50 protein-coding genes, 1 pseudogene and 1 riboswitch (1 of these 52 cut by a window edge) are annotated in these 49137 nt (G+C 67.5%); of the genes and pseudogenes, 24 read left to right on the top strand and 27 right to left on the bottom strand.

Annotation, left to right across the window (positions count from 1 at the left end):
- The coding region (locus IBX18_RS28155) for a hypothetical protein (protein ID WP_194836478.1) at positions 1-410 on the bottom strand (410 nt) is incomplete at its 3' end.
- Positions 411-594: 184 nt separating this feature from the next.
- The gene (locus IBX18_RS28150) at positions 595-1062 is read right to left on the bottom strand and encodes a hypothetical protein (RefSeq protein ID WP_194836477.1); all 468 of its coding nucleotides are present in this window, start codon (positions 1060-1062) and stop codon (positions 595-597) included.
- Between the two features lie 524 nt (positions 1063-1586).
- Between IBX18_RS28150 and IBX18_RS28145 the strand changes: the two genes are divergently transcribed.
- The gene (locus IBX18_RS28145) at positions 1587-2327 is read left to right on the top strand and encodes a glutamine amidotransferase (RefSeq protein ID WP_194836476.1); all 741 of its coding nucleotides are present in this window, start codon (positions 1587-1589) and stop codon (positions 2325-2327) included.
- Positions 2328-2332: 5 nt separating this feature from the next.
- Here the strand turns inward: IBX18_RS28145 and IBX18_RS28140 are convergent, their stop codons facing one another.
- Both IBX18_RS28140 and IBX18_RS28135 read right to left on the bottom strand, forming a co-directional pair.
- Positions 2333-2674, bottom strand: a complete 342-nt coding sequence (locus tag IBX18_RS28140; protein ID WP_194836475.1) for a hypothetical protein — start codon at positions 2672-2674, stop codon at positions 2333-2335.
- Positions 2675-2737: 63 nt separating this feature from the next.
- Entirely contained in the window at positions 2738-3097 is a 360-nt protein-coding gene (locus tag IBX18_RS28135; RefSeq protein ID WP_194836474.1) for a MerR family transcriptional regulator, read from the bottom strand.
- A 136-nt stretch (positions 3098-3233) separates the two neighbouring features.
- Here IBX18_RS28135 and IBX18_RS28130 point away from each other — a divergent pair, with 136 nt between their 5' ends.
- From IBX18_RS28130 to IBX18_RS28115, 4 genes are all read left to right on the top strand, one after another.
- Positions 3234-3653, top strand: coding sequence for an Hsp20/alpha crystallin family protein (locus tag IBX18_RS28130; protein ID WP_194836473.1), 420 nt, complete (start codon positions 3234-3236; stop codon positions 3651-3653).
- Positions 3654-3917: 264 nt separating this feature from the next.
- Positions 3918-4130 carry a hypothetical protein gene (locus tag IBX18_RS28125; RefSeq protein ID WP_194836472.1) on the top strand — a complete coding sequence of 71 codons (213 nt, stop codon included), beginning with the start codon at positions 3918-3920 and terminating at the stop codon, positions 4128-4130.
- Positions 4131-4176: 46 nt separating this feature from the next.
- The gene (locus IBX18_RS28120) at positions 4177-4332 is read left to right on the top strand and encodes a hypothetical protein (protein ID WP_194836471.1); all 156 of its coding nucleotides are present in this window, start codon (positions 4177-4179) and stop codon (positions 4330-4332) included.
- Between the two features lie 108 nt (positions 4333-4440).
- Positions 4441-4608: a hypothetical protein gene (locus IBX18_RS28115; protein ID WP_194836470.1), complete on the top strand. Its 168-nt coding sequence runs from the start codon at positions 4441-4443 to the stop codon at positions 4606-4608.
- Positions 4609-4763: 155 nt separating this feature from the next.
- Here IBX18_RS28115 and IBX18_RS28110 read toward each other — a convergent pair.
- The 3 genes and pseudogenes from IBX18_RS28110 to IBX18_RS28100 form a co-directional block, all read right to left on the bottom strand.
- A pseudogene (locus IBX18_RS28110) lies at positions 4764-5138 on the bottom strand (mismatch-specific DNA-glycosylase); the annotation flags it as partial.
- Between the two features lie 75 nt (positions 5139-5213).
- Entirely contained in the window at positions 5214-5954 is a 741-nt protein-coding gene (locus tag IBX18_RS28105; protein ID WP_194836469.1) for a C40 family peptidase, read from the bottom strand.
- Positions 5955-6348: 394 nt separating this feature from the next.
- Positions 6349-7227 carry a LysR family transcriptional regulator gene (locus IBX18_RS28100; RefSeq protein WP_228541813.1) on the bottom strand — a complete coding sequence of 293 codons (879 nt, stop codon included), beginning with the start codon at positions 7225-7227 and terminating at the stop codon, positions 6349-6351.
- A gap of 86 nt (positions 7228-7313) precedes the next feature.
- On the opposite strand from IBX18_RS28100, the gene IBX18_RS28095 reads away from it, so the two are divergent.
- A complete protein-coding gene (locus IBX18_RS28095) occupies positions 7314-8651 on the top strand; it encodes an aspartate aminotransferase family protein (protein WP_194836468.1) in 1338 nt (445 codons plus the stop codon).
- Positions 8652-8654: 3 nt separating this feature from the next.
- Here IBX18_RS28095 and IBX18_RS28090 read toward each other — a convergent pair whose 3' ends face one another.
- Positions 8655-9203, bottom strand: coding sequence for a hypothetical protein (locus tag IBX18_RS28090; protein WP_194836467.1), 549 nt, complete (start codon positions 9201-9203; stop codon positions 8655-8657).
- Positions 9204-9575: 372 nt separating this feature from the next.
- Between IBX18_RS28090 and IBX18_RS28085 the strand changes: the two genes are divergently transcribed.
- The 4 genes from IBX18_RS28085 (at position 9576) to IBX18_RS28070 (ending at position 16068) form a co-directional block, all read left to right on the top strand.
- Positions 9576-10874 (top strand): serine hydrolase, encoded by a 1299-nt coding sequence (locus IBX18_RS28085; protein WP_194836466.1) that lies wholly within the window; start codon positions 9576-9578, stop codon positions 10872-10874.
- A 44-nt stretch (positions 10875-10918) separates the two neighbouring features.
- Positions 10919-13642: a helix-turn-helix transcriptional regulator gene (locus tag IBX18_RS28080; RefSeq protein WP_194836465.1), complete on the top strand. Its 2724-nt coding sequence runs from the start codon at positions 10919-10921 to the stop codon at positions 13640-13642.
- A 155-nt stretch (positions 13643-13797) separates the two neighbouring features.
- A complete protein-coding gene (locus IBX18_RS28075) occupies positions 13798-14424 on the top strand; it encodes a TetR/AcrR family transcriptional regulator (RefSeq protein ID WP_194836464.1) in 627 nt (208 codons plus the stop codon).
- Between the two features lie 12 nt (positions 14425-14436).
- Positions 14437-16068: an MDR family MFS transporter gene (locus tag IBX18_RS28070; RefSeq protein ID WP_194836463.1), complete on the top strand. Its 1632-nt coding sequence runs from the start codon at positions 14437-14439 to the stop codon at positions 16066-16068.
- Positions 16069-16125: 57 nt separating this feature from the next.
- Here IBX18_RS28070 and IBX18_RS28065 read toward each other — a convergent pair whose 3' ends face one another.
- Both IBX18_RS28065 and IBX18_RS28060 read right to left on the bottom strand, forming a co-directional pair.
- A complete protein-coding gene (locus tag IBX18_RS28065; protein ID WP_306796449.1) occupies positions 16126-17058 on the bottom strand; it encodes a triacylglycerol lipase in 933 nt (310 codons plus the stop codon).
- Positions 17055-18065 (bottom strand): glycosyltransferase, encoded by a 1011-nt coding sequence (locus IBX18_RS28060; protein ID WP_194836462.1) that lies wholly within the window; start codon positions 18063-18065, stop codon positions 17055-17057. Before IBX18_RS28060 ends, IBX18_RS28065 begins: the two co-directional genes overlap by 4 nt.
- A 378-nt stretch (positions 18066-18443) precedes the next feature.
- Between IBX18_RS28060 and IBX18_RS28055 the strand changes: the two genes are divergently transcribed.
- The 3 genes from IBX18_RS28055 (at position 18444) to IBX18_RS28045 (ending at position 21797) form a co-directional block, all read left to right on the top strand.
- Positions 18444-19508, top strand: a complete 1065-nt coding sequence (locus tag IBX18_RS28055; RefSeq protein ID WP_194836461.1) for a glycosyltransferase family 4 protein — start codon at positions 18444-18446, stop codon at positions 19506-19508.
- 74 nt (positions 19509-19582) lie between these two features.
- Entirely contained in the window at positions 19583-20083 is a 501-nt protein-coding gene (locus IBX18_RS28050) for a hemerythrin domain-containing protein (RefSeq protein WP_194836460.1), read from the top strand.
- A gap of 91 nt (positions 20084-20174) precedes the next feature.
- Positions 20175-21797: a DUF885 family protein gene (locus IBX18_RS28045; protein WP_194836459.1), complete on the top strand. Its 1623-nt coding sequence runs from the start codon at positions 20175-20177 to the stop codon at positions 21795-21797.
- A 12-nt stretch (positions 21798-21809) separates the two neighbouring features.
- Here the strand turns inward: IBX18_RS28045 and IBX18_RS28040 are convergent, their stop codons facing one another.
- Together IBX18_RS28040 and IBX18_RS28035 are read right to left on the bottom strand one after the other, a co-directional pair.
- Complete coding sequence (locus tag IBX18_RS28040) at positions 21810-22814, bottom strand: YeiH family protein (protein WP_194836458.1); 1005 nt, start codon at positions 22812-22814, stop codon at positions 21810-21812.
- An 83-nt stretch (positions 22815-22897) separates the two neighbouring features.
- Entirely contained in the window at positions 22898-23404 is a 507-nt protein-coding gene (locus tag IBX18_RS28035) for a DUF4240 domain-containing protein (protein WP_306796448.1), read from the bottom strand.
- Positions 23405-23530: 126 nt separating this feature from the next.
- On the opposite strand from IBX18_RS28035, the gene IBX18_RS28030 reads away from it, so the two are divergent.
- Both IBX18_RS28030 and IBX18_RS28025 read left to right on the top strand, forming a co-directional pair.
- The gene (locus IBX18_RS28030) at positions 23531-24460 is read left to right on the top strand and encodes a LysR substrate-binding domain-containing protein (protein WP_194836456.1); all 930 of its coding nucleotides are present in this window, start codon (positions 23531-23533) and stop codon (positions 24458-24460) included.
- A 65-nt stretch (positions 24461-24525) separates the two neighbouring features.
- Positions 24526-25005, top strand: a complete 480-nt coding sequence (locus IBX18_RS28025; protein ID WP_194836455.1) for a Dps family protein — start codon at positions 24526-24528, stop codon at positions 25003-25005.
- A 1-nt stretch (position 25006) separates the two neighbouring features.
- Here the strand turns inward: IBX18_RS28025 and IBX18_RS28020 are convergent, their stop codons facing one another.
- From IBX18_RS28020 to IBX18_RS28010, 3 genes are all read right to left on the bottom strand, one after another.
- Complete coding sequence (locus tag IBX18_RS28020) at positions 25007-25810, bottom strand: SDR family oxidoreductase (protein WP_228541812.1); 804 nt, start codon at positions 25808-25810, stop codon at positions 25007-25009.
- Positions 25811-25889: 79 nt separating this feature from the next.
- A complete protein-coding gene (locus IBX18_RS28015; RefSeq protein WP_194836453.1) occupies positions 25890-26609 on the bottom strand; it encodes a MerR family transcriptional regulator in 720 nt (239 codons plus the stop codon).
- Positions 26610-26641: 32 nt separating this feature from the next.
- Positions 26642-28066: a serine hydrolase gene (locus tag IBX18_RS28010; RefSeq protein WP_194836452.1), complete on the bottom strand. Its 1425-nt coding sequence runs from the start codon at positions 28064-28066 to the stop codon at positions 26642-26644.
- 395 nt (positions 28067-28461) lie between these two features.
- Between IBX18_RS28010 and IBX18_RS28005 the strand changes: the two genes are divergently transcribed.
- Complete coding sequence (locus tag IBX18_RS28005) at positions 28462-29880, top strand: three-helix bundle dimerization domain-containing protein (RefSeq protein WP_194836451.1); 1419 nt, start codon at positions 28462-28464, stop codon at positions 29878-29880.
- Between the two features lie 128 nt (positions 29881-30008).
- The gene (locus IBX18_RS28000; RefSeq protein WP_194836450.1) at positions 30009-30344 is read left to right on the top strand and encodes a hypothetical protein; all 336 of its coding nucleotides are present in this window, start codon (positions 30009-30011) and stop codon (positions 30342-30344) included.
- A 150-nt stretch (positions 30345-30494) separates the two neighbouring features.
- On the opposite strand, the gene IBX18_RS27995 is transcribed toward IBX18_RS28000, so the two are convergent.
- From IBX18_RS27995 to IBX18_RS27985, 3 genes are all read right to left on the bottom strand, one after another.
- Positions 30495-31118 carry a DUF305 domain-containing protein gene (locus IBX18_RS27995; RefSeq protein ID WP_194836449.1) on the bottom strand — a complete coding sequence of 208 codons (624 nt, stop codon included), beginning with the start codon at positions 31116-31118 and terminating at the stop codon, positions 30495-30497.
- Between the two features lie 84 nt (positions 31119-31202).
- Positions 31203-31751 carry a DUF6153 family protein gene (locus IBX18_RS27990; protein ID WP_194836448.1) on the bottom strand — a complete coding sequence of 183 codons (549 nt, stop codon included), beginning with the start codon at positions 31749-31751 and terminating at the stop codon, positions 31203-31205.
- Positions 31752-31809: 58 nt separating this feature from the next.
- Positions 31810-32388, bottom strand: coding sequence for a hypothetical protein (locus IBX18_RS27985; RefSeq protein WP_194836447.1), 579 nt, complete (start codon positions 32386-32388; stop codon positions 31810-31812).
- 164 nt (positions 32389-32552) lie between these two features.
- Here IBX18_RS27985 and IBX18_RS27980 point away from each other — a divergent pair, with 164 nt between their 5' ends.
- From IBX18_RS27980 to IBX18_RS27970, 3 genes are all read left to right on the top strand, one after another.
- On the top strand, positions 32553-33158 hold the full coding sequence (locus IBX18_RS27980) for a hypothetical protein (RefSeq protein ID WP_194836446.1): 606 nt from the start codon (positions 32553-32555) through the stop codon (positions 33156-33158).
- A 118-nt stretch (positions 33159-33276) separates the two neighbouring features.
- A complete protein-coding gene (locus tag IBX18_RS27975) occupies positions 33277-34428 on the top strand; it encodes a methyltransferase (protein ID WP_194836445.1) in 1152 nt (383 codons plus the stop codon).
- Positions 34429-34555: 127 nt separating this feature from the next.
- Positions 34556-35407 carry a Bax inhibitor-1/YccA family protein gene (locus tag IBX18_RS27970; protein ID WP_194836444.1) on the top strand — a complete coding sequence of 284 codons (852 nt, stop codon included), beginning with the start codon at positions 34556-34558 and terminating at the stop codon, positions 35405-35407.
- Positions 35408-35538: 131 nt separating this feature from the next.
- Here IBX18_RS27970 and IBX18_RS27965 read toward each other — a convergent pair whose 3' ends face one another.
- The 3 genes from IBX18_RS27965 to IBX18_RS27955 are packed head-to-tail and all read right to left on the bottom strand — an operon-like array spanning position 35539 to position 38189.
- A complete protein-coding gene (locus IBX18_RS27965) occupies positions 35539-36759 on the bottom strand; it encodes an acetyl-CoA C-acetyltransferase (protein ID WP_194836443.1) in 1221 nt (406 codons plus the stop codon).
- 40 nt (positions 36760-36799) lie between these two features.
- Positions 36800-37690: an SGNH/GDSL hydrolase family protein gene (locus IBX18_RS27960; RefSeq protein WP_194836442.1), complete on the bottom strand. Its 891-nt coding sequence runs from the start codon at positions 37688-37690 to the stop codon at positions 36800-36802.
- 19 nt (positions 37691-37709) lie between these two features.
- On the bottom strand, positions 37710-38189 hold the full coding sequence (locus IBX18_RS27955; RefSeq protein WP_194836441.1) for a hypothetical protein: 480 nt from the start codon (positions 38187-38189) through the stop codon (positions 37710-37712).
- Positions 38190-38298: 109 nt separating this feature from the next.
- On the opposite strand from IBX18_RS27955, the gene IBX18_RS27950 reads away from it, so the two are divergent.
- Positions 38299-39690: a cystathionine beta-synthase gene (locus tag IBX18_RS27950; RefSeq protein ID WP_194836440.1), complete on the top strand. Its 1392-nt coding sequence runs from the start codon at positions 38299-38301 to the stop codon at positions 39688-39690.
- A gap of 81 nt (positions 39691-39771) precedes the next feature.
- Here the strand turns inward: IBX18_RS27950 and IBX18_RS27945 are convergent, their stop codons facing one another.
- Both IBX18_RS27945 and IBX18_RS27940 read right to left on the bottom strand, forming a co-directional pair.
- On the bottom strand, positions 39772-40578 hold the full coding sequence (locus tag IBX18_RS27945; RefSeq protein WP_194836439.1) for a DUF72 domain-containing protein: 807 nt from the start codon (positions 40576-40578) through the stop codon (positions 39772-39774).
- Between the two features lie 29 nt (positions 40579-40607).
- Entirely contained in the window at positions 40608-41996 is a 1389-nt protein-coding gene (locus tag IBX18_RS27940; RefSeq protein WP_194836438.1) for a cytosine permease, read from the bottom strand.
- Positions 41993-42108: riboswitch (TPP riboswitch) on the bottom strand. (Overlaps the previous gene by 4 nt.)
- 246 nt (positions 42109-42354) lie before the next feature.
- Here IBX18_RS27940 and IBX18_RS27935 point away from each other — a divergent pair.
- Complete coding sequence (locus tag IBX18_RS27935) at positions 42355-43488, top strand: AbrB family transcriptional regulator (protein ID WP_107659216.1); 1134 nt, start codon at positions 42355-42357, stop codon at positions 43486-43488.
- Positions 43489-43580: 92 nt separating this feature from the next.
- On the opposite strand, the gene IBX18_RS27930 is transcribed toward IBX18_RS27935, so the two are convergent.
- On the bottom strand, positions 43581-44039 hold the full coding sequence (locus tag IBX18_RS27930) for a DUF4254 domain-containing protein (RefSeq protein WP_194836437.1): 459 nt from the start codon (positions 44037-44039) through the stop codon (positions 43581-43583).
- A gap of 434 nt (positions 44040-44473) precedes the next feature.
- Between IBX18_RS27930 and IBX18_RS27925 the strand changes: the two genes are divergently transcribed.
- Entirely contained in the window at positions 44474-45346 is an 873-nt protein-coding gene (locus IBX18_RS27925; RefSeq protein ID WP_194836436.1) for a hypothetical protein, read from the top strand.
- A 79-nt stretch (positions 45347-45425) separates the two neighbouring features.
- Here the strand turns inward: IBX18_RS27925 and IBX18_RS27920 are convergent, their stop codons facing one another.
- Together IBX18_RS27920 and IBX18_RS27915 are read right to left on the bottom strand one after the other, a co-directional pair.
- Entirely contained in the window at positions 45426-45803 is a 378-nt protein-coding gene (locus IBX18_RS27920) for a DUF6401 family natural product biosynthesis protein (RefSeq protein WP_194836435.1), read from the bottom strand.
- A 213-nt stretch (positions 45804-46016) separates the two neighbouring features.
- The gene (locus tag IBX18_RS27915; RefSeq protein ID WP_107659213.1) at positions 46017-47192 is read right to left on the bottom strand and encodes an acyl-CoA dehydrogenase family protein; all 1176 of its coding nucleotides are present in this window, start codon (positions 47190-47192) and stop codon (positions 46017-46019) included.
- Between the two features lie 269 nt (positions 47193-47461).
- Here IBX18_RS27915 and IBX18_RS27910 point away from each other — a divergent pair, with 269 nt between their 5' ends.
- A complete protein-coding gene (locus IBX18_RS27910; protein ID WP_107659212.1) occupies positions 47462-48607 on the top strand; it encodes a cystathionine gamma-synthase in 1146 nt (381 codons plus the stop codon).
- A gap of 143 nt (positions 48608-48750) precedes the next feature.
- On the opposite strand, the gene greA is transcribed toward IBX18_RS27910, so the two are convergent.
- Positions 48751-49137, bottom strand: the 3' portion of a protein-coding gene (gene greA / locus IBX18_RS27905; RefSeq protein WP_040738717.1) for a transcription elongation factor GreA. 108 nt of this gene lie beyond the right edge of the window; only the last 387 of its 495 coding nucleotides appear in the window; its start codon lies off the right edge, out of view — the gene reads right to left on this strand; the stop codon is at positions 48751-48753.

Genomic DNA, 49137 nt, shown 5'->3' with positions numbered 1-49137 from the left:
GTGGATTCCACGTTCACCACCGACGAATCCGCGGTCAAGGTGAACCTGCCACTGTTCAGCTCGGTGGAGATGGACTTCAGGTCAGCAGCCGTGGTGGTCTTGAATTCGACGCCCTGCTCGTTACCCGACGCCGACAGGCTATCGGCCCAGCGTGTCTGCTGCGCGGTGTAATCCGTCGCGGACGCCGTACCCGCGTTGGCGAGTGTGGCCACCACCGCGAAAGGCAAAACTACGGTGAGGACCTGACGGCCTGCACGCATGACAGTCTTACGGAACATATTGGTATCTCTCCCGCCCCCGATCCCCATGGAACGCTTTGTCCCCCAGTCGAATCGAAGCGTTGATGTTGATCGAACGAGATATTCATATCCGACAGTCGGCAGAAAACCGAAAAATGTGACGAGCGCCACGTTTGGTTCCGCACGCCCCCTGTGAGTGCGATCCGGCTCGGCGCAAGGTGTACCTGCGTCGGGCCGGACCCGGCGAGAGATCGGGCGATGATCAACCGAACGGGGTCTGCCAAACCAGCACCGGCCGGGTCGAATCGGCCACCAGGTGCCCGCCGAGATAGGCCCGTACCCGCTGCTGACCGGTTCAGCCGGCCAAATCGGCGAGGTGGTGGTGGGATCGGGTGGTGGCGGCGCGGACTGCGGCGGCGATCGCGACTATCGGTGGTATCCAGCGGGCTTCGGTGGGGGAGATCGACCAGGAGGCTGTGCCGTGGGCGAGTCGGGTTGGCGGGAGAGGGATGCTGGTGCCGTCGGTGTGGACGGTCGCCCCTGCGTGGCGCAGTGCTTCGATGGCCATGGCGGCCTTGGTGGCACCGCGGACGAGGTGGATTTCGCGGCGTTGGGTGCCGGGGATTTCGATGACCGGACCGGAGAGGTTGTTGGCGCGCAGGAAGCGGCGGACTGCGGCGGCCATGGCGCCGGTGAGTTCGACGGCGGCGATCTGGTCGTCGGTGATCAGGCTGAGGCCGTTGGCTGTTTCGGCGACCGTCCAGCCGTGGCGGCGGTAGTCGAGTGTTGCCGTGGTGACGGAACTCGGAAACGTCACGGGCACTGCCTTCTCCTTCACCGGGTAGATCGAGGTCTCGCAGCGGGATGTGCAGGTGGTTCGGGCTGCTCGGCCGGAACCTGGGCCAGCAGGCCCAACTCTCACATCTGCACCTGTGCATCAAATCCGTTGCGGCTAAGAGTTTCCCTACAGAAACCTTGCGTTCTTCAACCGCACCAGCGATTCTGCGCGTAACCCCGGTGCGAAACATCGCCCCGCGGTCTCGTCCCTTGTCATCCTTTGGGCGTATCTACCCCGACCCGAGTCATCCCCGACCTTGAGGGTGCGCCCCGAGAAAGAATGGCGAGCCGCAGGCCAGGCGCCTGCGGCTCGCGCACTGAATGCCGATCAACCCCTCGGTGCACGGCTTCAGCTGGGTCGGGACGGTGCCGCGACCGATGTTCGTCTGCCGATGATCCTGACAGTCTCGGCCGATCGGGGGTATCGGTCGTACGACCGACAAGGGGTGAACACGCCACCGGTAGGCGCAAACTCTCGTCCCGACAGTGCCGATCTTGCACAATCGGTGCATGCCCAAGCCCTTTCTGCTGCTCCAGCTACGACCCGAGCGCGCCGCGGCGGACGACGAGTACTTCGCCATCCTGCGCGCGGGCGGACTCGACGCCGGCGACGTGGTGCGGGTGCAGATGGACCAGGGCCTTCCGCACCTCGAACTCGACGATTTCGCGGCGGTGATCGTCGGCGGTGGACCGAGCAATGTCAGCGGCGCGGAGGACAAGAAGTACGACTACCAGCAGCGTTTCGAGCCGGGATTGAAGAAGCTGCTGCTCGAGATCGTCGCCCGCGACTTCCCGTATCTGGGTGCCTGCTACGGCCTGAGCATCCTGGCGGACGTGCTCGGCGGCACGGTGAACGGCGAACGGTACAGCGAGAAAGCGGGCGCGCAGACGATCGAATTGACCGACAGCGGGGCCGAAGATCCGCTGCTGCGCGGCATTCCACGGTCGTTCCGGGCCTTCGGCGGCCACAAGGAGGCGTGCCAGGATGTGCCGCCGGGCGCGGTATTGCTGGCGGGATCGGCCGGTTGCCTGGTGCAGATGATCCGCGTCGGCCGGCAGGTGTACGCAACCCAGTTCCATCCCGAACTCGATGGCGACGGACTCGCGCTGCGCATCGAAATATATCGGCACGCAGGCTATTTCGATCCCGCGGAAGCGGAATACCTGACCGCGCTGGGCCACCGGGAAGAAATCACCGCTCCGAAGGAGATATTGCGCCGCTTCCTCACCAGGTACCGCAGCGAAGATTGAGCAGGTCAGCCGGTGGTGATACCACTGGCGATTTTGACGACCACCTTGTCGGCGGTGACCTCCTGCACCGTGACATTGAACCCGTCGGCGGACTGCGTCTGCCCGGCCGGGACGCTGACCTGCTGGCCACCCACCTTCAGCGTGACGGTATCGCCGTTCACCGCAACGAGTTCCGCGTCCACCCCGATGATGGTGACCTTGGCGTTCACCCCGCGGTCGAAGGTGACCGTGCAACCGCTCACGCCGCAGTCGGTCTTGGTACCCGCACCTTCCGTCGTGCAGGCGGACACTCCGAGCACAGCGAACAGGGCGAGCGCGAGCAGGACGGCCAAGCGGCGAGCAGACATGCCGCCAGAATAGAGCGAATCGGACAAGATCGGGTCCGCCTCGCGTCATTGGTCACACTGCGGCTACCCGGACGACTCCGAACGCCGCCGATTGTTCGCACGAAGAGCGGCGTTGTCGGTGCGCAGGCGGTCGTTGTCGGAATGCAGGTCGGCGTTGGCGTCTTCCAGGTCGAGGATGCGGCCGATGCCCGCGAGATTGATCCCGGCGGCGGCCAGCGTGGTGATGCGGTGTAGTCGAGCGAGATCGTCGCCGCTGTAGCGGCGGGTGCCGCCGTCGCTGCGCGCGGGCCGGACCAGGCCGTGCCGTTCGTAGAGCCGCAGTGTCTGCACACCGATACCGGCCAGGTCGGCGGCCACCGAGATCCCGTACACCGCCTGTCCCGAATCGGGTAGGTGCGTTCCACCCTGCGGCTCTGCCGGCATGGCACTCCTTCTCTCGCAGATTTTCTAGTGTAGACACTTGCACTCACCTGTCGAGAGTGCTAAAACAAATCTATGTCAGATCGCACAGGTTATCTGACCCGACGACGAAGAATGGAGTGAGTTGGAGGTGGCGACCATGCTGATGCGTACCGATCCGTTCCGCGATCTGGACCGTCTCACGCAGCAGGTGTTCGGCACAGCGGCCCGTCCCGCGGTGATGCCGATGGACGCTTGGCGTGAGGGCGACGAGTTTCTGGTGGAGCTCGACCTGCCAGGCATCGACCCGAAGTCACTGGATCTGGATATCGAGCGCAACGTGTTGACCGTTCGTGCGACCCGCCCCGAGCTGGATTCGGCGCGGTCGATGATCGCCGCGGAACGCTCCCGCGGCGTGTTCAGCCGCCAGTTGTTCCTCGGTGAGGGCCTCGACACCGACCACATCCGGGCCGACTACAGCGATGGCGTGCTGCGCTTGAGCATCCCCGTCGCGGAGAAGGCCAAGCCACGCAAGATCGAGATCGAGCACAGCGACCGGCGGCAGGCGATCAACGCCTGACCGGTCCCGGCCCGACGCTTCGTGGAGGAGGCAGAGTCATGCGGCTCGGTTGCGCGGTCGTCCGCCCGGGACCGGGCGGGCCACTCAGCGCGATCCGCCTCCGCCGCGCTGCACAACCAATGGTCAAGCGCGAGTGAGGAAGTGAGGTGAGGCCCGAATCACGACACATCACGTTCCTCTTCCTGGAACAGGCCCGGCCGGTAACCGGGCCTGTTCGACCTATCCGACGACCAGGCCCAGATCACCAGCGTGAGGAGGTTCGCCATGACCACGATTCCCGCAGGCAGCGCCGCCGACTTGGCCGAGCAGCAGGCAGCGGTATACGACTTCGACGTGCCCACCGGACTCGACGAGCCGGCGATCCCTCCGCTGGCCGAGCGCATTCGGGACGCCTTCGAGGCCGCGGACATCACCGACCGCATCGAGCAGTCCTTGATCACCCCGCTCCCCGACGAGGACTACCCCTTTGCCTATTGACCGGGGTCCGTGAGTGGTCCCGGCGTGCCCGGAAGGAAAGCGCCAGATGGTAATTCAGCATGCCCCCGGATTCGCCCTGACCCTCTTCACCGGCGTCGCCGCGCTGGCGGCGCTCGGCGCCCCGCCGATCATCCTGCTCATCCTGCCGACCGTGGGAGCCGGTGCGATGCTGGCAACGATCCTGCGCGATCCCGTCACCTAGGGTCTGTCGCAAAGCCCCGTCAGCCCCCCGACGCATCCGGCCGGCCCTGGCGCCGACGACGTCCGGTGCCATAGGTGCCGTACAGGAGCCGGGACTATGGTGGGGTGCATGGGCGTCATGGGCGAACTGTTTCCGGGTAAGAAGCTGACCGACGAGGGCAGCGGGGACAGCGACGGCCAGTCGCATACCCCTCGGCTTGCCCTCGATCTCGATGCCGGTGTGATCCGGATTTCCGCCCCGGCCGCTTCCTCGGACGAGCCGGTGGCAGGCGACTGAACCGCGCATCCGTCAGATAGTTCGATTTCGATCAGGTATGCCTGCGGCGTGGCGCAACCGCACGAATTCTTTCGCGAGCCGCTGCGGCGGATAGTGCGCGTTGAGACCGCTGGGTTCGGCAACACCCATAGTCGCGTCTCTCCGATGCGGAGATCCTGGAGCCCGAAGGTGGCGTCCGGTCGCTCGTAGCCTGCGCGGAACGCGGTGACCCCGAGGACGGCCAGCCACCGCGGCCGCCAACTGCGCACGCGCTCAGTCAGTTCGGCGGCTCCGGCGAGCAGTTCCACCCGGGTCAGCTCGGCTGCCCTGGCGGTTGGGCGACGAACCATGGTCGTCAAACCCAACCCCCAGGTCGGCAGCTGGTCGGCTTCGGCGGGCGTGAGCACCCGCGGTGTGAAGCCCGACCGATGCAGGGCGGGCCACCACCGGCTGCCGCGGGTCGCGAAGGGCAAGCCCACGGCAGCCGAGGTGAGCCCAGGGTTGATACCGCAGAAGAGCACGTCCAGCTCAGGAGCCAGAATGTCCTTCATCCGCGCTCTCCTCGCTGCCCCGTACCTGCCGTCGACCCTAGAGCGAGTCGGGTCAGCTGCCCGCTCTGTGGGGTGCTAGTTGCGGAATCGGGCGGCACCCGCGTACGGCATCGACGCCAAGGGGGACATGGTGACGCCGGTGCCATAGGTGGAGGCGTGGATGACGTTGCCGTCGCCCGCGTACAGCGCCGAGTGGCCGCCGCCGTAGAACGACACCAGGTCACCGGGGCGCAAATCCTCACGCGGCACCGGGGTTCCGGCAGCGAGCTGGTCATAGCTGGTGCGCGGCACCGAAACTCCGGCCTGCCCGTAGGACCACTGGACCAAGCCCGAGCAGTCGAAGGAGTCCGGGCCCGCCGAGTTGGCGCTGTAGCCGGAGCCGAGCTTGGCGCGGGCGGCGTCGACGGCGACCTCACCGGTGGTCTTCATCGGTGCGACGCGCGGGTACGCCGGCGTCGGCACCTTGATGCCGGGAAGGCCTGCCAGGCTGGAGTATTCGAGGCCTGGAATGTCGGGCAGCGCGAACGTGATTCCAGGAGCGGAGAACTCGGCCCGGGACGGCGCGGCGGAGGGAGCAGCGGATGGCGCGCTCTCCTGCGGTGGGTTCGCGACCTGAACGCCGGGAAGGCCAGGGGGAAGCGGGATTTCGTTCGGCACCTCGAAGGTGCCGAGGCCGGGTACGGTAACTGGCTGGGCCGAGGCCTCTGCGGCGGAGAACAGGAGCGCGCCGGAGACTGCTGCTCCCGCGGCAAGTGTCCACCAGAACACCCGCCGCAGCGAGTGGGTATATCGGACGTCGTCGGTTTCCGATGCCATGATCAGGTCCTCCGATGGTCATTTCGAAGGCCTTGGCTCGGTCGTGCAACGCCGCACGTGATGGCGCTCCGGACTTCACCAAGTCTTCGAATAGATTCGAGAACATCACGGTGATCTGTCAGTCCAAGCGGATCCGATTTCCATCCTTCGACACAAACGTGGTCGAACAAATTCCGACACACGCAAAGCCGATAACAAAACGATAACTATATATCCAATCGTTATAGTAAATAGGCCCTGACCAGGGTGTATGCAAGTTATCGGCAGCGGCAATTATCGGATGGCCTGGCCGTGCCGACCGGGCAATTATCGGGGTTACGGCCGATTTCGCCGGGTGGCGCGCTGTCGATCGGGCCGTTCTCAGCCCTCGATCGGGCCGGTCGCGCCGGGTAGATCACCGTGTCGGCGCAAGGCATCGAGCACCACGGGTCACCGCGGCCCGCGGCGGTGCGCCGCGCCGGATGACCGCGGTGATCGATCGGGTGACCGGGCGCGCGAGTTCCCGTGTCGCAGTGCGATAGCGCGGATCGACGGCGAGTCCGGGCAGCAGCGCGATGGAGAGTCCGGCCTCGACATGCTGCAGCGTCATCATGTAATTGCTGAAGCGGCAGACTATCCGCGGCTCGAAGCCTGATTCCCGGCAGAGCCGGGTCGCCAGATTCGCCATGTAGGACTTGGGCATATCGAAGGCCCACGGCTCGTCGGCGTACGCGGCGAGGTCGGCCGGTCCGCGGGCGGCGCGATCGGGCGGCAGTATCAGCACGATCGGATCGGTGGCCAGCGGCACGATGTCGATATCCGGGCCGAGCGGCTGCTCCACGAAATCCGTTGTGGTGATGATGATGTCGGCGTCGCCGACCCGCAGCGCGCGCATGCTCTCGTGTGGCTCCAGCTCGTGCAGCTCGACCGCGAGGTGCGGGTGGGTGTGCGCGAGCCGGGTCACCGCGGGCACGCACAGCGAATGAATGGCGCTTTGAAAAGCGCCGAGCCGGACCAGCCCGACTGCCTCCGCACCGAGGCCGCGCAACTCCGCCTCGACCGCGCCCATGTGGTCGAGGATCGCCCTGGCGCGGCGGGCCAGGATCAACCCGGCCGGTGTCAGCCGGACCCGGCGGCCGGTGCGTTCCAGCAGCTGCGTACGGGTTTCGGCCTCCAGTACCGCCAGTTGCTGGGACACGCTGGACGCACTCAGGTTGGCCGCCTGCGCGACCGCGCGAACGGTGCCGAGGGAGTCGAGCTGGCTGAGCAAACGCAAACGCCAAGGGTTCAGCATTGCTCGATTGTTGTACGGCTATACCGAACAGCACAGCCGGAATTGTGAGATGGACGTGGCGCTCGCCTCGTCCTTACCGTCGAAACATGGCTTCCCCCACCTTCACGCCGCGGCCCACCGAGGACTTCTGGGCCGACACCGACCGTCACCTCGTGCGCTATGCGGGCGCGGGCACCTTCACTCCCGAGATCATCACCCGCGCCGCCGGGAGCTTCCTCTACACCGAAAGCGGCAGGGAGATACTGGATTTCACATCCGGACAGATGAGTGCGATTCTCGGACACTCGCACCCCGACATCGTCGCGACGGTCCGCCACCAGGTCGGCGAGCTCGACCACCTGTTCAGTGGCATGCTCAGCCGTCCCGTCGTCGACCTCGCCCGCAGGCTGGCGGGCACCCTGCCCGACCCGCTGCAAAAGGCACTGCTGCTGACCACCGGGGCCGAGGCCAACGAGGCGGCGATCCGAATGGCCAAGCTGGTCACCGGGAAACACGAGATCGTCTCGTTCGCCCGCTCGTGGCACGGGATGACCCAGGCCGCTGCCAGCGCCACCTACAGCGCGGGCCGCAAGGGTTACGGTCCGGCCGCACCCGGCAACTTCGCCATCCCGGTGCCGCACACCTACCGGCCCGACTTCACCACGGCCACAGGCGAACTCGACTGGCAGCGACAGCTCGACTTCGCCTTCGACCTGATCGACGCTCAATCGGTCGGCAGCCTGGCCGCCTGCATCGTCGAGCCGATCCTGAGCTCCGGCGGGGTGGTCGAACCGCCGCCCGGGTACTTCGCCGCGTTGCACGAGCGGTGCCGCGAGCGCGGCATGCTGCTGATCCTCGACGAAGCGCAGACCGGACTGTGCCGCACCGGATCCTGGTACGCATTCGAGCGCGACGGCATCGTGCCCGACATCCTCACCTTGTCCAAGACGCTCGGCGCCGGGCTGCCGCTCGCCGCCGTGCTCACCAGCGCCGAGATCGAGCAGGAGGCGCACGATCGCGGCTTCCTGTTCTTCACCACGCACGTCGCGGATCCCTTGGTGGCCGCGGTCGGCAACACCGTGCTCGACGTGCTCATTCGCGACCGGCTCGACGTGCGGGCCGCCGAGCTCGGCGCCTTCCTGCGGCGTGGGCTGGAGCGAATCGCCGAGCGGCACAACGTCGTCGGAGATATTCGCGGCCGTGGACTGCTGGCGGGGCTGGAACTGGTTGTCGACCGCGCGACCAAGGAGGGCTCGGACGAACTCGGTGCTGAGGTGACCCGCCGCTGCCTCGAACTGGGCCTGCACATGAACATCGTGCAGTTGCCCGGCATGGGCGGCGTCTTCCGCATCGCCCCGCCGCTGACCGCCACCGAGGACGAACTGTCGCTCGGCCTGGCCATTCTCGACGAGGCGATCGGCGACGCGGCCGCGCGGCTGCTTTGACGGTTAGGTCAGGTTGCCGTCGGTGCACAGGCTCGCGGAGCGCCAGGACGGTCCGGGGCGCGGTGCGTCCGGATCGAAGACCCACTGCGAGATCGGGCCCGCCGCCTTCCAATACAGCTTTCCGGAGCGGTCCGCGACCACCTGGTAGATGTCCTCGTTGCCTTCGATGAGCTGGCCGCCGACGCAATAGTCGGTGTACTCGGTCCCGGGTTGGCGTGCGCCCGCACTGAACAGGCCCGCGGGGTCGGCGTAAGCGCCGGGGTTGGGAACGGTGCTCGGCCTGCTCGCGGCAGGCACGTTCGACCACACCGGCGCCCCGCGGTCGGTCCCGCAGCGGAAGCTCTGACCGCCGGCGGCGACCGTCGCGCCCTGCGGGTGCGGTGCGCCGGCCCACAGGCATTGCTTGCCCGCACCGACAGCGGTGGTTCGTGCGTCGGCGGCGGCCGTTCCGGCGCCGAACGCGAGGCCGCCGGCTATCGCGGCGATCGCGAGCAGCGCCGTGCTCGAACGGCGGATGTTGATCGACTGCACGGGTAAAACACGTCGCGCCATGGCCTCGTTGCCTCTCTGGTCTGATGTGCTCGCGTAATCGGAATGAGTGCATCTACTGAGATCAATAGTAGATGAAGTCTCCGCAGCGCTTCATGATGCCCAGTGCGCGTTGTGCTAGCTCGACTAAAATGCAGCTCAGAAGGTCTGTCGGGGAGATGTGGCAGCGATTGCGGACGTCGTAAACCGAGGCATGGTGAGATGAATCACGTATCTAAATAGTAGATAGAACTGCCCCCAGCGCGCTGGCCACGACAACTATGGGCACGCCGGACGGTAACCGGAACGCTGTCCTCCTCGATGTGCCGAGCAGAACCCGTCGAGAAATGGGGGCGCGGAGTGCGTCGTTCACTGAAAAGCCTTGTGGTGTCGACGATGACGGCCGCGACCGTATTCCTCGGTACCGGAATCGTCGGTGGCACAGCCGATGCCGCGCCGCCCGGACAACGGCAGTGCGCCGTCGTCGACGGACGGAAACCGCAGACCGCGACACCCGAGGAAGTGGGACTCGACGCGGTGGCATTACGCGCAGCGGTGACGTTCGCGGCGGACCCGTCGCGGCTCAACGTGCAGGTCTACCGCCACAACTGCTTGATCGCGACCGGACCGAGGAACGACCGGACCGGCGGGATCCCGTGGAACCTGTGGAGCAGCACGAAGAGCGTGGTCTCCATGGTCGCGGGCATCGCCGTCGACGAGGGCAGGCTGCGGCTCGATGCCCCGATCGACACCTATCTCCCGGCCGGGCTCGGCGACGCGGCACACCGCGCGATCACCGTCCGCAGCCTGCTCACCGAGACCTCCGGTATGCAGGTGGCGGTGGCCTCGGAGGGCATCACCGGGCTGGCGCAGATCGACCCGAACGTGGTGGCGCAGGCGCTGGCGATGCCGATCGAGCGGCCGCAGGGCGAGGTGTGGAAGTACAGCCAGCGCGCCGTCGACCTGCTCGTCTATGTGGTGCAGCAGGCGGTGGGCGCCGACTTCCAGGCTTATGCCCAGCGAAAGCTGTTCGACCCGTTGGGTATTCAACGCACCGATTACCACTGGGCTCGCGACCGCAGCGGCAACACCTATGGGTACGCGCATCTGGTACTGCCGCCCGACGATTTCGCCAAGCTCGGCCTGCTGCTCGTCAATCACGGGAACTGGCACGGCGATCAGATCATCTCCGCCGAGTATCTGGCCCAGGCCGGCCGGTCGACGCCTACCAACGAGTGCTACGGGTTCCTCCTCGTGGTGAACGGGCCGCGCTGCACCGTCGAGCTGCCCGGACTGCCGTCGGACGCGGTGAAGATGGGCGGCATGATGCGCCAGGACAACTTCATCGTGCCCAGCCTCGGCCTGCTGGTCAGCTGGACTGGCGTGACCGTTCCCGGTGGCGCGGTGAGCTTTCCGCACGACGTGCTGCGCGGCATCGTCGCGGCGTTCCGGGAGCCGCGCCTGCCGGACCCGGGACCCTATGCGCAGCAACCGGATATCAGCCTCGCCGACCCGATGATCTCGAATCCGGACGCCACCTTCGGCGCTTTGGGCCTCGGCCCGTTCGCTTACCCCGGCTGCGGCCCGCTCGAGTGCCTCGGTAAGTCGCTCGCGCCACCCTTCGATGATTGGCCACCGGGCTGTTTCATCCTCGGGTGCCTCGGCTCGGACCCGGCAACACCGGGCATTAGATAGCACTGCCTGCGTGTGCTGCACTTTTGGATAGGTAGCGTCCAGCAATGCTCTACGGACGTATCGAGGAACTGGCGGTCATCGATCGTTTGCTGAGTCAGGCCAAGGCCGGGGCCAGCGGCGCGCTGCTGCTGCGCGGACAACCGGGCATCGGCAAGACGGCATTGCTCGAGTACGCGGCGGCCACCGACGGTATGCGGGTGTTGCGCGGTACCGGTGTCGAGTCCGAGGCGGAACTGCCGTTCGCCGGCCTGCACATGCTGCTCGGCCGGTGCCTGGACCGGATCGAGGCGCTGCCGGAACCGCAGCGGCGGGCGCTGGAAGGTGCGTTCGGACTGGTGTCGGTGCCGTCGACCGAGCGGCTGCTGGTCGGTCTCGCGGTGCTCTCGCTGCTCGCCGAGCTGGCCGAGGAGACGCCCGTGCTCTGCGTCATCGATGACGCCCAGTGGCTGGACCGCGCGTCGGCGGAGGCGCTGGTGTTCGCCGCGCGACGGTTGCATGCCGAGGGTGTTGCGGTCCTTTTCGCCGCGCGGGACGGCGAAACCGCGTTCTCGGCGCCCGGCCTGCCCGAGTTGACGGTGACCGGGCTGGCGCAGACCGACGCGGTCGACATGCTGGACCGGCATGGCAACGATCTCACGCCCACCGTCCGGTTCCGCGTGCTGACCGAAGCATGCGGCAATCCCCTTGCGCTGCTGGAACTTCCGGCCGCTTTCGCGGTCGAGCTGTCGGGGGCCAGACGGCCGCTCGCGCTCCCGCTGACCACCCGGCTGCAGGCCGCCTTCTACGGCCAGGTGAGCAAGCTGCCCGAGGCGACCCGGACGCTGCTGCTCGTCGCGGCGGAGGACACCGGCGACCTCGATCTGGTGTTGCGCAGCGCGGCGCTGCTCGGGTTCGGTCTCGCGGATCTGGTGCCCGCCGAGCAGGCCGGCCTGATCCGGATCGCCGATCACGTGGTGACGTTCCGGCATCCGCTGGTGCGCGCGGCGGTGTCCCAGGGCGCACCGGTGAGCGGCCGCCTCGCGGTGCACCGCACGCTGGCCGCGGCGCTGGACGGCTCGAACGATATCGACCGCCGCGCTTGGCATTTGGCCGCGGCGGCCACCGGCCCCAGTGAAGGGGTGGCGGCGGTGCTGGAGAACACCGCGGCGCGCGCCGGTCGACGCAATGGCCACGCGGCGGCCGCGGCGGCATACGAACGGGCGAGCCAGCTGACCGCGGACCCGGCGGCCAGGTCGCGGCGGTTGACCCTGGCCGCCGAGGCCGCCAACGAGATGGGCGATTTCGACCGGGCCCGTGCGTTGGCCGAGTCGGTGCCCGAGGACGGTGCGGGCATGGTGCTGCGGGCCCGGCTGCTCGCGCTGCGCGCGGCCGCGGAGTTCGGCACGGGAGCGTTACGCAGTGCGCACGCCCTGTTGTGCACGGGCATCGATCTGATCGCGGCCGAGGACGACCCGAACGCGCACGCGCGGCTGACCGAGATGATCTTCCTCGCCTGGCATATCAGTTGGCAGGCAGGCGATTCGGTGTTGCTCGGCCGGACCGCCGAGCGGCTGGAGGCGCTGAGCCTGCCGGACACCGATCCGCTCGCCCCCGTGTGCCAGTTGCTGATCTGGCTCACCCGGCTGCCGCTCGGCCGCCCGGTCGCCGATCTGCCTCCGCTGCCCGAGGTGGCCGCCGCCGCGCGCCGGATCAGGGCCGATGATCTGCGCGGCATCATTCTGACCGGCAGTGCGAGCCTGGCCGCCGGTGCGGACGCCGAGAGCAACGAGCTGGCGGCCTCGGTGGCCGCGCTGCTGCGCAACCAGGGACGGATCGGCCTGCTGTCACCCGCGCTGACCTACCTGGCGACCACCCAGCTCTTCTTCGGCAGATACGCCGACGCACAGGCGAACGCGACCGAGGCGGCGCAGATCGCGCTGGATACCGGGCAGCCCGGTTGGCACGCCCAGGCCAACTCCATCCTGGTGAATCTCGCTGCGCTACAGGGTGATGAGCCGGCCTGCCGGTCGGCCGCCGAGGCGGGTTTCGGCACGGCCAACGGGAGTGCCCTTGGGTCGCCGGGGGTGCAGTGGGGACTGAGCCTGCTCGATCTCGGATACGGTCGTGCGGAGGTGGCGCTGTGTCGTCTGGAAGAGGTGGTGCGCAACGCGATGCCGTATCGGCTGCCGGTCATCCGCTGCACCCCTGATCTGGTCGAGGCCGCGGTACGGATCGGCGAACCCGACCGCGCGGCAACGGCTTTCGCCAGATTCACCGGCTGGGCCACGCATGCCGGGCAACCGTGGATCGACGCGCTCGTGCAGCGTTGCCTGGCGTTGCTCGCGACCGACGACGCGGCCGACGGGCACTACCTCGCCGCACTCGAACTACACGATCAGGCTCGCCCGTTGGAGCGGGCACGCACCCAACTGCTGTACGGCGAATGGCTGCGCCGCGAGCGCCGCACCATCGAGGCGCGCACCCACCTGCGGGCCGCGGTGCAGACCTTCGATCGGCTCGGCGCGGCACCGTGGGCCGACCGCGCCCGCACCGAACTCGACGCCAGCGGTGCGGCCGTGCCGACCAGCCGCCCGCCCGGTGTCCTCGCCGCGCTCACTCCGCAGGAGTTGCAGATCGTGCGGCTGGCCGGCCGGGGCATGTCCAATCGCGATATCGCCGCGCAGCTGTTTCTCAGCCCGCGCACCATCGGCCACCATCTCTACAAGGCCTACCCCAAGCTCGGCGTCACCTCGCGCACCGAGCTCTCCGCACTGCCGCTCTTCGACTGACATTCAGCCTGAATCGGCTGTGCAGCTTGGCTATTCACGCAACAGAGCGCGGTCGGGCGGACCTTCCTTCGATGCCCGGCGAGCCGTGCGGGAGTGAGCACCATCACAGAATATTGCACTGTCTGAAATTTTGCAGTTTGTGTTAAATTTTGGCCATGCCACCGTCCACCCGCGCGGAGTCCCCGGTCGGGCTCCGCGCCCAGAAGAAACGCCAAACCCTGCTCGACCTGTGTATGGCCGCGCGGCGGTTGGCCGTCGAGCGTGGGTTCGACGCGACCACCGTCGAGGACATCGCCAAGGTCGTCGGGGTCTCGCCGCGCACGTTCTTCAACTACTACGACACCAAGCTCGACGCGCTGGTCGGCCCGATCGAGGAGATCGGTACCCCGGAAGCGCGGGAAACGTTCATCGCCGGTGGGCCGAGCGGCATGCTGATGCAAGACCTGACCTGGCTCTTCGCCGCCTCCTTCGCGCCGGAAGAGGAGGTGCGCGAAGCGATTTCGCTGGTGGTCGAGCTCATCAAAGCCGAGCCGCGGGTGCTGGCGGGCTTCATGGCGGCCGGTGTCCGGCAGGAGGCCCTGGTCGGTGAACTGCTCACCGCGCGTGCGGGCGAACCGGTCTCGGCCGAATTCGCTTCGCTCGCAGCGGGAGTCATGACGGCGATCACCACCCGGGCGGTGATGTCCTCGGCCGAGGACACGACCAGATCGCTGACCGCGGCGATACACGAGCACTGCGCGATGGCCGCCCGGCTGTTCGACAAGCCCGACGACGGAAATTAGGAGACGTGCCACATGACCACCACGGCTGACTCGCCGCCTACCCCCATTGTCTTGACCCAGAAGCGAATCTGGCTCATCTTCTCCGCGCTCATCGCGGGCATGTTCCTGGCCAGCCTGGACCAGATGATCGTCGGCACCGCGATGCCGACCATCGTCGGCGAGCTCGGCGGCGTCTCGCACATGGCCTGGACCGCGACGTCGTACCTGCTGGCCACCACCATCGTGATGCCGATCTACGGCAAATTCGGTGACATGTTCGGCAGGCGTTGGCTTTTCCTGTTCGCGGTGACCGCGTTCACCGCCGCGTCCGTCGGCGCCGCCGCCTCGACCAGCTTCTGGGAGTTCATCGTCTTCCGCGGCCTGCAGGGTGTCGGCGGTGGCGGCCTGATGATTCTGGCGCAGGCCATCATCGCCGATGTGGTGCCCGCCAAGGATCGCGGCAAGTACATGGCGCCGATGGGCGCCGTCTTCGGTGTCACCTCGGTCGCCGGACCGCTGCTCGGCGGCTTCTTCGCCGACACCCTCGGCTGGCGCTGGTGCTTCTGGATCAATGTGCCGATCGGCCTCGCGGCGCTGTTCATCGCCTTCCGCTACCTGAGCGTCCCCAGCCATCGGCCCAAGACCAAGCCGGACTACCTCGGCGTGGTGCTGATGTCTTCGGCGACAACGTTGTTGATCCTGATCACCGACTGGGGCGGCAAGCAGTACGCATGGGGTTCGACGACGATCGTGACGATGATCGCCGCGCTGGTGATCGTGGTGGCCGCCTTCGTCATGGTGGAAGCACGGGCCGAGGAGCCGATGCTGCCGCTGTGGTTGTTCCGTAACCGCACCTTCGTGCTGACCTCGGTGATCGGCCTGCTGGTCGGCCTGGTCATGTTCGCCGCGATCGGCTTCATCCCGACCTACTTGCAGATGGCCACCGGCCTGTCCGCCTCGGTGTCGGGTCTGCTGCTGATCCCGATGATGCTCGGCATGATGCTCACGCTGATCAGCTCGATGGCGGCGATCACCAAGACCGGCCGCTACCGGGTCTACCCGCCGCTCGGCGCGTTGTTCATGCTGGCGGGCCTGCTGTGGCTGACCCGGCTCGACGCGCACACCGCGATGTGGGTGGTGTCGGCGATGCTGTTCGTGATCGGCGCGGGCCTCGGCCTGATCATGCAGATCATCGTGCTGGTCGTGCAGAATGCCGTGACGCCCAACCAGATCGGCACCGCGACCAGCGCCAACAACTACTTCCGCGAGATGGGTGGCGCGATCGGTGTCGCGATCTTCGGCTCCATCTTCACCAGCCGGCTGACCGAGGGCCTCACCGACGCGTTCACGTCGCACGGCCCGGAGGTCATGGCGGCGAAGCTCGACCCGGGGGCGCTGGTGCCCTCGGTGGTGAAGAACCTGCCCGATGGGCTGCACGACGCGATCGTCGGTGCCTACGTGGACGCGCTGGTCCCCGGCTTCTGGTACCTGATTCCCGGTGGCGTCATCATCTTCTTGCTCGCGCTGTTCATTCCGCAGCTGAAGCTCTCCGATGAGGCGGGCATGGTCGCGCGCGGCGAAGCGGTGATGGAAGAGGAGTCGGACCGGACTGTCTCGGCGCAGGACGAGGATCCGGATCCACGGCTGGTCTCGGATCGGCGCTGACGGCAACAGAACACCGGGCGGTAGGGCGAAAGCCTTACCGCCCGGAGCTGTTTCGGCTCAGCCGCATGCGGTGCCGGTGTAGCTCGGATCGAGGGCCTTCTCGATGATGTAGGCGACGGTGGGGGATTGGGGCAGGGTGCCGTGGTCGAAAGTGTCGGTGGGGCAGAGGTCTTGGACCCAGACGTTGTCGACCGTCGCACCGGGGCCTGCCTGGAGAAAGGTGGCTTCCGGTGGGGTGGAGGCGTCGTCGTGCGTGCTGGCGATCACCGTGTAGTCGATGCCCGGCACGGTGTCGCCCTCGGCGTTGAGGTTCCGGATGAAGTCGCTGCCCACAAGCTGTTGTGCGGCAGCGACTCCGGCGATCGGAGGCAGTGCGGCGGAGAAGGCCGCGGTGCCACCGGGCGGGAGCCGCGTCGCCACACCGCGCATGGTCGAGCCGTGGTTGGTGCCCGCGAGCGAGATCAGGCGGCCGACCGTGTCCGCGCCCCCGCCGACCCGCAGGTACTGGCGCGACATCACCGCACCCTGCGAATGGCCGACCAGGTCGACCTTTTCCGCACCCGTGGCCGCGCGGATCCGGTCTACGAACGCGGCGAGTTCGCCGGCCGAGGCACCGATGTCGCCGGTGCCGTACATCCCCCGCAGCGCGCCGAGCACGCTCGACGTGTCACGGCCGTAGTTCACCGAGAAGACGCAGTAGCCTTCGGCTTTCAGCTGCGGGGCCAGGACATCCCAGTCGTTCTGGTTCCCCCAGGTGCCGTGCACCAGCACCACGGGCCGGGGATGGGCCGGGGTGGGACGGCACGCCCAGTCATTGGAACCTGCGGGTGGCGTGCTGCCGTCCGGGTCCTTGCCGACAGCGCTCCCGGTGCCGACGCCGCCGGGGTCGGGAGCGGCCTGCGCACCCGAGACACACAGTGCGCAGACAACCCCCGCCACCGCGGTCGCCGCCGTCAGCCTGCGCCGCCACGTCACCGAAGTATCCGTCACTCGGCCACTTGCAGGCGGCGGGCCTGCTGCATGGTGGACAGCATGGCGAGAGTCGCTTCGGCGCCTTGGTTCTCGTTGCGTCCGGTGGGTTCCAGCCCGTCGCAGCAACCGCCGCTGTTCGGGTCCATGAGCGGCGTCGAGACATCGTTCTCGCCACGGAACCAGGCCTCGCACAACATGACCGCGTCCCGCCAATGATGGTCGTGGGTGTCGTCGTAGGCCCGGGCGCAGGCATCGGCCAAGCTGGCGACCTCGATCGGCTGCTGGTCGAAACCGGGACGTTTCTCGCCCGTCGCCCAACCGTCGATCGGGGTGACCGAGAGGTGGTCGCCTGCGGTCTCGGTCTCCAGTAGCCAGCGCAGCATCGCCAATCCATCGGCGTGCGTGCGATTCTGGTCCGGTGCGGCACCGGCCACCAGCAGCGCTTCGGCCAGCACGGCGTTGGCGTAGTGCAGCCGGGGCTCGGGCCACCGCCAGTCGAGACGGCGGGTCGGCGGGCCGATCAGCGCGGCGGTATCGGCCAATAATGCTTGGGCCGTGAGATTTCCGGGGCTCGCGTGCAGCACCTCGGCCGCGCCGAGTGCGGCGAAGGCCATCGCCCGCGGGAACTGGGAACGCTGCTTGGCGCCGATGGTGAAGTGCGCCAACGCCTTTTCGGCCAGGTCGGACCTGCGGGCGGCGGCGGTGCCCAGCGCCCAGAGGGCGCGGCCCCAATGATCCTCGACGGTCGGTTCGTCCTGCCAGTTCAGATCCTTGCCGCGGCGGTTGTGGCAGCGGCCGTCCTCGGTGAGCGCCGCGACGACGAAGCGCGTGTACACCTGGGCGAGCGCGTTCAGCTCTTCGGTCGGCTCGGGTTCGCGGGCCACCACGACGAGGGCCCGCGCGACATCGTCTACGCAGTAACCGTTCTCGTGCCGCGGCGTGGTGAGCCTGGCGTGTTCGAAGATGCCGACGTCGTCGCTGAGTCGTGCCAGGTGGGCGTAGGAGATGGTGATGGTTTCGCTCATGCTGTAGCCAACTTCGCATCGGCTTGTCGCGTCTCTGCGGCAAGCGCATGGTATGTCCCGTGCGGAAAATCCGTCGATACCACCGGTCTACCCGCTGTGACGGCATCTATCAGAACTCCGGATGTCTGACCCAATGTCAGCCTTCCTGATTCGAGTCAGCGCCGCCGGTGCCGCTGTCTGCCCAGCCACTCGATTGGCTGATCGTGTTGCGCGGAAGCGCTCGAGAATCCGGTCCGGAACACGACACGGGCGGATCGACCACTAGGCCTCGATGGTAACACTAAGGTGGCCCATAACTGCCGTGATAGAGTAGTGGCATCAAGTCCGCCCGTTCCGGGACGGCTCTCGGCGGTGAATTCGCCAGTAATCGAGGATTATATGAAAATCGGCGTAATCGCGTCGGTCGCTCGTCGTACGCCACCGAAAAACTATGGCCCGTGGGAGCACATTGCCGCCACGCTGGCCGAGGGTTTCGTCGCGCGCGGACACGACGTCACCCTGTTCGCCACGGCGGATTCCGAGACCTCGGCGCGGCTGGTCGCGCCGGTGCCGTCCGGGTACGCCGAAACCGCTGGCGCGGACGCGAAAGTGGCTGAGGCGCTGCATAATTCGACCGCCTTCGGGCAAGCCGGTGAGTTCGATGTGCTCGCCAACCACTTCGATTTCATGCCGCTGACCTACAGCCGCCTGGTGTCGACCCCGATGGTCACCACCATTCACGGCTTTTCCTCGCCGAATATCGTGCCGGTGTATCAAGCATTCGACGATATCGCGCACTATGTGGCGATCAGCGATGCGGACCGGCACCCCACGCTGAACTATGCGGCGACAATTCATCACGGTATCGATCTCGCCCAGTTCACCTTTCGGCCCGAACACGGCGAATATCTGCTCTTTCTCGGGCGAATTCACCCCGACAAGGGGACGCACCTGGCGATCGAGGTGGCGCGGCTCACCGGGCTGCCCCTGATCATCGCGGGCGTGGTGCAGGACGAGGAGTACTTCCGTACCGCGGTCGAACCGCACCTCGACGACGCCGCGGTGACCTACGTCGGCCCCGTGGGCCCGCAACGCCGGGACGAACTGCTCGGCGGCGCCCGCGCGCTACTGCACCTGATCGGCTTCGCCGAACCGTTCGGCCTCGCGGTCGTCGAAGCACTCGCCACCGGAACACCGGTCATCGCAACGCCGTTGGGCTCGATGCCGGAGCTCATCCGGGACGGCGTCACCGGGTTCCTGGTGACCGACGTCAACGCGGCAGCGGCCGCGGTAGCCGAGCTCGGGAAGCTTGATCGACGCGCCGCCCGCGACGACGCGCAGGCACGCTTCAGCGCGGACCGGATGATCGACGACTATCTGGCGCTGTTCGAGCGCATCGTGCCCGCGACCCCACAGCAGCAGGGCATCGGTTCACCCGGCCTGTTCTCGCACGCGGGGCTGTAAGCAATCCACTGGTTTCGCGGGTCTGTCAGCGGGAACGTCCGGCACATAGTCCGGCCGAACCCGAGGAGTTACCGATGTCTACCGATGCCATTGTGCTGTTGCGTGAGGATCACAAAGCGATCCGCAAACTGTTCCGCGACTTCGAAAAGGCGGGGGACAGCGCCAAGGCCACCAAGGGCCGCCTGGTCGACAAGATCATCGAGGCGCTCACCGTGCACACCTATATCGAGAACGAGGGCATGTATCCGGAGGTCCGCAAGCTGATCCCGGACCTCGAAAGCGACATTCTCGAATCGTACGAAGAGCACCACGTCGCAGACCTGCTCGTGCAGGAGCTGGCGACGATGAAGCCCGACGATGAGCACTTCACCGCGAAGGCCACCGTGCTGATCGAGAACGTCGAGCACCACATCGAGGAAGAAGAGGACGAGTGGTTCCCGCAAGTCCGCGAGCACCTGGGACGTAAGCAGTTGCAGGAAATCGGGGCGCGGCTGCTCGAACTGAAGAAGAAGGCGCCCACCTCGCCCGCGCAGCCCTCGGCGGTGAAGAAGGCGGTCGACGCGGTGATCTCCTGAGCTGCGTCGGGCGGCTAGGGCCGGTGTCGAGGTCGCATTCGGCGCCGCTGGGGGCCTGGCCGGTTGCTGTCCCGAATTGTATTGTGCGGACATGGGTCTAGCGAAGCTTGCCGAAGAGTTCTGGAACTGGCGGTTGGCGACAGTGCCCGACTCCAGCGACGACTTGCCCCGGGTGGAACGGCCGGAGGGCTGGCTGCCCGACTGGTCGCCCGCGGCGATCGCAGAGCGCAGGACGGTCCTGGCCGAGCTGACCCGCAGGCACCGCGAGCTCGACCTGTCCGACGAGCCGGTGGCGGTGCAGGTGGACGGCAGGCTGCTCGGCTCGGCGCTGGCCAGGGTGCACTGGGAACTCGAACTGATCCGCGCCTGGGAGCGCAATCCCGGTTTCTATGTGCAGCAGAGCCTCGGCCCGATCTACGTGGAGCTGCTCGGGTCGTCGCCGTTCGACAACACGCGGGCGGCGAAGATCAGCGCGCTGCTGCGCCACGTTCCGCTGGTGCTCGAGCAGGCCAGAGAGAATCTCGCGGGCCGTGCGAGCGCGTCGTTCACGCGCAGCACGCTGCGCCTGCTCGACGAATCGGCAGGTTCGCTAGAAGCTGCGATGACGGCGCTCGTTCCGTTTCTGCCCGATGAGTACGCGGCCGAGTTGCCCGCCGCGACCCGGGTGGCCGCGGATGCCGTTGCGGCGTACCGGAGTTGGCTCACCGAACAGCTGCCCACCCTGGGTGAGGTGGCGCCTGTCGGACCGGAGGGACTGGCCTACTTCTTGCATCATGTTGCGCTGCTGCCCTATTCGGCGCAGCGGCTGCGCGAGATGGGCAGCCAGGAATGGCATCGGGCGGTCGCCCTCGAAACGCTGCTGCGCACCCGGCATCGGGACGCGCCCGCGCCGTCGCTGCCCGCCGATGCACACGAATGCGTCGAGCGTCAGGCCGCCGACGAGCGCGCGGTGCGGGAGTTCGCCGCTACCCGTGGTCTGCTCGGTCAGCCGGAGTGGTTGCGGCACTACCGGTTCGCGCCGCTGCCGCCGTACCTCGAGCCGCTGACCTGGCTCGGCGTCTCCGACGACCTGACCGGCCCGTCGCGGATGGACGAGGATGCCGTCCGATACATCCCGGCACCGCACCCGGACCTGCCGTACTTCGATCGGGCCGCCGCGTTCGACGCGCGCACCGCGATCGTGCACGAGGGCGTGCACGCCCAGCAGGTCGCGATCGGCTGGCACCACGACAATCCCGCTCGGCGCTACTTCTACGACTCGGCGCCCAACGAGGGCATCGCCTTCAATTACGAGGAGCTGATGCTGCACGCCGGCCTGTTCGACGACGCTCCGGCCAGCGCCATCTTCGTGGCCAGCGCCATGCGGCTGCGCGCTTTACGCGTCGAGGTCGACATCGAGCTCGCCCTCGGCCACCTCTCCATCGACGAGGCGACCGACCGGCTGGCGCTCGCCGTGCCGATGGACCGCGAGACCGCCTGGGACGAAGCCGTCTTCTTCGCGAGCAATCCCGGCCAGGCGCTGAGCTACCAGATCGGCAAACTACAGATCCAGGACCTGCTCAGCACGGCGGTGCGTGAACTCGGCGACAAATTCGACCTCCAGGAGTTCCACGACCGCCTCTGGCGCGAAGGGAACGTGCCACTGGCCTTGCAGCGGTGGGAATTTCTCGGCCTGCGCGACCATCTCGACGAGGTCGACCGGCTGGCCGGGTAGCTCAGGCGTTCGTCACCACCAGCCGGTGGCGAACTGCAGGGCGAGGCTGGACGCTCCGAGGAGCACGGCGAGGATGCCGCCGAACAGGAGGGGGCGCGATCCGGCGCTGCGGAGTTGTTGCCAGCTCAGTGAGGTGCCGATCGCGGCGAGGACCGCGGCGATCAGCCATGCACTGAAGTGTGCGAGTGGCGGGCCGAAGGAGTCCGGCACCACGCCGAGTCCGGCGATCACCGATGCGACGAGGAACAGGATGACGAAGAGCGGGAACGACTGTAGGAGGGTCGCTTTCGTGGACGACGCGGGCTCGCTGCGGTCCTTCGCGAGATGCAGTCCGACGCACATCGGGACAATCATCAGGCTGCGCACGAGTTTGACGATCACCGCGAAATGAGCGGCGGCGGGGCCGTAGATCACCCCGGCCGCCAGCACCGACGAGGTGTCGTTGATGGCGGTACCCGCCCACAGGCCGAAGGCCTCCTGAGACAATCCGAGCAGGCGTCCCAAGGGTGGATATGCCAGCACCGCAACGACATTGAAGACGAAGATGGTTCCGAGGGCGTAGGCGACACGATCCCGGTCGGGCTTGATCACCGCGGTGGCGGCGGCGATCGCCGAGGCGCCACAGATGGTGGTGCCGACCGCCACCAGGGTGGCCGATTCCCGGTCCAGGGCCAGCATTCTCCCGACGACCACCGCAGCGGCGGCACCCAGGATCAACGTCCCGATCAACACCACCGCCGTCTGCCTACCGACACTGAGCACCGATCCGACCGGCAGGCCGAGGCCCAGCAGCACAATGGCGGCACCGAGCAGGCGTTTCCGCGTCACGGCCAAGCCTGGATCGAAAGTTCCTGTGTCAGCGTCGGATCGGCGCAGGAAAACGCCCACCGCGGCACCGCAGGCCAAAGCGATCACCGGTGCGCCGGCGACCGGCAGCGCTTTACCGAGAAGGGTTGCCGCGGTGGCCAGTACGGCGGCGAGGAGCAGGCCGGGACAGAGGCGACGAACGTGCGTCATTCCTCAGACGATCGCGCTCCGCGAGCGTACGGGGTAGCGGTCGAATGGGGAGGACCCCATAAGCCAGCCGAATGGGCTCTGCGTCAGTTCCAACCGGCAGGGTTCGAAAAGGACTCCCGGGAAATACCGGACTCGGTTTTCGGGAAGGCGCCGAAGCGGTCGCTGTGCAGATGTGCGAAGAAGTAGCACATTTTCCCGCCGTCGGTGTCCCGTACCGCGACCGCCGGAGCGGCCAGCGCGGCGTCGTAGAACTCGCGGCCCATCGCGACAATGAAGCCCCGGCAGTAGAGGAAGCCGTCGTCCGAGCCGCCGGTGACCCCGTGGATATCGGCGCGGTCCAGGTCGTACAGCTTGCGTTCCAGCACTCGGTCGAGCGCGGTCAGCTCGTCGCTCGACAGTCCTTCGCTCAGCGTGCGGAGGTGGCCGAAGAAGTGCGGCACCTGCGCCTCGACGGCGGGCACGGCGTCGTCGTTTTCCCGGTGGATCAACGCTTTTCGCAGAACTGCCGGTTCGTCGCCGACCAACTCCCACGCCGATTCGATCAGGGTCCAGAAGCGGGCTTCGTCGGCCGCGGCGGGGATCTTGCTCACCCCCCGGACGCTACCAGGGGCGACTTCCGTTGCGGCGCCGGGCAACCCGCTCATAAGGTCGGATGATGGGGTAATTGCTACGACGGGGGGTGCCGTGGGCGTTGGGCAGGCACATAATCAATGGTTATGACGCTACCGCCGGGGACGCCCGATCTGGACGTACTCGATCTGCTTGTCTCCGTTGCGGAGCTGGGCAGCCTCGGTGCGGCCGCCCGGCGGCACAGTATCAGCCAGCCCGCGGCGAGCATGCGGATCAGTGCGCTGGAGCGGCGGTTGCGGCTGCGGTTGCTCGACCGCAGTCCGACCGGGTCGGCCTTGACCGATTCGGGGCGGTCGGTGGTCGCGCATGCGCGGTTGGTGCTGGAGGCGGCGCGGTCGTTCAGTGCCGGTGTGGCCGCGCTGCACGCCGCCGATGTGCCGCGCTTGCGGGTGGCCGCGTCGAAGACGATTGCCGATCATCGGATTCCACTGTGGCTCAATGCGTTACGGGCCAGCTGTCCGCAGGTGGCGGTCTCCTTGGAGGTGGACAACACTCGGCACGTCGAGGAGCTGATCCGGGACGGGGCGGCCGACATCGGTTTCGTGGAGGGCCCGCACCCGCCGCCCGGTCTCGGTAGCCGGGTGCTCGGGGCGGACGAGTTGGTGGTCGTGGTCGGGGCCGCGCATCCATGGGCGCACCGCAGGAAGCCGGTGACCTTGCGCGAGCTGGCGACCACGCCGCTGCTGTGGCGCGAGCCGGGGTCGGGCACGCGCGACACGGTCTGGGAGATTCTCGGGGCCGAGTGCCAACCGGCCCAGCCCGCCGCCGAGCTGGGGTCCGCAGTCGCGATCTCGGCTGCCGCCCGGGCTGCCGTGGCGCCCGCGGTGCTGAGCAGGCTGATCGCGGGTCCTGACCTGACCAGTGGCGCGCTCGTCGAGGTGCGGCTGGCCGGGCCGGTGGCGTTGAGCAGGAAGTTCCGGGCGATCTGGCGGCGCCAATCGCCGCCGTCGGGACCTGCGGGAATGCTGGCCGAGCATGCCGCGCGCCTGGAATCGGATGGCGCTCGTCACTGGTGACGTTTAGGACGCGGCGTGCGGGTAGGCCAGTCGGTGACACGGATCCGACAAGAAAGGCGTGAACGATGAGTCAACCCATCACCAGCACCCTCGATACGGAGCAGCAGAAGGTCGCGGGCGAGGCTCTGCGCGCTACCGTGATCGATCTGATCGACCTGTCGCTGATCGCCAAGCAGGCCCACTGGAACGTGATCGGCCGGAACTTCCGGTCGGTGCACCTGGCGCTGGACGAGCTGGTCACGGCGGCCAGGGACTTCACCGATGCCGCGGCCGAGCGGGCCACCGCCGTCGGCGTCAGCCCGGATGGGCGAGCGGCGACGGTCGCCAAGGAGAGCGGTGCGGTCGGCTTCCCCGACGGCTGGCAGCAGGACACCGACGTCATCGACGGGGTCGTCCGCAACCTCGCGGCAGTGATCCAGCGACTGCGCGAACGGATCGAAGCCACGGAGAAGGCCGACCCGGTCACGCAGGACCTGTTCATCGGCTTCTCGGCGCGGCTGGAGCAGCTGCACTGGATGTGGCAGGCGCAGGTGGCGACCGCCTGAGCTACCTCGACAGTCCGTGGGCGCGCGCGATGAGGCGCTCCATGACCGTGCGCGGCAGTAGCCTGCGCACCGCGAACATGACGGGGGCATTGCTGCCGACGGCGTAGAGCGGACGCGGTCGGCCGGCCTCGACGGCCTGCACGATCGTGTCGGCTACCCGTTCGGCGGTAATGCCTTTCCCCTGTGCCGCATCCAGTTTCGCGATGAACGCGGTGAAGTCGGCGGTGTGCGGCGAGCCCTCGTTCAGGTACTTCGTCCGGCGCTCCCGCAGGCCCGTATTGATCTGCCCCGGTTCGACGGTGCTGATCCACACCCCGAACGGTGACTCCTCGAACCGGGCGGCCACCGCGAAGCCCTTCAGCGCCGCCTTGGTCGCGCCGTAGGACGAGCGATACGGCATCGGGAAGCTGGCGATCATCGACCCCACCATGATCACCCGGCCATAGCCGCGCTCCCGCATACCGGGCAACACCGCCTGCGTGAGCGCGACCGGCCCCAGCACGTTCAGCCGGAACAGCCGCTCTACGGCCTCCGTTGGCAGTTCCGCCAGTGGTCCCGCCTGACTCTCCCCGGCATTGTTGACCAGCACGTCGATCTCCCCGAGCCCGGCAACGAAGGCGTCGATCGACCCGGCGTCGGTCAAATCGAGCGCCCGATACTCCACGCCCGCCACCCGAGCCTCGGCTCCGATGCCCTCCGGCTTCCGGCTGGTCCCGATCACCTGATACCCGCGCGCCACCAACGCCGCAGCCGTCGCCTTTCCGATTCCCGACGATGCACCGGTAACAACAGCAGTACGAGGCATAACCATCTCCTTAGGCAGCGACTCCAGCCGACCATAGCGCTTTGCGCCGCGATCTCCTGCCCGCGACGGCATGTATGCGTTAACCCCGCATCAGTTGGACTAGGCGGTCCCAAGCGGGGGAGGACGCTCTGGGCTGGGACTGGGCGACCAAGCGGGCAATCGCGGGATTCTGCACGGGCCGAGTCTCGGATCGACTGTGGTAGTTGGCGAACCAGGTGCGAGTACGTTCGGCCAGGGCGGGCAGGCGGGCGTCGTCCGGTGACCAGTGGAAGGCCTGGTCGTGTTCGAGGTAGAGGGCGCGGAACTCGGGAATGGCGAGGAGTTCGTGCTTTTCGTCGAGCCAGCAGGCAGCGTCCGCGGGGGAGGCGGTCTGCAGCAGGATCCAGCCGTCGCGCTCCAGCTGGATCTGGCGTTCGCTGGCGCCGATGTCGCGCAGTTCGTCGAGGAAGTCGGCGACCGCCGGGGCGACGAAAAGCCGGTCGCCGCCGCGCAACTGGGCGAGCTGGTCGCGGGTACGCCGCAGCTGCGTAATCCGATGTCGGACGTCGCGGTCGATCTCGGCAATGGCCGCCGCGAGCGCGGCCGGGTCGGCGTCGAGCAGGTCTTTGACGCGGGCCAGCGGCACGCCTGCCTCGGCCAAGGTTCTGATCTTGACAAGATCGATGGCGTCCTGGGCGGTGTAGCGCCGGTAGCCGGACGAGTCGCGGTCGGGTTCGGCGAGCAGGCCGCGCTCGTGATAGTGGCGGATGGCCTTGGTGGTCACTCCGGCGAAATCCGCGAGCCTGCCGATCGTGATCATGGCGGTCATCCTTCCAGTCGTCGTCGAACCCGTCAGGCGCGACGGGTCAGCCGGCCGCCCGCGTTGTGGAACCGCGCTTTGCCGTCGCGGATGTCGTGGTAGGAGACGAGTAGCAGGCGCAGGTAGCCGTCGAAGGTCTCCATCGGGTAGTCGGCCGGGGCGAACAGGCCGGGCCGGATCGGCACGTACCGCTGCGGCGGGGCGGCGGTGGTGCCGCCGGCGAACTCGGTGAAAATCCGGTCCTGCGACTCGTCCGCAGGCTCGTAGGTCATCCGCTCCTCGAGTTGGCCGTCCACGATGCTGACGTCGATGCGGAGCTGGTTGGAACGGTAGGTGCCGACATACGGGGTGAGGTCGATGTCCTGCTGAAATTCGGTTACCAGCGCAGGGATCTCGACGCCGAGGTGCTCGCGCAGCAGCCACTGCAGCAGTTGGTCCTGCAGCATGAGCGCATCCGAGCTGTTGCCGAACGCGGTGAAGACCAGGTCGTGTTCCGGCAGCACACACAGCAGGGACACGCCGCCGGGCGAGGCACCCGACATGGCGAGAACCGTGGTGTCGCCGAACGGGTACCGCACCCAGCCCATACCCATCGGTGGAACGTTCGGGGACGCCATATCGTGCGAAACCTGCTGCATCAGTGCGGTCGAATCCGTTGTGAGAACACGGGCACCCGTCGCGGGAGACACACCGCCCGCGAGATGAGTGCGCCCGAAGCTGAGCAGATCGCCAACGGTGCCGATCGGCGTGCCACCGGCCGGCCCCCAGGTGTCGGGCAGCGTGAACATGCGCGTGGGCTCGGCCGTCATCGTCTCGGGATTCAGGAAATGCCCCACCGCGGTGCTGCGCAGAATGGCCTGCTCGGCCGAGGTACTGGAGTTCCGCATGCCGACGGGCCCATAGATATCGCGCTCCAGCAGTTCGTGATACGGCAGCCCGGTCACCACTTCCAGCAGCCGGCCCGCGACGATCATGCCGCCATTGGAATAGCTGAGCTGCTCGCCTGCCTCGAACAAAATCCCGTTGTCCGCAAGGCCCGCAACATAACTCCGCAGCGCGTCACGCCCTTTGGCATCCGGAAAGTACAGGTCCGCATCAATGCCATTGGTGTGCGAAAGCAGATGCCGAACCAGAATCTTGTCCGCCGCACCCGGCACGGACAGCGCGAACTCGGGAAGGTACCGCACCACGGGCGCGTCGAGATCGACTTTCCCGAGCTCCACCTGCTGAAGGACGAGCGTAGTTGTCAGCACCTTGGTAACCGAACCGAAGAGAAACCCGGTATCCGCCGACATCGGTGCCCCCGTAGCAACATTCGCCGCACCATGCGCGACCACAACCTGCTCACCCGCCTGATAAACACCGGCAACAAACCCGGGCACATGGTTGGCCTCGCAGTAGGCCACAACCTGTTCGCGGACCTGAGCTTCGACAATCTGCAGTGCGTTGTTGTTCATGAAAGCAATCCTCAAACCTTCCCCCAGGGGCAAGGTCAAGCCCACCCGCGAACCACCCTCCGCGAGTACGCCCGCTATCTGATCGGCTGGCCGGTCTGTTCTTCGGGGGAAACGGGGGCGCAACGGGGGGTGGCTGGTTGGCGATGGTGTCTTGAATTCTGTGGGTGGGGTGGGTGGGGCTTGGGGTGTTGGTGGGTTTGGTGGTGGGCGAATGTCCAGGGCTTTGATCTGGGGGGATGGGTGGTGAGGTGGTGGTGGAGGTGGGAGAGAGGGGTGGTCAGGGGTGGTTTCGGGTGGGTTTCGGGGTGGGTGGGTTGGGGCTAGGGTTGGCCGGCGCGGTGGGGCTTCGGTGCTGTCGCGGGGATTGGTCGGTCGCCGGATGCCTAGGAGATTTTGTGGTTGTCGACACTGTTCGGGAGGAACAGGCGCTGCGTCAGGTGACGGAGCGGTTGGTCGAAAACTTCGGCGGCACTTACTCTGCGGAGTACATCGAGGGGGCGGTGGCGGCGGCGCGGCGGCGGTTCGCGGGGCATCCGGTGCGGACGTTCATTCCGATCCTGGTGGAGCGGTACGTTCGTCGGCAATTGGCGGCCACGGGGGAGGTGGCGGAGGCTGTCGTCGGGCCGGAGGCGGGGCGGACGCGCCAGCCGAAGCATCAGGCGGCCGGGGACGGTGGGCTGCCGGAAACGATTCAGGAAACCTGGTCCGCGAGTAGGCGTTTCGCTCCCGCAGCGGTCGCGGCCGTGATCGCGGCGTTGGTGGTGGTGACCGTGGTCGCGTTGGCGCTGGCGGTGCGCCAGCCCGGTGCCGCACCGAATACGGCGACGCCGGTGGCGCCGATCACGGTGGTGCGCGGCGTGGTCGGGTCGGAGAAGATGGCGTTCTTCCAGGACGCGAAGGTGGTCGACGCGCTGGCGCGCCACGGGGTGAAGGTGGAGGTCGAACCGGCGGGGTCACGGCAGATCGCGACGTCGATCGATCTCGAGAAGTACGACTTCGCGTTTCCGTCGAGCGAGCAGGCCGCGGAGCGAATCCAGCGGCAGCGCAACGTGACTGCGAAGTACATCCCGTTCTCGTCACCGATGGTGATCGCCACGTTCACGCCGATCGCCGAGCTGCTCGCGAAGGCGGGCGTGGTGCACCAGGGCGCGGTGTCGACCTTCGACATGGGTCCTTACCTGCGCATGGTCGGCAACAACACGCGGTGGGACCAACTCGACGACAACACCACGTATCCGGTGCGCAAGAACGTGCTGATCTCCACCACCGACCCGCGCAGCTCCAACTCCGCGGCCATGTACCTGGCGATCGCCGGCTACGTGGCGAACAACAACACCATCGTGCAGGGCTCGGACGCCGAGCAGAACATCCTGCCCACGGTGGCAAGGCTTTTCGTCGGCCAGGGCTACACCCAGAGCAGTAGCGAAGGCCCGTTCGACGCCTACCTCGCGACCGGCATCGGGCCGACGCCCATGGTGTGGATCTACGAGTCGCAGTACGTGGACGCCAGTGTGCGCGGGCAGATCAAGCCGGACATGACCATGCTGTACCCGTCGCCGACCATTCTGTCCCGGCACACCCTGGTGCCGTTCGGCGAGTCGGGCGACCGGCTCGGCCGCCTGCTGTCCACCGACCCGGGCCTGCAACGCCTCGCCGCCGAGCACGGCTTCCGCACCGGCGCGGCCGACCAGTTCGCCGAAGTGACGGCCGCGCACAACATCCCGGTGGCCAAGGACGTGCTCGATGTGATCACCACCCCCACCTACGACACCCTGGAACGGCTGCTCGACGGAGTCACCAAGTCCTACAACTGATCTGACCTGCCCGAAACACCATGCCGGACAGCGAGTGCCGGGCGCCCCGTTTCGGAGGAGAAGATCAGGGCATCCCTGTCGCATCAGATACCGGCCGACCAGCCGGTTTCGCGGCGTGAGGTAGCAGCATGACAGTGGATGGCCCGTACGAGATTCCCCCGCTCGACGACGCGGCGGACATCTCCCGGACGACGGCGCCGCAGCCGGGTGAGACATTGGCCGATACCCGGAACTGGGCCGGCTTCGGCATGTTGTTCATCGGCGTGCTGCTCGCCGTCGCCGCTGCCGTGGTGGCGCTGTGGGGCTTCGGTGCGGCAGCCCTGGTCGTCACGATCTTCGCCGTGGTGACGGTGCTCGCGGGCGTGGCACTGGTGGCTGTCGAGCAGGTACGTCGGCGCGCGCGCAACACCGCGGCGCCGGGGGAGGCGCCCGCCTGGCAGGCCGTCGTCCCGCCGGGCTCCTGAACCGCAGTCGGTCCATTCCCATTGCGCACGCGGCGATTCCGTCGAGTACACAGCCGAGTCCGAATATGACCTGCCCGTGCAGGCGGCGGTCGCGGTCGCGGGATCTACGGCCTATCGCACCGAGTTGCCCGGTGCGATAGGCCGATCGGATCAGGACTGGCCGAGCATGCCCCGCATCGTGTCGATTTCCGCGCGCTGGCTGTCGATGATGCTGCGGGCCAACGCCTTCGACTCGTCGTTCGTGCCCTGGGCGAGCTCGGTCTCGGCCATGGCGACCGCGCCGGTGTGGTGCTCGATCATCATGGTCAGCCACTGTCGGTCGAAGTCCGGGCCGGACGCGGCCTGCAGGGCGTTCATCTGATCGGGGTTCATCATGCCCGGCATGGTGTGGCCGCCGTGGCCGCTACCTGCGGTCGGGGCGGGCTTGCCGAAGCTTTGCAGCAGCGTGGTGATCTGCTGCATCTCCGGCGCCTGGGCCTGCTCCACCTTGGCGGCCAGCGCCAGCAACTCCTGGTTCTGGCTGTGGCTCGGCACCAACTTCGCCATGTCGACCGCCTGCGCGTGATGCGGGTACATCATCTGCAGGAAGGTGACGTCGGCGTCGTTGAAGTCGGTGCGGGCCGCCGGTGCGCTCGACGCGGCGGGCGCGCTGCTCGACGAGCTGTGCTGCATGCCGGACATGTCGTCGTTGTCGCTACAACCCGCGAGAACGAGGGCGGCGGCAGCGGTGCTCGCGGCGAGGACGGTGCTGATTCGGGTACGGCTGATGACCATGGTTGTGCTCCTTGGGAATTGCGCGTGACTGGGTTTCGGGCAGGGCAACGCCGACGACCGTCGAAAACGGTCGCCGCAGAGCTGTCAGATCCGCAGAATCGACAATTCGGCCAGGGTGAGCACGGTCCACGGCGGTGGCCGTTCCCGCCGTGGTCGCCGATGACGTAGCCGCGCAACATCGTTGCCCGGCCGGTCGAGAGCCATTCGATACAGCAGCACCAGTGCGAACAGCAGCGCGGCAGCGGCGAGGATGAACACGCAACCGTGCATCCCGCCGTGGCTGCCGCCGCATCCGTCGTCCGCGCAATCCATATCCGGCGCAGTGTGTTCGCCGAGGGATGCGGCGACCGGCTGGGCGACGGTCGGCATCGCGGTGAGATCGGTGGCTTGTTCGTGACCGTGGTCGACCGCGTCGTGCCGGTCGGCGAACACCACGGTCGCCATCGGCACCGCAGGCAGTTGGACGGTACGGCTCTCACTTGCCATCGAGTCATGGTCGAAGCCGGCCGCACCGGCGTGACTCGGCATCGCGAACACCACCGCATGCATGACGACGATCCCGGCGAGCAGCACCAGCACACCGAGCGCCCGGGCGAGCCCGGTGACGCGGAGTGCAGGATGCCGTTCGACCACGCGGCCAGTGTAATGACGGCGGCCCGGTAGATGGCAATACCCCCTGGCCGTACGGGTACTACTGGCTGGCGACGTCGATGACCAGCCGGGTCGGGTTGGTCAGCGTGGTAACCGCGAACCCGGGCCGGTCACCGTTGATGCCGATGAACGACTGGGTGGTGCCCTCGAACACGGTGGTGCGATAGACCCCCGCGATGCCGGGCGCGCTCGGTTCGGTCGCGGGATCGGGTCCCGCGTACGGCGTCTCGGCGCTGTCGAACGGGTACGCCGAGCCGAGGATCTGCACCTCGAGGATCGACTTGCCTGCTACCTCGATCGGCTTGCCGCTGCCGTCCTGCACGGCGCGGTCGGTGTACTGCACGATCCAGCCGGGGGTGCCCGTGCCGCCGAGGTCGTAGACCACCCGGTCGAAGCCGGGCTGGTGGCCGATCCGAATGCCGGTGACGGTCAGGCCCGCGTCGCCGGACGCCGTGCCCCGCTTGGGTGTGGTGTCGCGCGGGGCGGTCGGCGCTTCGGCCAGGGTGCCCGTGGTGGAGGTGCTCGGCGTAGTCGTGTTCGCGGTGGTTCCGGCGTCGTCGCCGCAGCCCGCGAGCAATGCCGTCACCGCGACGATGGTCAACACCATCCTGTTACGCATGGGGCTGATGGTAAACGCTGGACGGGGCGTCGCGCGGGATTTGCGGGTTTCTCGATGTTTGCCATCCGATGGTCCCGCGGGTGAACCGGTCGCGGGCCTGCCTCGTAGTTGTGGATGACCGGACGCGAATCGCGCGTCATCGATCGATCCGGAGGATCTGAAAAATGCTGTCGACCAAGCGCTTCCAGCGAGCCGCGCTGCCATTCGCCGCTGCCTCGGTGATTCTCGCTGGTTTGCTCAGTGCGTGCGGAAACGCCGACACGGCGAAGCCCGAGGCATCGGCGGCGCCGACCCCGGCGGTGTCGACCTCGGCCACGGCTGCGGCCGGTGCGCCGCAGAACCAGGCGCCGGCCAAGACGCAGGACTGGCTGAAGATCTACAGCGGAACGGCGCCGACCGGCACGAATGCCGTGCAACTCCGCCTCGCGGACAATAGCGCTGTCGGAGAGCACGTTACGGCCGCCGACCGCGCGCTGTACCGATTCGACAAGGACACCGCGCAGCCGCCCACCTCGACTTGCGCGGGCGATTGCGCCGCGAAATGGCCGCCGCTGATCGCGCAGCGCGGCCAGGCCGTGTACGCGGCGGGCGTCGACCCGCAACTCGTCGGCTTCATCGAACGTGCTGATGGCGCATGCCAAATCACCATCGCGGGGTGGCCGGTCTACTTCTTCGCCAAGGATGCGAAGCCGGGCGACCTGCTCGGCCAAGGCGTCGGTGGGGTCTGGCACGCGGTGACCGCGACGGGTGGCAAGGCGGGCGCCAACTGAGCCGGATCGGTTGGGACGCTGCGCCTTCCAGTCGATTGATCGGAGCACACGGGGTGCGCCGAAACCGGTTAGCCGGGGCCGATGTGACGTTGGGGCAACGATCTAGCACACTTGAGGCGTGGCAGCCATCGAGGACGTTCTGAGCCGACTGCGGCGGTATCCAGATGTGGAGGCATTAAACCTCTACGCTGTAGATGCCGCCGATCGGCTGATCCTCGATGTCGCCGACGAGGCGCTCGCCAGCAACGATAGCGGAAAGATAGCCATAGTCGGCGACGCGTACGGCGCGCTGACCATCGGCGCGGTGACCGCCCACGACCTGCGCGGGGTCCGTGTGCACCAGGATCTGCTCACCGGCGAACTCGCCCTGGCCAACAATGCCCGCGCGCTCGGCCTCACCGACCGCTACACCGCGTATCCGCTCGGCCGCGAGCTGCTCGCCGATGTCCGGGTGGTGCTGCTGCGGCTGCCGCGGGCGCTGGCCGGGCTGGCCGAGGTCGCCGACGCCATCGCGCGCTACGCCGATCCCGAGGTGATAGTGGTCGCGGGTGGCCGGGACAAGTATCTGACGAAGTCGATGAACGACGTGCTGGCCCAGTCGTTTTCCGAGGTCCGGGCCAGCCGTGGCCGGCAGAAGTCGCGCACCCTGCTGGTCAGCGGCCCGAAGCCGGTCGGCGACCCGCCGTTCCCGGTGCGCGACCGGCTCGACGACCTCGATCTCGACGTGGTCGCGCACGGTGCCGCCTTCTCCGGCGCCCGGCTCGACATCGGCACCCGGTTCCTACTGGAGCACCTGAAGTGGATGAAGCCCGATGCGCGCGAGGCGATCGACCTCGGGTGCGGCACCGGGATACTGGCCGTAAAGCTGGCCAAGGCCCGGCCCGCCCTCAAGGTGCTCGGCACCGATCAGTCGGCGGCCGCGGTGGCCTCGGCCAGGGCGACGGTGGCGGTCAACGGGGTTGCGGACCGGGTGACGGTGGTGCGCGACGACGCGATGTCCTCGGCCGCCGACAACAGTGCCGACCTGGTGCTGTGCAATCCGCCCTTCCACGTCGGCGCCGCCGTGCACACCGGGTCGGCGATCAAGATGTTCGCCGAGACCGGCCGCGTGCTTCGGCCCGGCGGCGAGCTGTGGACGGTGTTCAATTCGCATCTGAACTACCGTGGCGTGATCGAGCGCATGGTCGGGCGCACCGAGGTAGTCGGTCGCAACCGCAAATTCACAGTCACTCGATCCGTGCGTGGCCTACACGACGCGCAGCAGCGGTAGAGTCCGTTTTGTCCGCCTGCGCGCCGTTCTTTTCGGGAACTAGCGCCGGGCAGTAAACGTTGTACCCAGCAGTTGGATATCGAGCGCGAGCTCGACGAACAGCGGCAACGACCAGAAAGGGACGCAGGTGCGTAGCACAAGCAATCCGGTTTTCCGAAACTTGCCCAAGCAAGAGGGCAATGGCTACGCCAACTTCGGCTCAGGCGTGGCCGGGGCGGGCCAGTTGGGGCAGCAGTACGGACAGCCGTACCAGCAGCCGCAGCCGTACCAGCAGGCGCCGGGCACCACCCGGGCGATGACCATCGACGACGTGGTGACCAAGACCGCCATCACGCTGGGTGTGCTCGCGCTGTCGGCCATCGTCTCCTACGGCTTCAGCAACGCGGACCCCTCGCTGGCGAAATGGTTCGTCATCGGCGGCGGCCTGATCGGCCTGGTGCTCGTCCTCGTCGCGACCTTCGCCAACAAGATGGACAACCCGGCTCTGGTGCTGTCCTACGCGGTGTTCGAGGGTCTGTTCGTCGGCGCGCTGTCGTTCATGTTCACCGACATCAGCTTCGGCGGCGTCGGCGGCAGCGGCATGATCGCGCAGGCGGTGCTGGGCACCTTCGGTGTCTTCGCAGGCATGCTCGTCGTCTACAAGACCGGTGCCATCCGCGTCACGCCGCGCTTCACCCGGATGATCGTCGGCGCCATGATCGGCGTGCTGGTCCTGGTGATCGGCAACCTGGTCGCCGGCTTCTTCATCTCCGGTGGCCTCGGCCTGCGTGACGGTGGCCCGATCGCCATCATCTTCAGCCTGGTGGTCATCGCGATCGCCGCGTTCAGCTTCCTGCTCGACTTCGACGCCGCCGATCAGCTGATCCGCGCGCAGGCGCCGGAGAAGGCGGCCTGGGGCGTCGCCCTCGGCCTGACCGTCACCCTGGTCTGGCTGTACGTCGAGATCCTGCGCCTGCTGAGCTACTTCAACAACGACTAGTACCAAGCGGTTTCGACCGCCTCAGCTGACAACGGGTGGTTGCCGGAAACGGCAACCACCCGTTTTGCGTCCCGAGACAGCAGAGGGCGGTCACCACTCGGGTGACCGCCCTCTTCTGTGTACTAGCTATCTCAGCTCAGCCGCTCGATGACCATTGCCATACCCTGGCCGCCGCCGACGCACATGGTCTCCAGACCGAACTGCTTGTCGTGGGTCTGCAGGTTGTTGATCAGCGTGGTGGTGATGCGGGCACCGGTCATGCCGAACGGGTGGCCCAGCGCGATGGCGCCACCGGAGACGTTCAGCTTGTCCTCATCGATCTTCAGCTCGCGGGCCGAGCCGAGCACCTGCACCGCGAACGCCTCGTTGATCTCGACCAGGTCGATATCGTCGATCGACTTGCCCGCCAGGGCCAGTGCGCGCTTGCACGCCTCGATCGGGCCGAGGCCCATGATCTCGGGGGACAGACCCGAGACACCGGTGGACACGATGCGGGCCAGCGGGGTCAGGCCGAGTTCCTTGGCCTTGGTGTCGCTCATGATGACCAGCGCGGCGGCGCCGTCGTTGAGCGGACAGCAGTTGCCCGCGGTGATCGTGCCGTCGGGACGGAACACCGGCTTCAGCTTGCTGACCGCCTCGTAGGTGACACCGGCGCGCGGGCCGTCGTCCTTGGACACGACGGAGCCGTCGGGCAGCGTGACCGGGGTGATCTCGCGCTCGAAGAAGCCGTTCTTGATGGCTTCCTCGGCCCGGTTCTGCGACCGGACGCCCCAGTGGTCCTGCTCCTCACGGGTGATCCCGGTGAAGCCTGCGACGTTCTCCGCGGTTTGGCCCATCGCGATGTAGGCGTCGGGGATGAGGCCGTCTTCGCGCGGGTCGTGCCAGACGCCCGCGCCGCCCTCGGCGGTCTTCGCGGTGCGCGCCTGCGCGTCGGCGAAGAGCGGGTTCTGCGTGTTCGGCCAGCTGTCGGCGGAGCCGTTCTTGTACCGGGACACCGTCTCGACACCCGCAGAGATGAAGATGTTGCCCTCGCCCGCCTTGATCGCGTGGAAGGCCATCCGGGTGGACTGCAGCGACGACGCGCAGTAGCGGTGCACGGTGGTGCCGGGCACCAGGTCGTAGCCGAGCTGGACCGCGACGATCCGGGCCATGTTGAAGCCGGACTCGCCACCGGGGGAACCGCAGCCGAGGATCAGGTCATCGATCTGGTTGGGGTCCAGGGCAGGTACCTTGTCGAGCGCCGCGCGGACGATCTGGGTGGTCAAATCGTCGGGCCGCATGTCGACCAGCGATCCCTTGGCCGCCCGGCCGATGGGGGAGCGGGCGGTCGAGACGATGACAGCCTCAGGCATGAGGACTCCTTTGTCTGAAGGAACGTGCGAACCGCGGTTGTTACTCGCGGGTTCCTATCGAATCTACGTCGCGCCCCAGGGGACTGGCAGCCGGGGTCGCCTCGCCCAACGCCTCGAGCAGGACCGGAAGTAACTGGGCCGCGGCCAGCTCGTAACCGGCGGCCGAGGGGTGGAAACCGTCGGCGGCGAAAAGGAGTTCGGGCTGAGCGCGGAACTCGGGAGCGAGCAGATAACCCATCGGCACCGGACGGCCGCCGGCGACGGCGGTGGCCACCGTCTGCGCCTTGGCCAGCCGGACGCTCCAGTTGTGCACCACCGTGCGCAGCGGCTGCGGAATCGCGGTCACCGTGCCGAGATTCGGGCAGGTGCCGACCACCACCACGCTGTCGGCCCGGCGCAGTCGCGCGACCGCGGCGGCCAGCCTGCGCGCGGAGGCGCGCACCGAGTGCTTCTTGGTGATGTCGTTGGCGCCGATCAGGATCACCGCGGCGTCCGGCGGCGGACCGGCCACGAACATGGCGTCCACCTGACCGGACAGGCCCTTGGAGGTGGCGCCGGAGATCGCCTTGGTGCTCAATCGAATTCGCTGTCCGGTAGCCAGCGCCAGGCCACGGGCCAGGCGGACGCCGGGCACCTCGTCGGCGACCACGCAGCCGACACCGGCCGCGGTGGAGTCACCGAAGACCATCAGGTGCAGGTCCGCGTGCTTGCCGGTGCGCCAGCGTTCCGGCGTCAGGCAGCCCGCCGTGTAGATCCCGTCGGCTTCCGGTGGTTTCGAGGTGTCGCGGCCGATCACGCCACGCGCCGCGCCTGCCTGCGCCATCAATAGTCGAGAGGCCGCCCACCATGCGGTGCCCGCGCCGGAACCGGCCAAGACTGTTGCGGCACCGGTCACCGCGGCCGTACGCCAGCCGATGCGTGGTGCGTTCACACAAGAAAATGTACCGACTTCACGCAGTCGGGGCAGCCGGAGCGGGAACCTGGAACCAGCCGCGGGCGGGAATGTTCGCGTGGTCGGTGGTGACGGTGACCTCGACCAAGCCAGGGCCGGTGTCCTGGAGCAGTGAATACTGCATGCTGCCGTAGAGGCCGGACACGATCGTCTCGTCGTAGCTGCCGACCGCGCCGGTGCTGGTGTTGCGCCAGGCCACGGTGGTGCGCACCTCGCACAGCGGGGCCAGCGGATAGTCGCCCGGCCCGATGCCCGCCACGGGCAGCGCGCGCATATTGAGAATCGCCCGGCCCGGCCACGCCGGGCCGACATCGGCCCAGGTCCGGATGGTGGTGCCGCACCAGCCGCCGTAGGCGAGCGTGGGCACCTGCGGGAATTCGATGGTCACTGCGTTCGCCTGCGCGCCCGGTCCGGCCAGCGCGGCGAGTGCCGCTCCGGCCAGCACAACGCCGGCCTTGGCGATGTTCGGCTGCTTCATGGTTCGGATCCTAAATGGGCGTTTGCTGGAATCCCGGTTTGTCGAGCCGGAGGGGCTTGCGCGTGGCGTGCGCGAACTCACACCGGGACCATCTGGAACTATGGGTCGCATGCGCATCGCCGACCATGTAGTGGACCTCATCGGCAATACGCCGCTGGTCCGGTTGAACTCTGTTGTAGGCCCGAACGCCGGACTGGTGGCGGCCAAGATCGAATACCTGAATCCGGGTGGTAGCTCCAAAGATCGGATCGCGGTCAAGATGATCGACGCGGCCGAGCAGTCCGGGGCGCTGAAGCCCGGCGGCACCATCGTCGAACCCACCTCCGGCAACACCGGTGTCGGCCTGGCGCTGGTCGCCCAGCAGCGCGGCTACCACTGTGTCTTCGTCTGCCCGGACAAGGTGAGCGAGGACAAGCGCAACGTGTTGCGCGCCTACGGCGCCGACGTCGTGGTGTGCCCGACCGCCGTCGCGCCGGAGGACCCGGCCAGCTACTACAGCGTCTCCAACCGCCTGGTCGGCGAGATCGACGGAGCCTGGAAGCCGGACCAGTACTCCAACCCCGGCGGCCCGGACAGCCACTACGAGACCACCGGTCCGGAGATCTGGCGGGACACCGAAGGCAAGGTCACCCACTTCGTCGCGGGCGTCGGCACCGGCGGCACCATCACCGGCGTCGGCCGCTACCTCAAGGAGGTGTCCGGCGGCCAGGTCAAGATCATCGGCGCCGACCCGGAGGGCTCGGTGTACTCCGGCGGCACCGGACGGCCGTACCTGGTCGAGGGTGTCGGCGAAGACTTCTGGCCCTCCGCCTACGACCCGGCGATCCCGGACGAGATCATCGCGGTCTCGGACGCGGACTCCTTCGACATGACCCGCCGCCTCGCCCGCGAGGAAGGGCTGCTGGTCGGCGGCTCGTGCGGCATGGCCGTGGTCGCGGCCATCGAGGTCGCCAAGCGTGAGCCCGACGCGGTCGTGGTGGTGCTGTTGCCCGACGGCGGCCGCGGCTACCTGTCGAAGATCTTCAACGACCAGTGGATGAGTTCCTACGGCTTCCTGCGCGAGCGCCTCGACGGCAGCACGGTCGAACCGCTGGTCGGCGACGTGCTGCGCGGCAAGTCCGGCGAACTGCCCGACCTGGTGCACACCCACCCGTCGGAAACCCTGCGCGACGCCATCGAGATCCTGCGCGAGTACGGGGTGTCGCAGATGCCGGTGGTCGGTGCCGAGCCGCCGGTGATGGCGGGCGAGGTCGCGGGCAGCGTGTCCGAGCGCGATCTGCTCTCCGCGGTGTTCGAAGGCCGTGCGCACCTGACGGATTCGGTCGGCAAGCACATGAGCCCGTCGTTCCCGCTGATCGGTGCCGGCGAGCCGATCTCGGCGGCGACCAAGGCGTTGTCGGACACCGACGCGCTGATGGTCGTCGAAGAGGGCAAGCCCGTCGGCGTCATCACCCGCCACGACCTGTTGGGCTTCCTCAGCATCGGCACCCTCGGCCACTAACGCGGTTTCGCGCATACCTTTTGATTTCCCGCACACCGAATCGCATGCGATTCCTTGTGCGGGAAATCAAGGCAGGTGCGGCTATTCGAGTCGGGCGCGCAGGGCCAGCGCGTCGCGGGGCGCCATGACTTTGGCGTCGTTGTCGAAGTAGCAGTAGACGTCGTGGCCGGCGGACCAGGTGCGGATCTTGGCGGCCCACATGTCCAGGCCTTCATCGGTGTATCCGCTGACGTAGAGCTCGTCGTGACCGTGCAGCCGGATGTAGACGAAGTCGGCGGTCACCTCCTCCATCAGCGGGTATTTGCCTGCGGCATCGGCGATTACGAGTGCGATCTGGTGTTTGGTCAGCAGCTCGGTGAACTCCGGCGTGACGAAGCTGGGATGGCGGATCTCCAGCGCGTGCCGCAGCGGCTGGTCGGCGTCGGTGGTCGTGAACGCCGGATCCACCCGATGGTCGTGCCGTTTCGCGATCTCGACGGCGTGCGTGGTGCTGCGGGGTAGGTGGGTGAAGAAGGTGCCGAGCAGCTCCGGATCGAACTGGAAGTTCGGCGGCAGCTGCCAGAGGATGGGGCCGAGTTTCGGGCCCAGCGCCAGCAGCCCGGAGGCGAGAAAGTTCGCCAGCAGCTCGTCACCGTCGCGCAGGCGCTTCATGTGCGTGATGAATCTGCTGCCCTTCACCGCGAACACGAAGTCGTCCGGCGTCTGGCTCGACCAGTTCTGATAACTCGACGGACGCTGCAGCGCGTAGAAGGAGCCGTTGATCTCGACGCTGTTCAGCTGCTCGGACAGGTATGCGAGCTCGCGCTTCTGCGTGACGCCCTTCGGATAAAAGACGCCACGCCACGGCGGATACACCCAGCCCGAGGTGCCGATCCGGATCTCACCCATGACTCCATCGTGGCAGCCGGGGCCACCGGCTAGCCGGATTTGCCGACCGCGGCCCGCTCTTTCCGCAGCGTCGCAACCCGGCCGACAACCCACGCGACCAGCATCGCGGCCAGGAACGACAGCAGCGACGCACTCATCCACGCCTGCTTGGTGAAGTGCAGCTGCTCCTGCACATCCACCCAGAAGTCGGTCCACACACCGGCATCGCCCGGGTTGATGAGCTGATAGACCGAGAGCCCGGCCAGCCAAGCGGCGATCATTCCCCAGCGCGGCGGGGCATCTTCGGCGGTGTTCCACTCGCCCTTCGCGCGCAGGAAGAAGTCGGCGACCAGCACCCCGAGCAGCGGCACGAACACCGAGCCGATCAGGCCGAGGAAGGCGAAGTAGTTCGCCATGTTCAGCTGCAGCGCGAGCAGCGTGATCAACGCGCCCAGACCGATCGACAGGATCCGCCGGTCGATGCGCGGCGCGAGATTCTGGATCGAGAGCGCCGTGGAGTACACGTTGGCGAAGGACTGATCGGCCTCGCGCAAGACGAACACGAAGAAGAACAGCCCGCCGAGACTCACCTGGAGGAACGGCGAGTACTGGCCGTCGCCGGTGGCCCGGGCCAGCGCGAACAACCCGAGGGTGTAGGCGACGATCTGGGTGATCGCGTAGGCCCCGCTGGCCGCGCCGAACGCCGTGCCGGTGCTGCGCGAGTGCCGGGTGTAGTCGGCCGCGACCGGCATCCAGGAGATGGAGACCGCGAGCGCGGCGTCGGTGGCGATCCAGAAGAGGTTCCAGTCGGCGCCGAACGGGCCGCTGCCGTGCGGGCCCGGATTGGCCGACAGGTCAGGCAATCCGGTGCGGAAGAACTGGATATAAAACCAGACCAGCGCGATCACCACGCCGATCGTGACGAACCGGCGCAGCAGCCGCACTGAGCCGAGCGGCCAGATGGTCAGCGCCGTGGTCAGCACGCCCGCGGCCACCACATAGAGCCAGTGCGGGCCGCCGCCGAACAGCTCGTCGGCCGCGTCACCGATGACGATCAATTCGAAGGTGCCCCAGCCGATCAGCTGGGCGATGTTCAACACGGTGGGCAGATAACTGAGTTTCGCGCCGAACAGGCCGCGCAGCAGCACCATCGCGGGCTTGCCGGTCTTGGCGCCCGGCACGGCGGCCAGGCCGAGCATCAGCCCGCCGACGACGGTGCCGACGATCATCGCGAGGATGCCCGCGGAGATGGAGATCTGCGGTACGCCATCGGAATTCGGTGCCAGCACGGTGTACGCGCCGGAGAAGGCGATGAGGCTGACACCCAGGTTTGCCCAGAATGCGCTCTGGTCCCAGAAGGACAGCACCTTCGGGGCGGGCTCATCGAGGGTGAAGGGGGCCTCGTGCCGTTCGGAGTTGTGCAGGGTCGATGCAGACATGCCCGAAACGCTCTTCCTACGCCGGCATTACCCGGACAGGTTCATGCGGTCGGCGAAGCGCTGGGGTCCGCCCTCTCAGCCCGGCCGTGCCCGAGCTCCCGCGGTGGGGGTGGTTCGGGCGAATAGTACACGTGGCAACTCGGCGGTCACGGGGCTGCGCGCTCGGACGGCGGTGAGCTTCGAGTTCGCTCGAGTGTTTATCCGTCTTATATGGGGTAGTACGAAAAAGGGATGCAGGCGCGCTAATGTCCGCCCTGAGCAGGGAATTGGCCGTGTGCGTTCAGGATCACACCAGCTGTTAACCCTGATAACGGAGATGTAACGGTCTGTTCACTAGTCACCGCGAGGATTACTAGGTATGACGCGCAGGCAAGTGATCGGATGGGTAGCTCTGCTGGCCTCGGTGCTTGCCGGGGCGACGTTACTCGATCGCGTGCATTTTCCGGCGCCGCAAATGATTCTAGCGATCGTCGTCGGTGGGGCCCTGGCGTTGGCCGGGAAGTTGCCCGCTCCGATGCCGCGGCAGCTCTCGTGCGGTGTGCAGTCCATGCTCGGGGTGCTGATGGGCAGTTACCTGGAGATCTCGCTGCTGTCGAGTATCGGGATGGCGCTGGTGCCGGTACTGGCCGTCACGGTGGCGACGCTGCTGATCAGCCTGCTGGTCGCGGTGGTGTTCGCCCGGTTCGCCCACGTGGAATTGCCGACCGCGACGCTCGGACTGCTGGCCGGCGGTTCCGCGGCCGTGGTCGCGGTGGCCGACGATATGGACGCCGATCCGCGGCAGGTGGCGTTCATGCAGTACCTGCGGGTCGCGCTGGTCGCGGTCAGCGCGCCCGCCCTCGGCGCGTTGCTGAACAACAGTGGCGAGGGCCTGGTCACCGAGCACGCGACGCTCGGCGCCGCGGTCACCAATCCTGATCTGCCGTACTGGATGATCGTCGGGCGCGGCGATCAGGTCGCCGGGTTGTCCATCGCGGTGATGCTGTGCGTGCTCGGCACCAAAGTGGGCAAGCGGCTCAACCTGCCGAGCCCCGCGCTGATCGGGCCGATGCTGATGACCGCGGTACTCACCGCGCTGGGCGTCAGCCACGGGTACGCGCCGACGAATCTGTTCAAGGATCTGCTGTTCGTGCTCATCGGTTTCGAGGTGGGCACCCGCTTCACCAAGCCGGTCGTGCGCGAGATGGCCCGGATGATCCCCGGCATGACGGTCACCATCGTCGCGCTGTCCGCCATCGTCGCGGGCCTCGCCTTCACCGTCGCCACCTTCGTCGACCTCCAGCTGTCCGACATCTACCTGGCCACCACGCCGGGCGGCATCAACGCCGTGCTGGCCACCGCCGAGTCGATGGATGCCAACCTGCCGTTGATCACCTGTGTGCAGAGCATGCGACTGCTGCTCATGGTGTTGATGCTGCCGCTGCTGGCGAAGGCGATGCGGTGGTTTTCGGCACGGCAAATGGCGATGCCGGAACCCAAGCTAGCGGTCTGACCCGGCCTGGGCGGACACTTTCGCGCGCCGTAACGCGGTTTTCGGCGCGGTGCGGCGATAACTGTCCATTCAGGCCGGGTTCCCGTGCGCCACTACGCCTTCCGGACCGCGCCGACGATGAGATCGGTCCATTCATCGGCCAGCGAGGCCAGGCGATACCACGCCGCGTGGACCCGATCGTCGGACACCTTTTCGGCGGTGTGCAGCAGATGGCTGGCGTGCGCGTGTGCCGCGGCCATCCGATCGACGGTGGCGCCGAGGGATCCGGTGCGCAGGTGCTCGGTGCACCCGCGACGAGGCACCTGAGTGGCCACCCACTTATCGATGGCGGCGACCAATTCGGCTCGGCGGCAGTCGATTCCCGCGGCCGCGAGCGGATTGCCGTGGCGCTGCCGGTGCAGGGTGGCCAATGTGCGGGCCCAGCCGATCAAGGGGTGGTCGGTATTCGGATCGCCTTGGCTACTGGTGAAAGCGGCGACCAGCTCGCGCTGATCCGGCAGTGACCGAGCGGTGCCGCCGAGGCCGGGCAGGGCGTGATCACGCACGAACATCGCGGGCTCCCAGCGGGCGGCGCGTCGCGGCGCGGTCGACCGGCCATCGGCCGATGGGGTCGGCGGTCTGTGTGTTCATCGTGCTCCTCCGGGTGACGTCAGGCGGGAGGCATTGCCCTGATGCCGGATCCGGGGATAAGCGTGCGCCACCCACCTCGGCGTGTCGGTGACATCGAGATGGCACAGCGATGACAGGTCGTAACAATCTTCTCCGCATCGCGTCGGGCCGCATTGTGAGGAAGACCGACCAGTTCGGGGCGGTCGACTATGGACAGTACGGGCCCGCGTGCCGCAGCGGTGAGTAGTCGCGCCGAATGACTCAATGTGGCAAATTATCTGCAAACGAATGGTTCGAGTTATGCGGCAGGGGTATAACCGGCATTGAAGCAGCCTCGGCAAACGCCATGGCGTAATCGGATAGCGAAGGGATGGGCATGTACACCTCCAGTTTGGCTATCGATTTCCAGAAGGGGTTCTCGGACGCGTGGAGTTCGGTGGCCACGTTCGTCCCCAAGCTGGCCGGATTCATCGTCATCTTGCTCATCGGCTGGATCGTCGCGAAGGTCGTGTCGACGATCGTGGACAAGGTGCTCGACCGGCTCGGCTTCGACCGCCTGGTCGAGCGTGGCGGGCTCAAGCAGATGATGTCGCGCAGCCGCTACGACGCCTCCGATCTGCTGGCGAAGCTGGCCTACTACGCGATCCTGCTGATCGCGCTGCAGCTCGGCTTCGGCGTCTTCGGTCCGAATCCGGTGAGCGATCTGCTCGACGGCATCGTCTCCTGGCTGCCGAAGGCTGCGGTCGCGATCATCATCGTGGTCATTGCGGGTGCCATCGCCTCCGCGGTGCGTGACCTGGTCGGCAACATGCTCGGCGGGCTGTCCTACGGCGCGATGATCGGCCGGATCGCCGCGGTGTTCATCTGGGGTGTCGGCATCGTCGCCGCGCTGAACCAGATCGGGGTGGCCATGTCGGTCACCATGCCGATCCTGATCACCGTGCTGGCCACCATCGGCGGCATCCTGGTGGTCGGTGTCGGCGGCGGCATGGTTCGCCCGATGCAGCAGCGCTGGGAGAACTGGCTGAGCGGGCTGGAAGAGGAGATGCCCGCGGTCAAGGGGCACGCCGAGGCCTACTCGCGCGGTCGTGAGGATGCCTCCCGGGAGCAGCTGTGGATGGATCAGCAGGCCACCCGTGGCCAGCATGCGCAGCAACAGCAGTGGGATCAGGGTGCGATGCAGGGCGGCGGCTCGTACGAGCAGTCCGGTGAGTACATGGGATACCGCGACCCGGGCGACCGGCGCTAGGCACCCTGCTCGGTTCGAATGACGAACGCGTCCGCCGTGGGCTGTCGGCCTACGGCGGACGCCTTTGTTCTGGTGCCCGTCAGGCGGGCTGCAGGGACGGGTGCAGGCACACGCTCGCCAGGCGCAACTGCACCCAATCGGCGTTCGCCCAGCTGCCGAGGTCGCCCGGTGCCGTGCTGGTCATCGACGGTGCACCGCGATCGGCCGCGGCCTCGCGCACATGATCGAGCAGCCCGCGTGCGTAGCCGGCGAGCAGCACGCTCACCGGAACGCGCGCGGATTCCTCGACGCCGAGCGTGAGGATGTCGCGCACCGCGGCGGCGTGCTGATCCAGCGCCGCCGACAGCGCGGGCAGCTCCGCGGCCGCGGCAAGCGCCGGTACCCCGTGCGTCTTGTGCAGGCGGTTCAAAATCTTGCGCGCCGACACTTCGAGCAACGCGGGGCCCAGCAGAAACATGTTCCTATGCTAGCAACCGGCGAGTCTTTATAGAACTGTGACGCTTCACCCAGTCGCTTTTGCCGGAAAAGTGCGTTCCAGCAAATTGCCCGCACGAAAATCATTGGGGCAGAACCGGTTCGCCGAAGCCATTCATAAACGCGACCGACCGGTACGAATTCGGTGCGGCCGAACGCACAGTGGCCGGGCGTCGAGTTCAGTCCACGGACGCCGTCACCGGAAGGCGTTGGCGTCGGTGAGCGCGCGCCCGAGCACCAGCTGATGCACCTCCGCCGTGCCCTCGTAGGTGAGCACCGACTCCAGGTTGTTCGCGTGACGTAGCACCGGGTAGTCCAGCGTGATGCCGTTCGCGCCCAGAATGGTGCGGCACTCGCGAGCGATCGCGATCGCTTCCCTGGTGCTGTTCAACTTCCCGGCGCTCACCTGCTCGGGTGTCACCACGCCGCGATCCTTCAACCGGCCGAGGTGCACGGCGAGCAGCTGACCCTTGCCGAATTCCAGGGCCATGTTCGCCAGCTTCGCCTGGGTCAGCTGATACGCGGCCAGCGGCTTGTCGAACACCTCGCGGGTGCGTGCGTAATCGATGGTCGCGGCCAGGCAGTCGCGGGCCGCGCCGAGCGCGCCGAAGATGATTCCGAACCGTGCCTCGCTCAAACAGGCCAGCGGCGAGGCGAGGCCGCGCGACTCCGGCAGCACCGCGTCGGCGGGCAGTCGGACATCGTCGAAGTCCAGTTCGGCGGTCACCGAGGCGCGCAGCGACAGCTTGCGGTGCATCTCGCGCGCACTGAATCCCGGCGTCCCGGCGGGCACCAGGAAGCCGCGGATCACCTGCTTGCCCTCGTCCTCGGTCTGCGCCCACACCACCGCGATGTCGGCCACCGAGCCGTTGGTGATCCACATCTTCGAGCCGTTGAGCACCCAGTCGGTGCCGTCGCGCTTGGCCCTGGTCCGCATGCCGCCCGGGTTGGACCCGAAATCGGGTTCGGTGAGCCCGAAGCAGCCGAGTGCACGGCCCGCCGCCATCTCCGGCAGCCACTGCTGCTTCTGCTCCTCCGAGCCGTACTTGTGGATCGCGGTCATCGCCAGCGAGCCCTGCACCGACACCATGCTGCGCACGCCGGAATCGACCGCCTCCAGTTCCTGGCAGGCCAGCCCGTACATCGTGGCCGACATGCCCGCGCAGCCGTAGCCCTCCAGATGCATACCGAGCAGCCCGACCTCGCCCAGCTGCGGTGCGATCTCGCGGGCCGGGAAGGTGCCTTCCTCGAACCAATCCGCGATATGCGGTCGCAGGCGTTGATTCGCGAAGGTCGCGACGGCATCGCGGATCTCGCGCTCCTCGTCGGACAGCAGGGAGTCGATCGCGAACAGTTCTTCCACAGTCACCATGCGCTAAGCCTAAATGGGGAGGGCGCCGGTGAGATCAGGGTCACCGCAGGTGCTTCTCGGAAAATTTTCGGTGCAACGAGCTCAGCTGCGGAACTAGATCGGAATCATCGGACGAATGCCGGACACGCGCCAACTGTGGAGCACCAGGGGGTTGCCCAGAAATCGCCCCTGATTAGGCTGGCCATCATGAGCGAGCGTAGCGAGCGAACCACAAAAACAGCTGAGCTCAGCTCGGTCATGCCGGAGCCGAGCGCAAGCGAGGCGCAGGTATGAGTGAGCTGGGGTTCTCCACACGGGCCGTGCACGCAGGATTCGATCCCGACCCGCAGACCGGCGCGGTGAACGTGCCCATCTACGCGAGTTCGACGTTCGCCCAGGACGGCGTCGGCGGCCTGCGCGGCGGTTTCGAGTACGCCCGCACCGGCAACCCGACCAGGTCCGCGCTGGAAGCCAACCTCGCCGCGCTCGAATCCGGTACCTACGGCCGGGCATTCGCCTCCGGCATGGCCGCCACGGACTGTGCCATCCGCGCCACGCTGCGCCCCGGTGACCACATCGTCATCCCGGACGACGCGTACGGCGGCACCTTCCGGCTGATCGACAAGGTGTTCAGTCAGTGGGGCATCGAGCACTCGCCCGCACACGTCTTCGACGTGGACGAGATGCGTGCCGCGATTCGGCCGAACACCAAGCTGGTGTGGGTGGAGACCCCGACCAACCCGCTGCTGAGCATCGGTGACATCCCGGCGCTGGCCGATATCGCGCACGGCGCGGGCGCGAAGCTGGTGGTGGACAACACCTTCGCCACCCCGTACCTGCAGCAGCCGCTGCTGCTCGGCGCCGACATCGTCACCCACTCGACCACCAAGTACCTCGGCGGTCACTCCGACGTGGTGGGCGGCGCGTTGATCACCAACGACCCCGAACTCGACGCGGCGTTCGCGTTCCTGCAGAACGGCGCGGGTGCGGTGCCTGGCCCGTTCGACGCCTTCCTCACCCTGCGCGGCACCAAGACCCTGGCCGTGCGGATGGACCGGCACTGCGACAACGCGGAGACGCTCGCCGAGTTCCTGTCCCGGCATCCGGCGATCTCCCAGGTGATCTACCCGGGCCTGCCGGAGCACCCCGGTCACGCGGTCGCCGCCAAGCAGATGCGCCGGTTCGGCGGCATGATCTCGGTGCGGCTGCACGGCGGTCCGGATGCGGCCCGCGACTTCTGCTCGCGCACCAAGGTGTTCACGTTGGCCGAGTCGCTCGGCGGGGTGGAGTCGCTGATCGAGCACCCGGCCGCGATGACGCACGCGTCCACCGAAGGCTCCGTGCTGGAGGTGCCTGCGGATCTGGTGCGGCTGTCGGTCGGCATCGAGGACGCCGCCGACCTGCTGGCCGATATCGAGCAGGCGCTCGGCGGCTAGGAGCCACGGACATGACGAAACGGCCGCACTCGGAATCCGGGTGCGGCCGTTCGTGTCTCAGGGGAAGAACTCGGCCGTGGCGCGCGCTGCCGAGCTGCGCGCCGCTGCGTCCGGGGAGGGACGCGGCGCGACGGCCGAACGCGTCAGCTGTGGTACGGCTCCGCGCTGACCAGGGTGACCTTCATGGTCTTGCCGTTGGGCAGGGTGTACTCGCGCGTGTCGCCGACCTTCGCATCGATCAGCGCGCCGCCGAGCGGGGACGCCGGCGAGTAGGTCTCCAGCTTGGAGTCGTTCAGACCCTCTTCGCGGGTGGCGATGAGGAAGGTCTCGGTGTCGGACTCGTCGCCGTCGTAGTAGACCTTGACGACCGAGCCGGGGAGTGCGACGCCGGACTTGGTGGGCGCGACGCCGACCTTGGCGTTGTTCAGCAGCTCCTGCAGCTGGCGGATACGCGCCTCCTGCTGACCCTGCTCCTCGCGCGCGGCGTGGTATCCGCCGTTCTCCTTGAGGTCGCCCTCTTCACGGCGTTC

Source organism: Nocardia sp. XZ_19_369, assembly GCF_015355715.1.
Classification (GTDB): Bacteria; Actinomycetota; Actinomycetes; order Mycobacteriales; family Mycobacteriaceae; genus Nocardia.
Note: the sequence above shows the minus strand (reverse complement) of the source record. Positions and strands in the feature narration are given on the sequence as shown.

Excerpts from the sequence above, each read along its gene's own strand:
- IBX18_RS28145 (WP_194836476.1), top strand. The coding sequence starts at position 1,587 with ATGCCCAAGCCCTTTCTGCTGCTCCAGCTACGACCCGAGCGCGCCGCG.
- IBX18_RS28140 (WP_194836475.1), bottom strand. The coding sequence starts at position 2,674 with ATGTCTGCTCGCCGCTTGGCCGTCCTGCTCGCGCTCGCCCTGTTCGCT.
- IBX18_RS28135 (WP_194836474.1), bottom strand. The coding sequence starts at position 3,097 with ATGCCGGCAGAGCCGCAGGGTGGAACGCACCTACCCGATTCGGGACAG.
- IBX18_RS28130 (WP_194836473.1), top strand. The coding sequence starts at position 3,234 with ATGCTGATGCGTACCGATCCGTTCCGCGATCTGGACCGTCTCACGCAG.
- IBX18_RS28125 (WP_194836472.1), top strand. The coding sequence starts at position 3,918 with ATGACCACGATTCCCGCAGGCAGCGCCGCCGACTTGGCCGAGCAGCAG.
- IBX18_RS28120 (WP_194836471.1), top strand. The coding sequence starts at position 4,177 with ATGGTAATTCAGCATGCCCCCGGATTCGCCCTGACCCTCTTCACCGGC.
- IBX18_RS28115 (WP_194836470.1), top strand. The coding sequence starts at position 4,441 with ATGGGCGTCATGGGCGAACTGTTTCCGGGTAAGAAGCTGACCGACGAG.
- IBX18_RS28105 (WP_194836469.1), bottom strand. The coding sequence starts at position 5,954 with ATGGCATCGGAAACCGACGACGTCCGATATACCCACTCGCTGCGGCGG.
- IBX18_RS28100 (WP_228541813.1), bottom strand. The coding sequence starts at position 7,227 with ATGCTGAACCCTTGGCGTTTGCGTTTGCTCAGCCAGCTCGACTCCCTC.
- IBX18_RS28095 (WP_194836468.1), top strand. The coding sequence starts at position 7,314 with ATGGCTTCCCCCACCTTCACGCCGCGGCCCACCGAGGACTTCTGGGCC.
- IBX18_RS28090 (WP_194836467.1), bottom strand. The coding sequence starts at position 9,203 with ATGGCGCGACGTGTTTTACCCGTGCAGTCGATCAACATCCGCCGTTCG.
- IBX18_RS28085 (WP_194836466.1), top strand. The coding sequence starts at position 9,576 with ATGACGGCCGCGACCGTATTCCTCGGTACCGGAATCGTCGGTGGCACA.
- IBX18_RS28080 (WP_194836465.1), top strand. The coding sequence starts at position 10,919 with ATGCTCTACGGACGTATCGAGGAACTGGCGGTCATCGATCGTTTGCTG.
- IBX18_RS28075 (WP_194836464.1), top strand. The coding sequence starts at position 13,798 with ATGCCACCGTCCACCCGCGCGGAGTCCCCGGTCGGGCTCCGCGCCCAG.
- IBX18_RS28070 (WP_194836463.1), top strand. The coding sequence starts at position 14,437 with ATGACCACCACGGCTGACTCGCCGCCTACCCCCATTGTCTTGACCCAG.
- IBX18_RS28060 (WP_194836462.1), bottom strand. The coding sequence starts at position 18,065 with ATGAGCGAAACCATCACCATCTCCTACGCCCACCTGGCACGACTCAGC.
- IBX18_RS28055 (WP_194836461.1), top strand. The coding sequence starts at position 18,444 with ATGAAAATCGGCGTAATCGCGTCGGTCGCTCGTCGTACGCCACCGAAA.
- IBX18_RS28050 (WP_194836460.1), top strand. The coding sequence starts at position 19,583 with ATGTCTACCGATGCCATTGTGCTGTTGCGTGAGGATCACAAAGCGATC.
- IBX18_RS28045 (WP_194836459.1), top strand. The coding sequence starts at position 20,175 with ATGGGTCTAGCGAAGCTTGCCGAAGAGTTCTGGAACTGGCGGTTGGCG.
- IBX18_RS28040 (WP_194836458.1), bottom strand. The coding sequence starts at position 22,814 with ATGACGCACGTTCGTCGCCTCTGTCCCGGCCTGCTCCTCGCCGCCGTA.
- IBX18_RS28030 (WP_194836456.1), top strand. The coding sequence starts at position 23,531 with ATGACGCTACCGCCGGGGACGCCCGATCTGGACGTACTCGATCTGCTT.
- IBX18_RS28025 (WP_194836455.1), top strand. The coding sequence starts at position 24,526 with ATGAGTCAACCCATCACCAGCACCCTCGATACGGAGCAGCAGAAGGTC.
- IBX18_RS28020 (WP_228541812.1), bottom strand. The coding sequence starts at position 25,810 with ATGCCTCGTACTGCTGTTGTTACCGGTGCATCGTCGGGAATCGGAAAG.
- IBX18_RS28015 (WP_194836453.1), bottom strand. The coding sequence starts at position 26,609 with ATGATCACGATCGGCAGGCTCGCGGATTTCGCCGGAGTGACCACCAAG.
- IBX18_RS28010 (WP_194836452.1), bottom strand. The coding sequence starts at position 28,066 with ATGAACAACAACGCACTGCAGATTGTCGAAGCTCAGGTCCGCGAACAG.
- IBX18_RS28000 (WP_194836450.1), top strand. The coding sequence starts at position 30,009 with ATGACAGTGGATGGCCCGTACGAGATTCCCCCGCTCGACGACGCGGCG.
- IBX18_RS27995 (WP_194836449.1), bottom strand. The coding sequence starts at position 31,118 with ATGGTCATCAGCCGTACCCGAATCAGCACCGTCCTCGCCGCGAGCACC.
- IBX18_RS27985 (WP_194836447.1), bottom strand. The coding sequence starts at position 32,388 with ATGCGTAACAGGATGGTGTTGACCATCGTCGCGGTGACGGCATTGCTC.
- IBX18_RS27980 (WP_194836446.1), top strand. The coding sequence starts at position 32,553 with ATGCTGTCGACCAAGCGCTTCCAGCGAGCCGCGCTGCCATTCGCCGCT.
- IBX18_RS27965 (WP_194836443.1), bottom strand. The coding sequence starts at position 36,759 with ATGCCTGAGGCTGTCATCGTCTCGACCGCCCGCTCCCCCATCGGCCGG.
- IBX18_RS27955 (WP_194836441.1), bottom strand. The coding sequence starts at position 38,189 with ATGAAGCAGCCGAACATCGCCAAGGCCGGCGTTGTGCTGGCCGGAGCG.
- IBX18_RS27950 (WP_194836440.1), top strand. The coding sequence starts at position 38,299 with ATGCGCATCGCCGACCATGTAGTGGACCTCATCGGCAATACGCCGCTG.
- IBX18_RS27945 (WP_194836439.1), bottom strand. The coding sequence starts at position 40,578 with ATGGGTGAGATCCGGATCGGCACCTCGGGCTGGGTGTATCCGCCGTGG.
- IBX18_RS27940 (WP_194836438.1), bottom strand. The coding sequence starts at position 41,996 with ATGTCTGCATCGACCCTGCACAACTCCGAACGGCACGAGGCCCCCTTC.
- IBX18_RS27935 (WP_107659216.1), top strand. The coding sequence starts at position 42,355 with ATGACGCGCAGGCAAGTGATCGGATGGGTAGCTCTGCTGGCCTCGGTG.
- IBX18_RS27930 (WP_194836437.1), bottom strand. The coding sequence starts at position 44,039 with ATGTTCGTGCGTGATCACGCCCTGCCCGGCCTCGGCGGCACCGCTCGG.
- IBX18_RS27925 (WP_194836436.1), top strand. The coding sequence starts at position 44,474 with ATGTACACCTCCAGTTTGGCTATCGATTTCCAGAAGGGGTTCTCGGAC.
- IBX18_RS27920 (WP_194836435.1), bottom strand. The coding sequence starts at position 45,803 with ATGTTTCTGCTGGGCCCCGCGTTGCTCGAAGTGTCGGCGCGCAAGATT.
- IBX18_RS27915 (WP_107659213.1), bottom strand. The coding sequence starts at position 47,192 with ATGGTGACTGTGGAAGAACTGTTCGCGATCGACTCCCTGCTGTCCGAC.
- IBX18_RS27910 (WP_107659212.1), top strand. The coding sequence starts at position 47,462 with ATGAGTGAGCTGGGGTTCTCCACACGGGCCGTGCACGCAGGATTCGAT.